51 protein-coding genes and 1 tRNA gene (2 of these 52 cut by a window edge) are annotated in these 57,671 nt (G+C 64.8%); 21 read left to right on the top strand and 31 right to left on the bottom strand.

Going from position 1 to position 57,671, the window contains the following annotated elements; translation table 11 throughout:
• Positions 1–1,088, top strand: partial view of a 3-hydroxyacyl-CoA dehydrogenase/enoyl-CoA hydratase family protein gene (locus ISP20_RS12650; protein WP_204636447.1) — the final stretch only. 1,297 nt of this gene lie to the left of the window's left edge; the window shows 1,088 of its 2,385 coding nt (coding positions 1,298–2,385); its start codon lies beyond the left edge, outside the window; its stop codon occupies positions 1,086–1,088.
• A gap of 73 nt (positions 1,089–1,161) precedes the next feature.
• Positions 1,162–2,370, top strand: a complete 1,209-nt coding sequence (locus tag ISP20_RS12645; protein WP_204636446.1) for an acetyl-CoA C-acyltransferase — start codon at positions 1,162–1,164, stop codon at positions 2,368–2,370.
• A gap of 189 nt (positions 2,371–2,559) precedes the next feature.
• Here the strand turns inward: ISP20_RS12645 and ISP20_RS12640 are convergent, their stop codons facing one another.
• Positions 2,560–2,943, bottom strand: a complete 384-nt coding sequence (locus ISP20_RS12640; RefSeq protein WP_204636445.1) for a DUF202 domain-containing protein — start codon at positions 2,941–2,943, stop codon at positions 2,560–2,562.
• Positions 2,944–3,069: 126 nt separating this feature from the next.
• Between ISP20_RS12640 and ISP20_RS12635 the strand changes: the two genes are divergently transcribed.
• From ISP20_RS12635 to cycA, 3 genes are all read left to right on the top strand, one after another.
• Positions 3,070–3,609, top strand: coding sequence for a DUF2058 domain-containing protein (locus ISP20_RS12635; RefSeq protein WP_204636444.1), 540 nt, complete (start codon positions 3,070–3,072; stop codon positions 3,607–3,609).
• A gap of 71 nt (positions 3,610–3,680) precedes the next feature.
• On the top strand, positions 3,681–4,418 hold the full coding sequence (locus ISP20_RS12630; protein ID WP_204636443.1) for a 2OG-Fe(II) oxygenase: 738 nt from the start codon (positions 3,681–3,683) through the stop codon (positions 4,416–4,418).
• A gap of 61 nt (positions 4,419–4,479) precedes the next feature.
• Positions 4,480–5,892 (top strand): D-serine/D-alanine/glycine transporter, encoded by a 1,413-nt coding sequence (gene cycA, locus ISP20_RS12625; RefSeq protein ID WP_204636442.1) that lies wholly within the window; start codon positions 4,480–4,482, stop codon positions 5,890–5,892.
• Positions 5,893–5,926: 34 nt separating this feature from the next.
• On the opposite strand, the gene ISP20_RS12620 is transcribed toward cycA, so the two are convergent.
• From ISP20_RS12620 to ISP20_RS12585, 8 genes are all read right to left on the bottom strand, one after another.
• Positions 5,927–7,357 (bottom strand): S41 family peptidase, encoded by a 1,431-nt coding sequence (locus tag ISP20_RS12620; RefSeq protein WP_204636441.1) that lies wholly within the window; start codon positions 7,355–7,357, stop codon positions 5,927–5,929.
• Positions 7,358–7,587: 230 nt separating this feature from the next.
• Positions 7,588–8,175 (bottom strand): hypothetical protein, encoded by a 588-nt coding sequence (locus tag ISP20_RS12615; protein ID WP_204636440.1) that lies wholly within the window; start codon positions 8,173–8,175, stop codon positions 7,588–7,590.
• Positions 8,172–8,681 carry an RNA polymerase sigma factor gene (locus ISP20_RS12610; protein ID WP_204636439.1) on the bottom strand — a complete coding sequence of 170 codons (510 nt, stop codon included), beginning with the start codon at positions 8,679–8,681 and terminating at the stop codon, positions 8,172–8,174. Before ISP20_RS12610 ends, ISP20_RS12615 begins: the two co-directional genes overlap by 4 nt.
• A 4-nt stretch (positions 8,682–8,685) precedes the next feature.
• Positions 8,686–9,420 carry a hypothetical protein gene (locus ISP20_RS12605; protein ID WP_204636438.1) on the bottom strand — a complete coding sequence of 245 codons (735 nt, stop codon included), beginning with the start codon at positions 9,418–9,420 and terminating at the stop codon, positions 8,686–8,688.
• A 154-nt stretch (positions 9,421–9,574) separates the two neighbouring features.
• Positions 9,575–9,650 (bottom strand) — tRNA-Gly (locus ISP20_RS12600).
• Positions 9,651–9,710: 60 nt separating this feature from the next.
• Positions 9,711–10,319 (bottom strand): CDP-diacylglycerol--glycerol-3-phosphate 3-phosphatidyltransferase, encoded by a 609-nt coding sequence (gene pgsA, locus ISP20_RS12595; protein WP_204636437.1) that lies wholly within the window; start codon positions 10,317–10,319, stop codon positions 9,711–9,713.
• 133 nt (positions 10,320–10,452) lie between these two features.
• Positions 10,453–12,282, bottom strand: coding sequence for an excinuclease ABC subunit UvrC (gene uvrC / locus ISP20_RS12590; RefSeq protein WP_204636436.1), 1,830 nt, complete (start codon positions 12,280–12,282; stop codon positions 10,453–10,455).
• A 17-nt stretch (positions 12,283–12,299) separates the two neighbouring features.
• Complete coding sequence (locus ISP20_RS12585) at positions 12,300–12,761, bottom strand: low molecular weight protein-tyrosine-phosphatase (RefSeq protein WP_239535760.1); 462 nt, start codon at positions 12,759–12,761, stop codon at positions 12,300–12,302.
• 162 nt (positions 12,762–12,923) lie between these two features.
• Here ISP20_RS12585 and ISP20_RS21740 point away from each other — a divergent pair, with 162 nt between their 5' ends.
• Complete coding sequence (locus tag ISP20_RS21740) at positions 12,924–13,343, top strand: TonB family protein (RefSeq protein ID WP_204636434.1); 420 nt, start codon at positions 12,924–12,926, stop codon at positions 13,341–13,343.
• A gap of 55 nt (positions 13,344–13,398) precedes the next feature.
• On the top strand, positions 13,399–13,557 hold the full coding sequence (locus ISP20_RS12575; protein ID WP_204636433.1) for a hypothetical protein: 159 nt from the start codon (positions 13,399–13,401) through the stop codon (positions 13,555–13,557).
• 3 nt (positions 13,558–13,560) lie between these two features.
• On the opposite strand, the gene kdsB is transcribed toward ISP20_RS12575, so the two are convergent.
• The 5 genes from kdsB to ISP20_RS12550 form a co-directional block, all read right to left on the bottom strand.
• Entirely contained in the window at positions 13,561–14,334 is a 774-nt protein-coding gene (gene kdsB, locus ISP20_RS12570) for a 3-deoxy-manno-octulosonate cytidylyltransferase (RefSeq protein WP_204636432.1), read from the bottom strand.
• Between the two features lie 156 nt (positions 14,335–14,490).
• The gene (gene aroA / locus ISP20_RS12565; RefSeq protein WP_204636634.1) at positions 14,491–15,798 is read right to left on the bottom strand and encodes a 3-phosphoshikimate 1-carboxyvinyltransferase; all 1,308 of its coding nucleotides are present in this window, start codon (positions 15,796–15,798) and stop codon (positions 14,491–14,493) included.
• A 39-nt stretch (positions 15,799–15,837) separates the two neighbouring features.
• Positions 15,838–16,926 carry a prephenate dehydratase gene (pheA, locus tag ISP20_RS12560; protein ID WP_204636431.1) on the bottom strand — a complete coding sequence of 363 codons (1,089 nt, stop codon included), beginning with the start codon at positions 16,924–16,926 and terminating at the stop codon, positions 15,838–15,840.
• Positions 16,927–17,003: 77 nt separating this feature from the next.
• Complete coding sequence (gene serC / locus ISP20_RS12555) at positions 17,004–18,089, bottom strand: 3-phosphoserine/phosphohydroxythreonine transaminase (protein ID WP_204636430.1); 1,086 nt, start codon at positions 18,087–18,089, stop codon at positions 17,004–17,006.
• A 99-nt stretch (positions 18,090–18,188) separates the two neighbouring features.
• The gene (locus tag ISP20_RS12550) at positions 18,189–18,956 is read right to left on the bottom strand and encodes an FHA domain-containing protein (protein ID WP_204636429.1); all 768 of its coding nucleotides are present in this window, start codon (positions 18,954–18,956) and stop codon (positions 18,189–18,191) included.
• A 147-nt stretch (positions 18,957–19,103) separates the two neighbouring features.
• On the opposite strand from ISP20_RS12550, the gene ISP20_RS12545 reads away from it, so the two are divergent.
• Positions 19,104–19,379: a polyhydroxyalkanoic acid system family protein gene (locus ISP20_RS12545; RefSeq protein WP_204636428.1), complete on the top strand. Its 276-nt coding sequence runs from the start codon at positions 19,104–19,106 to the stop codon at positions 19,377–19,379.
• Positions 19,380–19,460: 81 nt separating this feature from the next.
• On the top strand, positions 19,461–19,679 hold the full coding sequence (gene infA / locus ISP20_RS12540) for a translation initiation factor IF-1 (protein WP_019466733.1): 219 nt from the start codon (positions 19,461–19,463) through the stop codon (positions 19,677–19,679).
• Positions 19,680–19,901: 222 nt separating this feature from the next.
• On the opposite strand, the gene ISP20_RS12535 is transcribed toward infA, so the two are convergent.
• The 3 genes from ISP20_RS12535 to clpS all read right to left on the bottom strand — a co-directional run bounded on the left by ISP20_RS12535 (position 19,902) and on the right by clpS (position 30,436).
• Complete coding sequence (locus ISP20_RS12535) at positions 19,902–27,347, bottom strand: YadA-like family protein (protein WP_204636427.1); 7,446 nt, start codon at positions 27,345–27,347, stop codon at positions 19,902–19,904.
• A 254-nt stretch (positions 27,348–27,601) separates the two neighbouring features.
• The gene (gene clpA / locus ISP20_RS12530) at positions 27,602–29,869 is read right to left on the bottom strand and encodes an ATP-dependent Clp protease ATP-binding subunit ClpA (protein ID WP_204636426.1); all 2,268 of its coding nucleotides are present in this window, start codon (positions 29,867–29,869) and stop codon (positions 27,602–27,604) included.
• 240 nt (positions 29,870–30,109) lie between these two features.
• Positions 30,110–30,436, bottom strand: coding sequence for an ATP-dependent Clp protease adapter ClpS (gene clpS, locus ISP20_RS12525; RefSeq protein WP_026636494.1), 327 nt, complete (start codon positions 30,434–30,436; stop codon positions 30,110–30,112).
• 120 nt (positions 30,437–30,556) lie between these two features.
• Here clpS and ISP20_RS12520 point away from each other — a divergent pair, with 120 nt between their 5' ends.
• The 3 genes from ISP20_RS12520 to hflD are packed head-to-tail and all read left to right on the top strand — an operon-like array spanning position 30,557 to position 32,818.
• Positions 30,557–31,048 carry an NUDIX hydrolase gene (locus ISP20_RS12520; protein WP_204636633.1) on the top strand — a complete coding sequence of 164 codons (492 nt, stop codon included), beginning with the start codon at positions 30,557–30,559 and terminating at the stop codon, positions 31,046–31,048.
• The gene (gene mnmA / locus ISP20_RS12515) at positions 31,045–32,184 is read left to right on the top strand and encodes a tRNA 2-thiouridine(34) synthase MnmA (RefSeq protein WP_338030995.1); all 1,140 of its coding nucleotides are present in this window, start codon (positions 31,045–31,047) and stop codon (positions 32,182–32,184) included. The genes ISP20_RS12520 and mnmA overlap by 4 nt, the downstream gene beginning before the upstream one ends.
• Positions 32,185–32,194: 10 nt before the next feature.
• Positions 32,195–32,818 (top strand): high frequency lysogenization protein HflD, encoded by a 624-nt coding sequence (gene hflD, locus ISP20_RS12510; protein WP_204636425.1) that lies wholly within the window; start codon positions 32,195–32,197, stop codon positions 32,816–32,818.
• Positions 32,819–33,043: 225 nt separating this feature from the next.
• On the opposite strand, the gene ISP20_RS12505 is transcribed toward hflD, so the two are convergent.
• Positions 33,044–34,315, bottom strand: coding sequence for an MFS transporter (locus ISP20_RS12505; RefSeq protein ID WP_275586810.1), 1,272 nt, complete (start codon positions 34,313–34,315; stop codon positions 33,044–33,046).
• Positions 34,316–34,605: 290 nt separating this feature from the next.
• Between ISP20_RS12505 and aqpZ the strand changes: the two genes are divergently transcribed.
• Positions 34,606–35,304: an aquaporin Z gene (aqpZ, locus tag ISP20_RS12500; RefSeq protein ID WP_204636423.1), complete on the top strand. Its 699-nt coding sequence runs from the start codon at positions 34,606–34,608 to the stop codon at positions 35,302–35,304.
• Between the two features lie 68 nt (positions 35,305–35,372).
• Here aqpZ and gloA2 read toward each other — a convergent pair whose 3' ends face one another.
• The 4 genes from gloA2 to rnk all read right to left on the bottom strand — a co-directional run bounded on the left by gloA2 (position 35,373) and on the right by rnk (position 39,628).
• Positions 35,373–35,768 carry an SMU1112c/YaeR family gloxylase I-like metalloprotein gene (gloA2, locus tag ISP20_RS12495; protein WP_204636422.1) on the bottom strand — a complete coding sequence of 132 codons (396 nt, stop codon included), beginning with the start codon at positions 35,766–35,768 and terminating at the stop codon, positions 35,373–35,375.
• Positions 35,769–35,772: 4 nt separating this feature from the next.
• A complete protein-coding gene (gene epmA, locus ISP20_RS12490) occupies positions 35,773–36,729 on the bottom strand; it encodes an EF-P lysine aminoacylase EpmA (protein WP_204636421.1) in 957 nt (318 codons plus the stop codon).
• Entirely contained in the window at positions 36,726–39,116 is a 2,391-nt protein-coding gene (gene ligA / locus ISP20_RS12485; protein WP_204636420.1) for an NAD-dependent DNA ligase LigA, read from the bottom strand. Before ligA ends, epmA begins: the two co-directional genes overlap by 4 nt.
• A 101-nt stretch (positions 39,117–39,217) precedes the next feature.
• A complete protein-coding gene (gene rnk, locus ISP20_RS12480) occupies positions 39,218–39,628 on the bottom strand; it encodes a nucleoside diphosphate kinase regulator (protein WP_204636419.1) in 411 nt (136 codons plus the stop codon).
• A gap of 250 nt (positions 39,629–39,878) precedes the next feature.
• Between rnk and ISP20_RS12475 the strand changes: the two genes are divergently transcribed.
• Together ISP20_RS12475 and ISP20_RS12470 are read left to right on the top strand one after the other, a co-directional pair.
• Positions 39,879–41,351: an MFS transporter gene (locus tag ISP20_RS12475; RefSeq protein WP_204636418.1), complete on the top strand. Its 1,473-nt coding sequence runs from the start codon at positions 39,879–39,881 to the stop codon at positions 41,349–41,351.
• A 62-nt stretch (positions 41,352–41,413) separates the two neighbouring features.
• The gene (locus tag ISP20_RS12470) at positions 41,414–42,628 is read left to right on the top strand and encodes a cation:proton antiporter (protein ID WP_204636417.1); all 1,215 of its coding nucleotides are present in this window, start codon (positions 41,414–41,416) and stop codon (positions 42,626–42,628) included.
• A gap of 53 nt (positions 42,629–42,681) precedes the next feature.
• Here the strand turns inward: ISP20_RS12470 and ISP20_RS12465 are convergent, their stop codons facing one another.
• Together ISP20_RS12465 and fabV are read right to left on the bottom strand one after the other, a co-directional pair.
• On the bottom strand, positions 42,682–44,100 hold the full coding sequence (locus ISP20_RS12465) for a cryptochrome/photolyase family protein (protein ID WP_204636416.1): 1,419 nt from the start codon (positions 44,098–44,100) through the stop codon (positions 42,682–42,684).
• 92 nt (positions 44,101–44,192) lie between these two features.
• Positions 44,193–45,398: an enoyl-ACP reductase FabV gene (fabV, locus tag ISP20_RS12460; protein ID WP_204636415.1), complete on the bottom strand. Its 1,206-nt coding sequence runs from the start codon at positions 45,396–45,398 to the stop codon at positions 44,193–44,195.
• A 350-nt stretch (positions 45,399–45,748) separates the two neighbouring features.
• Here fabV and ISP20_RS12455 point away from each other — a divergent pair, with 350 nt between their 5' ends.
• From ISP20_RS12455 to ISP20_RS12440, 4 genes are all read left to right on the top strand, one after another.
• Positions 45,749–46,912, top strand: a complete 1,164-nt coding sequence (locus ISP20_RS12455) for a porin (protein ID WP_204636414.1) — start codon at positions 45,749–45,751, stop codon at positions 46,910–46,912.
• Between the two features lie 327 nt (positions 46,913–47,239).
• The gene (locus ISP20_RS12450) at positions 47,240–47,512 is read left to right on the top strand and encodes a hypothetical protein (RefSeq protein ID WP_204636413.1); all 273 of its coding nucleotides are present in this window, start codon (positions 47,240–47,242) and stop codon (positions 47,510–47,512) included.
• On the top strand, positions 47,509–47,763 hold the full coding sequence (locus ISP20_RS12445; RefSeq protein ID WP_204636412.1) for a hypothetical protein: 255 nt from the start codon (positions 47,509–47,511) through the stop codon (positions 47,761–47,763). The genes ISP20_RS12450 and ISP20_RS12445 overlap by 4 nt, the downstream gene beginning before the upstream one ends.
• Positions 47,764–47,777: 14 nt before the next feature.
• Complete coding sequence (locus ISP20_RS12440) at positions 47,778–49,370, top strand: PepSY-associated TM helix domain-containing protein (protein ID WP_204636411.1); 1,593 nt, start codon at positions 47,778–47,780, stop codon at positions 49,368–49,370.
• On the opposite strand, the gene ISP20_RS12435 is transcribed toward ISP20_RS12440, so the two are convergent.
• Positions 49,364–49,672 carry an antitoxin Xre/MbcA/ParS toxin-binding domain-containing protein gene (locus ISP20_RS12435; protein WP_239535756.1) on the bottom strand — a complete coding sequence of 103 codons (309 nt, stop codon included), beginning with the start codon at positions 49,670–49,672 and terminating at the stop codon, positions 49,364–49,366. The two genes, ISP20_RS12440 and ISP20_RS12435, sit on opposite strands and share 7 nt — an antisense overlap.
• A gap of 209 nt (positions 49,673–49,881) precedes the next feature.
• Positions 49,882–51,357 carry a MocR-like pyridoxine biosynthesis transcription factor PdxR gene (gene pdxR, locus ISP20_RS12430; RefSeq protein ID WP_204636410.1) on the bottom strand — a complete coding sequence of 492 codons (1,476 nt, stop codon included), beginning with the start codon at positions 51,355–51,357 and terminating at the stop codon, positions 49,882–49,884.
• Positions 51,358–51,458: 101 nt separating this feature from the next.
• Between pdxR and ISP20_RS12425 the strand changes: the two genes are divergently transcribed.
• Both ISP20_RS12425 and ISP20_RS12420 read left to right on the top strand, forming a co-directional pair.
• Entirely contained in the window at positions 51,459–51,896 is a 438-nt protein-coding gene (locus ISP20_RS12425) for a carboxymuconolactone decarboxylase family protein (protein WP_204636409.1), read from the top strand.
• Positions 51,893–52,357 (top strand): cupin domain-containing protein, encoded by a 465-nt coding sequence (locus tag ISP20_RS12420; protein WP_204636408.1) that lies wholly within the window; start codon positions 51,893–51,895, stop codon positions 52,355–52,357. The genes ISP20_RS12425 and ISP20_RS12420 overlap by 4 nt, the downstream gene beginning before the upstream one ends.
• A gap of 9 nt (positions 52,358–52,366) precedes the next feature.
• On the opposite strand, the gene ISP20_RS12415 is transcribed toward ISP20_RS12420, so the two are convergent.
• The 5 genes from ISP20_RS12415 to ISP20_RS12395 form a co-directional block, all read right to left on the bottom strand.
• Positions 52,367–53,965, bottom strand: a complete 1,599-nt coding sequence (locus ISP20_RS12415; protein ID WP_204636407.1) for an alpha/beta fold hydrolase — start codon at positions 53,963–53,965, stop codon at positions 52,367–52,369.
• A gap of 180 nt (positions 53,966–54,145) precedes the next feature.
• On the bottom strand, positions 54,146–54,817 hold the full coding sequence (locus ISP20_RS12410; RefSeq protein ID WP_204636406.1) for an NAD(P)H-binding protein: 672 nt from the start codon (positions 54,815–54,817) through the stop codon (positions 54,146–54,148).
• A 20-nt stretch (positions 54,818–54,837) separates the two neighbouring features.
• Positions 54,838–55,698, bottom strand: coding sequence for an SDR family NAD(P)-dependent oxidoreductase (locus ISP20_RS12405; protein WP_204636405.1), 861 nt, complete (start codon positions 55,696–55,698; stop codon positions 54,838–54,840).
• A 55-nt stretch (positions 55,699–55,753) separates the two neighbouring features.
• Entirely contained in the window at positions 55,754–56,326 is a 573-nt protein-coding gene (locus tag ISP20_RS12400) for a TetR/AcrR family transcriptional regulator (RefSeq protein WP_204636404.1), read from the bottom strand.
• Between the two features lie 75 nt (positions 56,327–56,401).
• Positions 56,402–57,671: the 3' portion of a phospholipase D family protein gene (locus ISP20_RS12395; RefSeq protein ID WP_204636403.1), read on the bottom strand. Its footprint extends 302 nt past the window's final position; only the last 1,270 of its 1,572 coding nucleotides appear in the window; its start codon lies off the right edge, out of view; it ends in the stop codon at positions 56,402–56,404.

Genomic DNA, 57,671 nt, shown 5'->3' with positions numbered 1-57,671 from the left:
GCGTGCACGGCAAGGATGGCTCCTGGTCGGCTACCGAAGGCAAGAACAAGCCGCGCTCGCAGCATCCGGTGTACCAGCGCCAGCTGTTCCCCGATCCGATCCTTGGCGAGAAGTTCGACCAGGGCACGACGGTGTGGGAAAACGACGGCGTGCGTCTGTGGACGCTCGGCGACGATGGCGTGGGCATCATCTCGTTCAAGACCAAGATGAACACGGTCAACGACCACGTGCTCGATGGCGTGCAGCAGGCGATCGATGTCGCCGAGCAGCAGCTCAAGGCGGTGGTGATCTGGCAGACCGGCGAGCCGTTCTCGGCCGGCGCCGATTTGAAGGGCGCGCTGGGTCTGCTGCAGGCGGGCAAGTTCGACGACTTCGAGAAGATGGTCGCCAACTTCCAGGCCACCAGCATGCGCATCAAGCATTCGCTGGTGCCGGTGGTGTCGGCCGTGCGCGGTCTCGCCCTCGGCGGCGGCTGCGAATTCCAGATGCATTCGGCGCGCACCGTGGCGGCGCTGGAAAGCTATATCGGTCTGGTCGAGGCCGGCGTGGGCCTGCTGCCGGCCGGTGGCGGCTTGCACGAGCTGGCCATCCGCGCCGCCAAGGCGAACCCGGAAGATCCGTTCGAAGCGCTGAAGAAAGTGTTCGAGACGGTCGCCATGGCGAAGGTCTCCGGCAGCGCGATGGAAGCCAAGCAGTTGGGCCTGCTGCGCGACAGCGACATCGTGGTGTTCAACGCCTACGAACTGCTCTACGTCGCCAAGAAGGTCGCGCTGTCGCTGGCCGAGAGCGGCTGGCGTCCGCCGATGATGGCTCGCAACATCCCGGTCGCCGGCGATGTGGGCACGGCCACCTTCCAGGCGTCGCTCGCCAATCTGGCGGAAGGCTATTTCGCTTCGCCGCATGACGTCGCAATCGCCACGCGCATCGCAGACACGCTGTGCGGCGGCAAGATCGAACGCGGTTCGCAGGTCGACGAGGAGTGGCTGCTGCAGCTGGAACGCAAGCACTTCGTGGAGCTGGCCAAGACCGAGAAGACCCAGGCCCGCATCGCGCACACCATGACCACCGGCAAGCCGCTGCGCAACTAACCAAGCGTCCTTACCTGCGAACAAACTTTGAGTGCGTCGCCGCGAATCACGCGCGACGCCACGGAGCAAAACCATGAGCAAGCAAGTGCAAGACGCCTACATCGTCGCCGCCACCCGCACGCCGGTCGGCAAGGCGCCGCGCGGCGTATTCCGCAACACCCGTCCGGACGACATGCTCGCCCACGTGATCCGCGCCGTGATGGCGCAGGCGCCGGGCATCGATCCGCATCGCATCGAAGACGTGATCGTCGGCTGCGCCATGCCCGAAGCCGAGCAAGGCATGAACGTGGCACGCATCGGCGCCCTGCTCGCCGGCCTGCCGTACACCGTGCCGGGCGTCACCATCAACCGCTTCTGCTCGTCGGGCGTGCAGGCCATCGCCATGGCCGCCGACCGCATCCAGCTCGGTGTGGCCGACCTGATGATCGCGGCCGGCACCGAGAGCATGAGCATGGTGCCGATGATGGGCAACAAGATCGCCATGAATCCGGCCATCTTCGCCAACAAGGAAGATGTCGCCATCGCCTATGGCATGGGCATCACCGCCGAGAAAGTGGCCGAGCAGTGGAAGGTCACGCGCGAGCAGCAGGACGCGTTCGCCGTGGAAAGCCATCGCCGCGCGTTGGCCGCCATCGCCGCCGGCGAATTCAAGGAAGAAATCACGCCGTTCCAGCTCGACGACCATTACCCCGACCTGGCCACGCGCGGCATCAAGACCGACAGCCGCCTGATCGACACCGACGAAGGCCCGCGCTCCGGCACCACGCTGGAAGTGCTGTCGAAGTTGAAGACGGTGTTCCGCAACGACAAGTTCGGCGGCTCGGTGACGGCCGGCAATTCCTCGCAGATGTCCGACGGCGCCGGCGCCCTGCTGATCGCCAGCGAGAAGGCGGTGAAGGAATTCAACCTCACCCCGATCGCGCGCTACGTCGGCTTCTCCGTGGCTGGCGTGAAGCCGGAAGTGATGGGCATCGGTCCGAAGGAAGCGATTCCCAAGGCGCTCAAGCAGGTTGGCCTGACCCAGGACCAGCTGGACTGGATCGAGCTCAACGAAGCGTTTGCCGCTCAGGCACTGGCGGTGATCGGCGATCTCGGCCTCGATCCGGCCAAGGTCAACCCGTTGGGCGGCGCCATTGCGCTCGGCCATCCGCTTGGCGCCACCGGCGCGATCCGCGCCGCCACGCTGATCCACGGCATGCGCCGCCGCAAGCAGAAGTACGGCATGGTGACGATGTGCATCGGCACCGGCATGGGCGCGGCGGGCGTGTTCGAAGCGCTTTGATCGATTGCCTCATGTGGGAAATGAAAGGCGCCGTAGCGATACGGCGCTTTTTTCCGTTCAGCACCAATGCTTTTTTTGCTCGTCATTCCGGCGCAGGCCGGAATCCAGGTGCGATGAATCTGGTTATCGCGACAACCGGCATGCACCGCTGCTGGATTCCGGCCTGCGCCGGAATGACGAGCTGGAGCCTCAACTCAGCGCCGCAATCTGCCTCGCCACATACAGCGTCAAAAAGATCGCCATCAGCACCAACAACACCGCCATGCCGCGCGCCGTCCACGAGTCGCCATACATGGACGAGTCCGCCGCCTCGATCGCCTTGCGATTGCGATAGAAGCGGATTGTGGCACCCACGATCATCAACGCGCCCACCAGCAGCAGCCCCAGGCCCAGCCATTGCGATGCCTGCGTATGCAGGCCTTCGGTCACCTTGGCCGCCGCGCGCGAAGTGAACAGCAGGAAGATGTCGAAGCGCTCGAGCAGGAAGCCGAACGCCATCACCGAGATGGCGGTGCGAACCCAGGCGAGATAAGTGCGCTCGTTGGCCGAATGGTCGGTGAAATGCGGGATCACGGCACATCCTTTGGTGAGGAGCCCTGCCGGGGACCATCATGCCATGGCGCGTCTCACGGGGCCGCAGATCGCCGCGAGCCGGACCCGCGCTACAATCCCAGGTCACGTTTTCCGGACGCTCCACGCATGCGCAATCCCTTGCAGGAACAGTTGCTCAAGGCCGGCCTCGCCAAGAAGGGCAAGGTCGACCAGGTGGCACGCGAACAGGCCAAGCAGCGCCAGGGCAAGCCCGTGGCCACCGAGGCACCCGAGAAGATCGATACCCAGCGCCTGCAGGCCGAACGCGCCGAACGCGATCGCGCCCTGGCTGCCGAGCGCAACGCGCAGGCGCATGCCCGTGAGATCGCCGCGCAGGTGCGCCAGATCATCGAGACCCACAAGGTGAAGCGCGAGGGCGAAATCAGCTACCGCTTCAACGATGGCGACAAGATCCACAGCGTGCTGGTGAACGAGGTGCTGCGCGCGCAGCTGGCCAAGGGCACGCTGGTGATTGCGCGCCAGGGGGACGGCTACGAGCTGTTGCCGCGCGCCGCGGCCGACAAGCTGCGCGAGCGTGATGCCAGCGTCATCGTGCTGGACCACGGCCACGCCGCCGAGGCGAAGCCGGCCAGCGACGACGACGAGTTCTACAGCCAGTTCAAGGTGCCCGACGACCTGGTCTGGTGATTCGCAAGAAACGGAGTGCGGGCGCCATCGCCGTCGGCTAGTTTTCGGGATCCGCCACTCGAGCGCCGGCCATGCACGCACGACTCACCGATTCGCCCAGCCAACCGATCGCCTCGCGCATCGATGCCATCGACTGGCAAATCGCGCTATCGGAGCTGGATGAACGCGGCAGTACGGTGATCCAGGGTCTGCTCGATACCGGGCGGTGCGACCATATCGCCGGCCAATACGCCAACGAATCGCTGTACCGCAGCCGCGTGGTGATGGCGCGCCACAACTTCGGCCGGGGCGAATACAAGTACTTTCGCTATCCCCTACCCGATCCCGTGCAGCCATTGCGCAGCGCGCTCTATCCGCACCTGGCGCCACTGGCCAACCAATGGAACGCCCGCATGGGGATCGAGGTGCAGTATCCCGCCACGCACGAGGCGTTCCTGGCGCGCTGCCACGACGCCGGCCAGACGCGCTCCACGCCGCTCCTGCTCAAGTACGGCCCCGGCGACTACAACTGCCTGCATCAGGATCTTTACGGCGAACACGTGTTTCCGCTGCAGGTGGCGATCCTGCTGTCCGAACCTGGGCGCGACTTCAGCGGCGGCGAGTTCGTGCTCACCGAGCAGCGTCCGCGCATGCAGTCGCGCGTGGAAGTGGTGCCGCTGCGGCAGGGCGACGCGGTGATCTTTGCCGTCAACCAGCGTCCGGTGGCCGGCAGCAGGGGTTCCTACCGGGTGACCATGCGCCACGGCGTGAGCCGCATGCGCCATGGCCAGCGCCATACGCTGGGCATCATCTTCCACGACGCCCAATAGGCATGCAGCGCGACCTCCTTTAGGATGCTCTCTTTCGACCATCGAAAGGATCGTGCCGCCCATGCAAAACCACGAACCGACCGTTGCGAGCGGCCAACCCGAACATCACCTGCAGCGAAACCTGCGCAACCGCCACCTGCAGCTGATCGCCATCGGCGGCGCCATTGGCACCGGCCTGTTCATGGGCTCGGGCAAGACCATCAGTCTCGCCGGTCCATCGGTGATCTTCGCCTACGCGATCATCGGCAGCGTGCTGTTCTTCATGATGCGGGCGATGGGCGAGCTGCTGCTGTCCAACCTGAACTACAAGTCGTTCGTCGACTTCAACTACGACCTGCTCGGCCCCTGGGCGGGTTTCTTCACCGGATGGACCTACTGGTTCTGCTGGGTGGTCACGGGCATCGCGGACATAGCGGCCATCACCGGCTATATCCAGTTCTGGGCGCCGCACGTGCCGCTGTGGCTGCCCGGATCGGCCTGCATTCTCCTGCTGCTGGGCCTCAACTTGCTCACCGTCAAGCTGTTCGGCGAAATGGAGTTCTGGTTTGCGCTGGTGAAGATCATCGCCATCGTGGCGCTGATCGCCGTCGGCATCGTGCTGATCGCCATCGGCTTCACTTCGCCGACCGGCGCCAAGGCGGCGGTGTCCAATCTCTGGGCGAACGGCGGCTGGTTCCCGCACGGCGGTTCAGGATTCATGGCGGCGTTCCAGATCGCCGTGTTCGCCTTCGTCGGCATCGAGCTCGTGGGCACGGCATCGGCCGAGGCGCGCGATCCGGAAAAGACCTTGCCCAAGGCAATCAACTCCATTCCCATCCGCGTGATCATCTTCTACGTGCTCGCCCTGCTGGTGATCATGACAGTCACGCCGTGGAACGAAGTGGCGCCGGATCGCAGCCCGTTCGTGAACCTGTTCATGCTGATCGGCATTCCGATCGCCGCGAGCCTGATCAACTTCGTGGTGCTTACCTCAGCGACGTCCTCCGCCAACAGCGGCATCTACTCGACCGGTCGCATGCTTTACGGTCTTTCGGCCGGCCGCCTCGGCCCCAAGCCGTTCGCCAGACTGAGCAACAACAACGTGCCCGCGAACGGCCTGGCGTATTCGTGTTTCCTGCTCTTCATCGGCGTGTTCCTGCTCTACCAGGAAGGCGACGTCATGAAGGTCTTCACCATCGTCACCACCATCTCCAGCATCTGCTTCATCTTCGTGTGGTCGCTCATCATGATCGCCTACATGCGCTACCGGAAACTGCATCCGGAGCGCCACGCCACCTCGATCTTCAAGATGCCCGGCGGCGTCGCGATGTGCTGGATCGTGCTGGCCTTCTTCGCCTTCGTGCTATGGGTGTTCGCGCAGAAGCAGGACACCCTGCAGGGTCTGATCTACACACCAATCTGGTTCATCTGCCTGGCCCTGTGCTACCCGCTCTATCGCCGGCAGGCGATCGAGCACCGCAAGCAGACGCACTGACACCGGCGTCGCCGACGACCCGACCGTGCTGGCGTCAATTCACGACGCCAGCGCGATCCGCGGCCGCCAGTTCCATCGCCCTCTCCAGCAGGGGATCGCGCAAGGCCCGGTAGTCGGCGTAGCGGTACTCCACGCGAACGTCTGGTTCGAAGCTGGCGATATGCGTGGGGTAAAAGGCCATGATCCAGTAACAACCCGGCTCAGCGCGACACGGGCGGCGATAGTCGTGCAAGCCGGTGGCGTAGCCAATGCGCAGCTTCGAGTTGGGAAGCACCATGCTGCCACCCTCGGCCCATAGACGCAGGCGATCACCCACGGGCTCGCCGATCACGGTCACCTTGCCGCCGCCGTGTTCCTTCAGCAATGCCACGCCGACGTTGCCTGCGGAAAAGGTCCAGGCGCTGGTAAGCACGTAAACGTGCTGCACCGTATCCGCCAACCGCGGAAGGTTCTTCATCAGGTTGGCCGTCGTGGTGAAATCGCCACCTCGATCCAGGCGCAGGTCGAGCACGATGGCGCGCGGCTTGTGCGACGTGATCTCCCGCTTCACGAGGGCGACAAACGGCGCAATGGGATGCCCCTTCTCGTCCTGGTTGCTTTTGAACTGCACGTAGTAGACGCCGCTATGCGCATCGTAGGTCGACCTGAAAGGATTGCCGTAGTCGCGAAGAAACAACGGCAGCTCGGCGTCGGCGGTCAACGGCGATGTCCAGCCTGGAGCTTCGCCATCGACAGGATCAGGCGACAGATAGGCATCGGAGAACACGCGCGGCTCGTCCGGGTTGGCCGGATCGGCCAGCACGACCTGCTCGGCCTCTGAGCCATCGGCAAGGCGCACACGAAGCAGGATGCGATCGGCCTGGGTTGCCTGCCCCGCAGCATGCAGCAGCTCGGGAGACTCCAGAAAGAGCGGCGACGCGGACTGGTCGTAATGATTCCGCGGCCCGCCGGTGTACGCATACATCCGGTTGGCGACTTCGTCGACCGGCACACCGTCGATGGCCAGCACCTTGGCTCCCAGCAGCGGCGCGCACGCCTCTTGCGCGCGTAGCACGAAATAGCCGTCCGAAAAACGATAGAAGCGGCACGGCAGTCGATTATGCCTGCGCGACAGCGGCCCCCTGGACACCGACGAGTGAGCGTTATCGGCCAGCGCCACGATGCGCGCAATGGCCAGGTCAAACTGCGCGGGAGTCAGCGTGCCGGCTTTGGCCGACTGATTGGCCAACATCTGTTCCGCTTCCTTGCGCGCTGCCGGCGTATAAGCCTTGTCCAGCTCGAGGTAATGCTTGAAGTGCTCGAAATCCTGCTTCTGCGCACTCGCCAGGTCGTTGGGCGGCGGAAAGTCCGCCACCGGTGCGTCGGGATAGAAGGTTCGGTTGAAAACGTAAAACAGCGCGCCGCCCGCAACCACCAATACGAGCAAGACAACGGAAATCCATTTTCCAAGACGCAAAATACCCATGGAGGTTCCAGGCGAAGTGAGGCTGCGCCATGGTTGGCGGAGGTTTACGACTGAGCCGAGGTGATGGCGATCCGGCGTGACGCGTCGAACGCCAGCAAACTATGGTCGTTCGGCGCGGGCGTTGTATGAGCCGAACGTCATGTTCTTGCGATTGCCTGGTACCCATGGCGCGGCCGCGAAGCGACAGTCGCCGGTACAAAGGCTCTTGCGGGCGGATGCGCGGACAAATCTCAGGTCGGATCGGGTCTCAGCAGTTCTCCTATTCGCGCAATACGCGCGCGCTGCCGCCGGATGTACCAGAGGCAGAAGACGATGATCGCCAGGATCAACGGGCCGTTGACCGCGCACTGGAGCACAAGGGTCCATTTGAGTTTCGGATCGGCCTGCCAACGGGAAGGCTCCAACTCCGGCACGCTGACCAGCACGGTCAGCACGACCCACACCGCGGTGCTCCAGAGATTGATCCTGGCCAGACGCACACCCGCCGCAGCACGCTGAAGCGACAGCTGCAGCAAGCTGCGCACGTCATCGCCCGAAGCCTGCCAGGTGCCGCGGCGCACATGCAGATACAGCCATTGAAGGACGAGCATGAACACGAGGGTGGCGATACTCCAGACTTGCCAACGCCCCGTCGTGATGCTCATGAACCTCAGGCACTGCGCGCATGCAACTGCCGACATCAGCAGCTCCAACGCCACGATGACGCGCATGCGCCAGCGTTTGCGAGACGCGGCCCGGGCGAGTTGGGACACATCCACGGCCGGCTGATCGCGCCATAGCTCGCCCCACTCGGACCAGTCGTTGCCCTGCCCGCTCATGCGTCTTCTCCCAGTACGGATTTCAATGCGGCTTTTGCACGGTTGAGGCGCACGCCGACGCTGTTGGCGGTGATGCCAAGCGCATCGGCGATCTCCGCGTGGCTGAACCCCTCCAGGGCCAGGGTCACGGCCTGCCGCTGGGACAGCGGCAGGCGCCTCACCGCGTCCTGCAGGCGCACGCGCCGTTCTTCGAGTTCCGCGTGGCCATCAGGGCCGTGCCGCGGCTCTATCCAGTCATCGCTCAGCGCACCGCCCAGGGGGCTGCGCATCTGTCCGACCACGTGAGTCGCGCCGCGGTTGTGCGCCACGCGTGCAACGAAGGCGCGCAGCGGCGCTTCCCCTCGCCAGTTCGGCAAGGCGCGCCATAAAGCGAGCGCCATGTCCTGCAGCAGATCGTCACGCAACGCCGGATCGGCCTCGTAGCTCGCGGCGATGCGCGAGAGCAATCCAGCGTGCCGTCGCAGAACATCGTCAAAGCTTCTGTCTTGCCCGTCATCGCGAGTCATCGGATCACGACTTGTCCGCGGTCCGGCCCAGGTCCGTCCAGATCACGTACCAGCATGCCGTCATCCACGGCAGCAATGGCAGGAGCAACAGAAGTCCGAACGGCACCAGCAGCATGCCAGCGGTGAGCAACAGCTGGATTCCTGCATACATTGAAAACGCGGCAGGCGACCGAAGCATAGTCGTCAGGCTTCGCTGCATGGCCTGCCAAGGCGTGGCGTTGCGAAACATCACGAACATCGGCGCCAGACCCAGCCCGATGGCAACAGGCACGCCTGGCAAGATGAGCAGGCAACTGAAAGTGCGATTCGCGAACTCGGGATGCGCCGCTACATGGCCCAGCAGGATGGCATCCACGGCCGGCCAGCCGTAGATGGCTGCCACCCCCAGTTGCTGCAGACCAAACACCAGCGGACCGCACAGCAACGCCAGTCCCAGCGCACGCCAGCGATAGCTGTGCTGCCAGAGGCGCAACGGGCTGCTCCAACGCAGTCTGCCGGACGAAACGGCATCCACCAGTCCCTGAAGGACACCGATACTCAACAACAGCGGAAAGACCTTGGACAAGGCCACGCCTACGAGCGGGACAAGCTGCAGCAGCGCCTCCAGCACCATGGGGGCAAGACTGAGCAAAAACAGGCGTAGCGGATAGCGTCGCCACAACCGCAGCCCTTCCAGGCACCAAGAGGCGACCCTGCGTACCGGGACGGTGTCGGTGGAACGTTCGAGCACGGCTACCATCGGACGATCTCCTTTCGTGAGCAGATTCGTCAGAAGAGTCCCTCGGCGCATCGAAAACCTTACATGCTTCGCGCGCCTTTCCGTTCGGCCATAAAAAAAGCGACCACGAGGGTCGCTTTCTTGTGTGGATTGCGATGCTTCAATCCACCGAATCTGGAGCGGGAAACGAGACTCGAACTCGCGACCCCGACCTTGGCAAGGTCGTGCTCTACCAACTGAGCTATTCCCGCATCGGAGTCGCGCATTGTAATGGCTAATCCGCGGCCGTCAAGCACCTGTCACAAAGAAACCTAGTCGTCGTTGCGGGGCAAGGCGTGGCCCGAACCGTCGCCCTTCAGGCTGGGCCAGGCGGCGCGCAGGTAATACAGCCCCGACCAGATGGTGAGGATGCCGGCGATCACCAGCAGTCCCTCACCGATGTGATACAGGCGCAGGGCCTCGGCGTCCTTCTCGTGCTGCACGATCAGCACGATCAGCGCCACCATCTGCATGGCGGTCTTGAGCTTGCCGATGAACGCCACCTTGATGGTGGCGCGCATGCCGATCTCGGCCATCCATTCGCGCAAGGCGGAGACGCTGATCTCACGCCCCACGATGATGGCTGCGGTGATCGCCATCAGGATGCCCGGCCAGCCGCCGCGATGGGTTTCCACCAGCAGGAACAGCGTCACTGCCACCATCAGCTTGTCGGCCACCGGGTCGAGGAAGGCACCGAAGGCCGAGGTGAGATTCATGCGCCGGGCGAGATAGCCGTCCAGCCAGTCGGTGACGGCCGCCAGCGCGAACACGATGGCTGCCGTGATGTTGTGCCCCGGAAACTGCCAATAGAACACCACCACCATGACCGGCAACAGCAGTACGCGGAACAGGGTCAGCCAGGTGGGCAGGTTGATGTGCATAGATCCTTTCCGGTTGAAGCGCTCAGCACGGGGACGCGGGAATCATCGAATAGATCGCCCGTCGCCCACAGCCCGAATCATGAGGGATTTTGGCTTTCGCCGGAATGACGCCGAACACTCCATGTCGTGTCGATCAGCCATGAAGTGCAGCATAGATGCGTTCGGCCAGTCCGCGGTCGATACCTTTGACGCGGGTCAGCTCTTCCACGCCGGCCGCTTCCACGCCCTGCAGGCCGCCAAAAGCCTTGAGCAGGGCCGAACGGCGCCTCGCACCTACGCCCGGCACATCCTCCAGCACGCTGCGCTCGCGCGCTTTCTCGCGCCGCTTGCGATGGCCGGTGATGGCAAAGCGATGGGCCTCGTCGCGCACGGCCGACACCAGGTGCAGCGCCGGCGACGAGGGGCCCGGATGCAGGTTGCGGCCGGAATCGGCCAGCACCAGCGTCTCCTCGCCGGCCCGCCGGCCCGGCCCCTTGGCCACGCCCACCACGTGGATGCCGGTAACGCCCAGCTCGCGCAGCACGTCCAGCGCCTGTGCCACCTGCCCGCTGCCACCGTCGATCAGCAGCACATCGGGGCGTGCACCCTCGCCATCGGCCAGCTTGCGAAACCGCCGCACCAAGGCCTGATGCATGGCGGCATAGTCATCGCCGCCCGTGATGCCGGTGATATTGAAACGGCGGTAGTGCGATTTCTCCGGCCCCTCGGGACCGAACACCACGCACGAGGCCACGGTGAGTTCGCCCATCGTGTGGCTGATGTCGAAGCACTCGATGCGGCGCGGCGATTCGTCCAGCTCCAGCAATTTCTGCAGGTCGTCGAAGCGCGCCCCCAGCGTCTGCCGACTGGCGAGCCTGGCGGTGAGCGAGGCCTGCGCATTGCGCTCGGCCATCTGCAGGAAGCGCGCGCGTTCGCCGCGCACGCTGGATTTCAGCTCCACCGCGTGGCCCGACTGCTGCGCCAGCATCTCGCCGAGGATCTGCTGGGTCGGCAGCGTCTCACCGAGAATCAGTTCGCGCGGCACCGGTCGATCCAGGTAGTACTGCGCGATGAACTGCTCCAGCACATCGGCCGGTTCGGCATCCAGCGGCAGGCGCGGGAAGAAATCGCGCGTACCCAGGCTGATGCCGTTGCGGAAGAACAGCACGCTCACGCAGACCATGCCCGCCTCGATGCAGCAGGCCAGCACGTCCATGTCCGCGCTGGCGCCCTGCACATGGTGTTCGGCCTGCAGCTTGCGCAGCGCGGCGACCTGGTCGCGGAACGCGGCGGCACGCTCGAACTCCAGCGATTTGCTGGCCTGCTCCATCTGTCCGGCCAGTTCGTCGATCACCGCGCTGCTGCGGCCCTCGAGGAACATCTCGGCGTGGCGCACGTCGTTGCGATAGTCGTCGACGGTGATGAACTGCACGCACGGCGCGGTGCACCGGCCGATCTGATGTTGCAGGCAGGGGCGCGAACGGTTCTTGAAATAGCTGTCCTCGCACTGGCGCACCTTGAACAGCTTCTGCATCAAGTTGAGGCTTTCGCGCACCGCAAACGTGCTGGGATACGGGCCGAAATAACGGCCCGGCATGTTGCGCGCACCGCGATGGAAGGCGAGCCGCGGATAGTCCTCGCCACCGGACAGGTAGATGTACGGATAGCTTTTGTCGTCGCGCAGCAGGATGTTGTAGCGCGGCTTGAGCGACTTGATCAGCTGCGATTCGAGCAGCAGCGCCTCACCCTCGGTACGGGTGATGGTGATCTCGACGCGCGCGATCTGCGACACCATCGCCGCGATGCGCGGCTCCATCCGCGGCTTCAGGAAATAGCTGCCGACGCGCTTCTTGAGATTGCCGGCCTTGCCCACGTACAGGAGATCGCCGTCCTCGTCGAAATAACGATAGACGCCGGGCGAGGTACTGAGGTTTTTGACGAAAGCCTTGCCGTCGAAGGCTTGCGGCGGCGGAGTGGACTGCATCGTGTGATTCTATCCGCTCACCGGCGCCGCAGGCGGGCGATCAGGCCATCCACGCCCTGCTCGGCCAGCGCTACGGCGCGGCGGAAGCCGTCGGTGTCGCCGTAGTACGGATCGGGAAATTCCGCCGGCCCGGCAACACCTGCCCAGGGCAGGAACAATGCCGGTTCCGAACCGTCGCGACGCAGGCCCTGGAGCGTTTCCAGATTGTCCTGGTCCATCGCCAGCACCCAGTCGAAATCCTGAAAATCGGCCGCCCGTACTTGCCGCGCCCGATGCGGCGACAGGTCATAGCCCGCATCCGCCGCCGCACGGAGCATGCGTGGATCGGCCCCCTTGCCCGCGTGCCAGTGCCCGGTGCCGCAGGAGGCCAGCGTCAGCGCGAGGCCCGCCTGGGCGCTGCGCTGGCGCGCCACGGCCTCCACCAGCGGCGAACGGCAGATGTTGCCCAGGCACACGAACAGGATGGATGGCGGGTCCATGGCATTCATCGGGAGAGCGACCTCGGGGCTGGCGACATCGTATGAACCAACGAAATGGCTGCGAAAAGGCCCGCAATCAAGCCCTGGAGAATGACCAAAGTCACGATTGTTGTGTAACGCAAAGTCTGTCTATATTTGGGCGGTCCACAGGGGAGGAAGAAAGTGAAGCGCAAGCTCTTTACGATAGCGGCCGCGGCCGCCGCCATGCTCGTGTGCCAGGGGGCTCTCGCCGCAGCCATCGAGCAGAACGCAGCCGCTCCCGCAGCCGCCACGTCCTCGGCCAGCCCGGCGAGCAACAGCGCAGGCGATCACCCGGCCAGCGTCGACGAGGATCGTCCTCAGCCGGCTCCCCGTTTTTCCGCCGCCATGAAGAATTCCGCCGGCACCGGCACGGTCGTGGTGATGGTGCAGGTGGGGGCCGACAGCAAGGCCAAATCCTTCCACGTGATGATGTCGTCGGGTTCCAAGGCCCTCGATGACGAGGCCGTGCGCACGGTGAAGGGCTGGTCGTACAAGCCGGCCGTCAAGAACGGCGCGCCTGCCGATGGCTACGTGCAGATACCGATTGCGTTCAACAAATAATTCCGGCCGCTAGGATTCGGATGTCGCCCGTCGGCAAGAAACCGGAGTAGCGCTCGTGGGCTGTCTGCCGCTTCCCATCCTGTTCGTGCTCGGCGTTCTGATCGGCCATGCCGTCGCCGGCACCAACGGTGCGCTGTGGGGCGCCGGCATCGGGCTGGTGGTCGGTCTGGTGTTGGGCGGACTGCTGGTGATGATGCTGCGCCGGGGGCGCTGAGGATCAACAATCGGCCAGCCAGCGTTCCGCGCGCTGCAGATCGGCTTCGGTATCGATGCCCGGCGGGAACGGCTCGGGCGTGAGGCGGGCCGCAATCGGGAAACCGTGTTCCAGCACGCGCAACTGCTCCAGCGACTCGGCCTGCTCCAGCGGCGTGCGCTCAAGCGTGGTGTATCGCTTCAGGAAGGCCGCCCGATAGGCGTAGATACCGATGTGGCGCAGGAACGGTATGTTCTCGGGCAACACGTTGCGGTGAACGGCGAACGCGTCGCGTGCCCACGGCAGGGGCGCGCGGCTGAAATACAAGGCACGTCCCGTCGCCGACCGCACCAGCTTGACGACGTTGGGATCGAACAGTTCGTGCGCGTCCAAGATCGGCGTGGCCAGCGTGGCCATCGGCGCATCGTCCTCGGCCAACGCATGCGCAACTTCGCGAATGCCCGCAGCCGGCGCGAACGGTTCGTCGCCCTGCAGGTTCACCACGATGGCGTCGTCGGGCCACGCGTAGTGCTCGGCACATTCGGCCAGGCGATCGCTGCCCGAGGCATGATCGCTGCGCGTCATGCACACATCCACGCCCTGGCCTTGCAGTGCATCGGCAATGCGCCGGTCGTCCACCGCCACCACCACCTGCGACGCACCTGCCTCGAGCGCTCGTTGCGCCACGCGCACCACCATCGGCACGCCGGCGATATCGCGCAGCGGCTTGGCCGGCAGGCGGGTGGAACCGTAGCGGGCGGGAATGGCGACGATGAAAGGAGGCGTGGCAGTGGGCATGGCGATCTCGGCGTGAGGCCACAAGGGTAGCTGCACCGACTGCTACGGGCGAGACCTTGTGGGAGCGCACCCTGTGCGCGACGGGCATGCCGGACGGTCTCGGTTCCTGCCAGTCGCGCACAGGGTGCGCTCCCACAGAAAACCAAATTGCTGGAATCAGGCAGTTTCCAGCCTGAATCCGCAGCCGTTGGCCAGCTCGATGAAACCCGGAAACGAGGTCGCCACATTGGCGCAATCGTTGATGCGTACCGCACCGCTGGCGATCAGGCCGGCCACCGCGAAACTCATGGCGATGCGATGATCGCCGTGGCTCTCGATGGTGCCGCCATGCAGCGGGCCGCCGTGGATCGTTGCGCCATCGGGAGTCTCGTCGATGACGGCGCCAAGCGTGCGCAACCCCGTGGCCATCGCGGCCAGGCGATCCGATTCCTTCACGCGCAACTCGGCTGCGCCGCGCACCACGGTCTTGCCCTGGGCTGCCGTGGCTGCGACGAACAGCGCGGGGAATTCGTCGATCATGTCCGGCACCAACGCTTCGGGCAGTTCGATGCCGTGCAGCGGTGCGTGGCGCACCACCAGGTCGCCCACCGGTTCGCCACCGCTCTCGCGTTCGTTTTCCACCCGGATATCCGCGCCCATCAGGCGCAAGGCCTGCAGCAGGCCGGTGCGACGCGGATTGAGTCCCACCGTCGGCAAGCGCAATTCGGAACCCGGCACGATGCTGCCCGCGACCAGGAAGAACGCGGCCGAGGAAAAGTCGGCCGGCACATCGACCTGAGTGGCACGAAGCGTATGTCCGCCACTCAGACGTGCACGGCCCGGCGCGAAATCGATCGGCCAGCCAAAGGCCGCCAGCATGCGCTCGGTGTAGTCGCGGGTTGGATGCGGCTCGATCACTTCCGTCTCGCCTTTTGCATACAGGCCAGCGAGCAGCAGAGCCGACTTCACCTGCGCACTCGCGACCGGCAAAGTGTATGCAATGCCCTGCAGCGACTGACCGCCGCGCACCTGCAGCGGCGGCAAGCCATTCTGCGTGTCGATCTTCGCGCCCATCCGTTCGAGCGGATCGGTCACCCGACGCATGGGGCGCTTGGACAGCGATTCGTCGCCCACCAGCGTGCTGTCGAAGGCCTGCCCAGCCAGCAGGCCGGCAAGCAGGCGCATGCCGGTGCCGGCATTGCCGCAATCGAGCTGCGCGGCGGTTCCACGCAGGCCATGCAGGCCCACGCCATGCACCACGCGTTCGCCGTCGGCCGGTGCGTCGATGCGCACACCGAGCAGTTGCAACACGGCCGCCGTGGCGCGCGTGTCTTCGCCTTCCAGGAAGCCTCGAATATGCGAGCTGCCTTCGGCCAGCGCACCCAGCATGAGTGCACGATGCGAAACGGATTTGTCGCCAGGCACGCGCACGCTGCCGTGGAGCACGCGAACGTTATGACTGGTCCAGTCGAGTCGGGTCACAATGAATTCTCCAACGGCCGCCATGCAGCGGCCCGGTACAGATCAGGGCAGCGCCACCGGGTACGAGCCGAGCACGCGCACCTGCGCGGCGGCTTCGCCCATTTCCTTCATCGCGGCCTGCAACGGCTCGTCGTTGATGTGGCCGGAGACGTCGATGAAGAAGGCGTATTGCCATTTGCCCGAATGCGCGGGACGCGATTCGATGCGATTGAGGCTGATGTCGTGTTCGGCGAACGGCTTGAGCACGTGATACAGCGCGCCCGGCTTGTCGTTCACGGTGATCAGCAGCGAGGTGCGGTCGTTGCCCGACGGCGGAAACAGCGAGCGGCCGATGACCAGAAAACGCGTGGTGTTGTCGGCGCGATCCTCGATCGCCTGCGCCACCGTCTTCAGCCCATAGACGCGACCGGCGGTCTCGCCCGCGATGGCGGCGGCATCGTCCGCATGGCGCGCCAGGCGCGCGGCTTCGGCATTGCTGCTCACCGCGATGCACTCGACGCCCGGCAGGTTGATGCGCAGCCAGGTCTTGCACTGCTGCAGCGACTGCGCATGCGCATAGACGCGCTTGATGCCGTCCAGCGTGCCCTGCATCGAATGCAGGCATTGATGCACGCGCAGTTCCACTTCGCCGCAGATGGTGGCCTCGGAGGTGAGGAACATGTCCAGCGTGACCTGGATCATGCCCTGGCCGGAATTCTCCACCGGCACGACGCCGAAATCGGCATGGCCCGCGGCCACTTCCTGGAACACTTCCTCAATGCTGCCCAGCGGCAGGCCGTAAGCGGCATGGCCGAAATGCTTGCGCACCGCCTGCTCGCTGAAAGTGCCCTCGGGACCGAGAAAGCCGACCTTGAGCGGATCTTCCTGCGCGAGGCAGGAAGACATGATCTCGCGGAACAGGCGCACCATTTCCACGTCGGTGAGCGGACCGTCGTTGCGGTCCACCACCATGCGCAGCACATGGGCTTCGCGTTCCGGACGGTAATAGTCGATCGCCGACAGCCCTTCGCCCTTCACCCGGGCTACTTCCTGCGCCCAGCCGGCGCGCTCGGAGATCAGCTGCTGGATCTGCTGATCGATGCTGTCGATGCGTTCGCGCACGTCGGAAAGCGAGGATTTCTTATCGGTCATGTCGGGGCTGCAAAAGCAAGAAGTCCAGCGGGGGAATCACCGATAGTCATGGATCGGCGACCTGTCGTGCAACGGTTTCATCCGTGACGTTTGGCAAAATCCTTCATGAAACCCACCAGCGCCTGCACGGCTTCCAGCGGTACGGCGTTGTACAGCGACGCACGCATCCCGCCCAGCGCCTTGTGGCCCTTGAGCGCGAGCAGTCCGGCGGCTTCGGATGCCTTGAGGAAATCCGCGTCGAGCGCGCTGTCGTGCAGCGTGAAAGGCACATTCATGCGCGAGCGCGAATCGACCGCCACCGGATTGCGATAGAAGCCGCCGGAGTGATCGATGGCGTCGTAGAGCAGCGCGGCCTTCGCCTCGTTGCGCTGACCGATCACGGCCAGCCCGCCCTGCTCTTTCAGCCACTGGAAGGTGAGCCCTGCCAGATACCAGCCCCAGGTGTTGGGGGTATTGAGCATGGAATCGTTCGCCGCATGATCGGCGTAGCGGAAGATGCGCGCCATCGGCCGGGAGGCGCGTTCGAGCAGGTCGCGTCGCACGATCATCACCACCAGGCCCGACGGGCCGATGTTCTTCTGCGCGCCCGCGTAGATCAGCCCGAACTTCGACACATCGAGCGGACCCGACAGGATGTCCGAGGACATGTCGGCCACCAGCGGCACATCGCCGACGTCCGGGACATCATGGAATTCCACCCCGTGGATGGTTTCGTTCGGCGTGTAGTGCACATAGGCGGCGCGTGGATCGAGCTGCCACGTCTCGCGTGGCGGCAGGCGCCGGTAGTTTTCGTCCTTGCTGCTCCCGGCCAGATTCACCTTCACGTAGGGCGCCGCTTCGCTGGCGGCCTTCTCGCCCCAATGGCCGGTCACTACGTAATCGGCGCTGGCACCTTCGTCCGCCAGGTTCATCGGGATCTGGGCGAAGTGCTGGGTGGCGCCGCCCTGCAGGAACAGCACAGCGTAGTTGTCGGGAATGGCCAGCAGCTCGCGCAGGTCGGCTTCGGCCTGCTGGGCCAGGCCCATGAACAGCTTGCCGCGATGGGACAGCTCCATCACCGAGGCCCCGCAGCCCTGCCAGTCCAGCAGTTCGCGCTGGGCTCGCTCCAATACCGGTTGCGGCAGCGCGGCCGGGCCAGCGCTGAAATTCCACAGTCTGCTCACTGATGACGCCTTGGAAACGGGGTTCGCCGCATTATGCCGCGTCGCAGCAACACGGCGTCAAGCCAAAGTGCAGTGCCGCGGTATCGCCCGCGCAAGGCCTCAGAAACGCACCAGCAAAGCCACCGCGATGCCCAGCGCCAGCACGGCGGCCGTGGCGATCAGCCACCACACTTCGCCGCGCGGACCGGCGTCTTCTTCGGGCAGATGCAGCGGCTCGGGCGCCGGCTGGGGGATTTCGGGTTCCGGCTCCAGTCCCGGCGCATCGACCACGAAGCGATGCATGCCCAGGCCGACCTGGTCGCCCGGACGAAGCGCGGCCTGGGTGACCGGCACGCCGTTCACGCGCAGCGGATAGCGTGTGGACTGCTGGCCGCCCTCGAGCATCAGCTGGCCCTCGCGCCAGAACAACACCAGCGAGGCGGTTTCGCCCTGCGGCAGCTCCAGCGGAATGCCGCCGTGCGGCCCCAGTTCCAGCTTGTCCTGCAACGGCAGCACGCGGCCCGACAAGGGGCCGGCCACCGCACGCAGCGCGACCGTGCAGCGGCCCTCGGCCGGCACGGTCACGGGCAGGCTGTGCGCGGGTTCCTCGTCGGCACGCAGCAGCATGCGGCAGTCGCCCACGCTGAGAATGTCGCCGGGGCGAAGCAGGGCTTTTTCACGCACCGGCCGTGCGTTCACGTAGATGCGATTGCCCTGGGGAAGCATCTGCAACACCCAGCCGCGACGATCCAGTTGGATACGCAGGTGATACGCGCCAGCCTGATGCGATGCGAGGATCAGGTCGTTGTCGGGCGCGCTGCCGATGCGCAACACAGGGCCGTCCCAGTGGAAATCCTCTCGGGCGGAATTGGGAAACTCGATGCGCATCAGTGAACCAGTCGATGGACGGCGGGACTCTAGCAGATGCCTACGCCTTTCAGTGCCTGTTTCCGGCCTGCCACGCCGCTAAGGCCGGCAGTCAGTCAGCGATCGGCGGTCTGGCTTACCATGCCCGTCCAATCCCAGGAGTTCGCCATGCCCAAGATCGACATCCGCCGTCCTCATCAACTGTCCCTGAGCGAGGCCCGCGCGGTGGTCGACAAGGTGGCGGCCCGCATGCAGGAGAAGTTCGGCATGGAGGGCCAGTGGCAGGGCGACACCTTGCGTTTTTCCCGCCCGGGCGTGAACGGCAGCATCGCCGTGGCCAGCGACGTGATCCACGTGACGGCGGAGCTGGGCATGATGCTGGCCCCCCTCAAGGGCATGGTGGAACAGGAGATCCGTCGCAAGCTGGATGAGCATTTTGGCTGATGATTCTTTAACCATCGGAACTTCCGTGCCATAATCGACGGATTAAGCGGCCACGACGGCTGCCCTGCCCCCACGGAACGCATGGCCAAAGACGACGTCATTGAAATGGAAGGTACGGTCCAGGAGACCCTGCCCAACACCATGTTCCGCGTGCAGCTGGAAAACGGCCACGTGATCACGGCCCATATTTCCGGCCGCATGCGCAAGCATTACATCCGCATCCTCACCGGCGACAAGGTGAAGGTGGAGATGACCCCGTACGACCTGACCAAGGGTCGTATCACCTACCGCATGAAGTGATTTCACGGCCTCTGTAGGAGCGCACCCTGTGCGCGACCAACCTACGGAGCAGTGACACCGTAACGCCGCGGTCGCGCACAGGGTGCGCTCCCACAGGGTTACGAGCTTGAAGAAAGCCGCGCATGACGCGGCTTTTTTTGTTGGCCTTTTTCAGCCATCGCCCAAGAAAAACGGCGCCGTATCGCTACGGCGCCGTTCCTTTTCTGCAGTTGGAGCCCGGTCTTACCAGATGTAGCTGGCACCCACGCCCACACCGGCATCACCCTGGGTGGTGGCACTGGCGCTGAACTTCACCGCAAACTTGCCCGAGGCGCTCAGCGCGGACATGCCCACCGCGATGCTGGACTGACCGCGGAAGGTGCCGACGCCCGCACCCACCGAGTTCTGGCCGGCGGCCACCGCCTGCGGGATGGAGGTCATCGCCATCGCCGCGGCCACGCCGCCGCTCACCTGACGGCCCATGTTGTTCACCTGCTGGTCGGTGTAGCTCTTGGACCAATTGGCCGCCTGCTGCACCTGGCCCACCGTGGCCGCGTCCGACGGTGCCGTGCCCGGGCCCACGTTGTGGATCACGGTCGCGTTGCCGCCGCCATTCAAGGTCACGCTGGTGCTGCCGTCGGCATTGGTGTCGTAGGTCACCGCCGTGTTGGTGGTGCCGTCGCCGTTCATCACACCCGCGGCCTTCAGCTGGCCCACGTTCACCGCATCCGTGTTGGCCGTACCGGCCGCGACGTTGGTGACCTGACGCTCGTGACCCGCCGAGCCCACCGACACGCTGTTGCTGCGGTCGGCGACCGAGTTGGCGCCCAGTGCCACACTGTTGTCGCCGGAGGCCGTCGCGGCGTTACCCAAGGCCGTGCTGTTGTTGCCCGACGCCACGGCGCTGGTGCCACCGGCCGTCGACTTGCTGCCCGAAGCCGCAGGCTGGGTGCCGTTGCTGTCCTTGCTGACCTGGAACATGCCGGCCTGACCGTTGGTGATGTTGGTCACGTTGCTCACGGCACCGGCCATGTTGTTCACCGTGTTCTCCACGTTGGTCACGCGGCCATCGAGGTTGCTCACGGCCTGATTAGTGGCATTGAGCTGGCTGCCGTTCACCGCATCGGTGCTGGTGGCAGACAAGTTGCCGGCCGCGACGTTGGTGATCTGGCGCTCCTGGCCCACCGAACCTACCGACACGCTATTCGCGCGGTCAGCCACCGAACCCGCACCCAGCGCCACGCTGTTGGCCTGGCTGGCCTGGGCACCGTTGCCGATCGCCACCGACCTGGCGGCGGAAGCCTGGGTGTTGCCACCCACGGCCACGCTTTCGGAGCCGGCAGCGCTGGCACCTGCGGCGGTCGAATTGACCTGCACGTACTTCAGGCCGCCGGTATTCATGGTGTTGATGGTGCTGTTGATGTTGGCGATATCGCCGGTGTTCTGCGCCACCTGCTGGTTGGTCGCGTACAGCTGCGAACCGTTCACTGCGTCGCTGCTCGTCGCGGACAGCGCACCGTCCTTCACGTTGCTCACCTGCACCGGCGTACCGGCATTGCCCAGGGTGACCTTGTCGTGGGCGGCCGAGTCGTACTTCACCGCGTCAGCGAGCTGACCGTTCATGCCGGTGATGGTGGTGTTGATGGTGGAGATATCGGTGGTGTTCTGCGAGACGCGACCGTCGAGATTGGTGATCGCACTACCCACGTTGTTGACCGTGGTGGTGGAACCGTTCGCGTTGTGCACGCTGTAGCTCGGTGCCGAGATCGAACCGTCAGCATTCACCGTCGAGCCGCCGCCGATGGCATCGGCCATCGACTGGCTCACGCCATGCAACTGGCCACCATTGACGGCATCCTTGCTGCCGGCAGCGACCGTACCGTCCGCCACGTTCAGCAGCTTGCGAGCGCCCGCGGTGCCCTGGAAGTCCACCGCCGCGCCGTCGGTGCCCTTGCCCACCGTGAGGTTGGCGCCGGCCGACGCCTGCTGCACCAGACCGATCGTGCCGCTGTTGATCTGGGTGTTGATGGTGTTGATCGCCGTGGTGTTGCCCGCGATATCGGTGGTGTTCTGCCCCACCTGCTGATTGGTCGCGTACAGCTGCGAGCCGTTCACTGCATCGGTGCTGGCAGCGGACAGGCCGCCGTTCTTCACATTGGTCACCTGCACCGGTGTGCCGGCGGTACCCAGGGTCACCTTGTCGTGCGTCGCCGAGTCGTACTTCACCGCATCGGCCAGCTGGCCGTTCATGCCGGCAATGGTCGTGTTGATGGTATTGATATTGCCTTCGTTGGTGGTGACGCGGCTGCCCAAGTTGGTGATGGCCGTAGTGTTGCCGGCGATATCGCTGGTGTTCTGCGTCACCTGCTGATTGGTCGCGTACAGCTGTGAGCCGTTCACGGCATCCGTGCTGGCCGAGGTCAACGCACCCGCCGACACACTCTTCAGCGTACGGGTGTTGCCGTTCTTGTCGGCAAAGTTCACTGCTGCGCCGTCGGTGTCCTTGCCCACGGTCAGGTCGGCACCGGCCACCGCCTGCTGCACCAGACCCACCGTGCCGCCGCTGATGTTGTTGACGGTGTTCTGCAGGCTGGTGATCGAGGTCGTGTTGCCTGCGATGTCGGTGGTGTTCTGCGTGACGTTGGCATTGGTCGCATACAGCTGCGAGCCATTGACTGCATCGGTGCTGGCAGCGGTCAGCGCGCCGTTCTTGACGTTCGTCACCTGCACCGGCGTGCCGGCATTGCCCAGGGTGACCTGGTCGTGCGTGGCCGAGTCGTACTTCACCGCATCGGCCAGCTGACCATTCATGCCGGCAATCGTGGTGTTGATGGTGGAGATGCTGCCTTCGTTGGTGGTGACGCGGGTGCCGAGATTGGTGATCGCCGTGGTGTTGCCAGCCACGTTGGCATTGGTCGCGTTGAGCTGCGACATGTTCACCGCATCGGTGTTGGCTACACCAGCCGTCACGTTCTTGAGCGTGCGGGTGTTGCCGGTCTTGTCGGCAAAGTCGACCGCAACACCGTCGGTGGCCTTGCCCACGGTCAGGTCGGCGCCGGCAGCCGTCTGCTGCACCAGGCCCACGGTGCCGCCGCTGATGTTGTTGACAGTGTTCTGCAGGCTCGTGATCGAGGTCGTGTTGCCTGCGATGTCGGTGGTGTTCTGCGTGACGTTCGCGTTGGTCGCATACAGCTGCGAGCCATTGACTGCATCGGAGCTGGCAGCGGTCAGCGCGCCGTTCTTGACGTTCGTCACCTGCACCGGCGTGCCGGCATTGCCCAGGGTCACCGTGTCGTGAGCGGCCGAGTCGTACTTCACCGCATCAGCCAGCTGGCCGTTCATGCCGGCAATCGTGGTGTTGATGGTGGTGATGCTGCCTTCGTTGGTGGTGACGCGGGTACCGAGGTCGGTGATCGCCGTGGTGTTGCCAGCGACGTTGGCATTGGTCGCATTGAGCTGCGACATGTTCACCGCATCGGTATTGGCTACACCGGCCGTGACGTTCTTCAGCGTGCGGGTGTTGCCGGTCTTGTCGGCAAAGTCGACCGCCACACCATCGGTGGCGTTGCCCACGGTCAGGTCGGCACCGGCAGCCGCCTGCTGCACCAGGCCCACGGTGCCGCCGCTGATGTTGTTGACAGTGTTCTGCAGGCTGGTGATCGAGGTCGTGTTGCCTGAGATATCGGTGGTGTTCTGCGCCACGCGACCATCGACGTTGGTGAGAGCCGTGCCCACGTCGTTCGCCGTGGTGGTCGTGCCATCGGCCTTGTGCAGGGTGTAGCTTGGCGCCACGATGGCACCGGTGGTGCTGTTGTAGCTCGCGCCGCCACCGAAGGCCGAGGCCGTGGTGGTGCCCTGCTGATCGGCCTTGCCTTCCACGCGGGTTACGTTGGCGTTGGTCGTGTTGAGCTGCGACATGTTCACCGCATCGGTCGCCGCCACACCAGCCGTCACATTCTTCAATGTGCGGGTGTTGCCGTTCTTGTCGGCGAAATTCACTGCCGTCCCGTCGGTGTCCTTGCCCACGGTCAGATCGGCACCGGCAGCAGCTTGCTGCACCAGGCCCACCGTGCCACCGCTGATGTTGTTGACGGTGTTCTGCAGGCTGGTGATCGAGGTCGTGTTGCCCGCGATGGCTGTGGTGTTACCGGCGATGTCGGTGGTGTTCTGCGCGACCTGCTGGTTGGTCGCATACAGCTGCGAGCCGTTCACCGCATCGGTGCTGGCAGCGGTCAGCGCGCCGTTCTTGACGTTCGTCACCTGCACCGGCGTGCCGGCGTTGCCCAGGGTCACCGTGTCATGCGCGGCCGAGTCGTACTTCACCGCGTCCGCGAGCTGGCCGTTCATGCCAGCAATCGTGGTGTTGATGGTGGAGATGCTGCCTTCGTTGGTGGTGACGCGGGTGCCCAGGTTGGTGATCGCCGTGGTGTTGCCAGCCACGTTCGCATTGGTCGTGTTGAGCTGCGACATGTTCACCGCATCGGTGTTGGCTACGCCAGCCGTCACGTTCTTGAGCGTGCGGGTGTTGCCGGTCTTGTCGGCAAAGTCGACCGCCACGCCATCGGTGCCCTTGCCCACGGTCAGGTCGGCGCCGGCAGCCGCCTGCTGCACCAGGCCCACGGTGCCGCCGCTGATGTTGTTGACAGTGTTCTGCAGGCTCGTGATCGAGGTCGTGTTGCCTGCGATGTCGGTGGTGTTCTGCGTGACGTTCGCATTGGTCGCATACAACTGCGAGCCATTGACTGCATCGGTGCTGGCAGCAGACAGCGCGCCGGTCTTCACATTGGTCACCCGCACCGGCGTGCCGGCGTTGCCCAGGGTCACCGTGTCGTGAGCGGCCGAGTCGTACTTCACCGCATCAGCCAGCTGGCCGTTCATGCCGGCAATCGTGGTGTTGATGGTGGTGATGCTGCCTTCGTTGGTGGTGACGCGGGTACCGAGGTCGGTGATCGCCGTGGTGTTGCCAGCGACGTTGGCATTGGTCGCATTGAGCTGCGACATGTTCACCGCATCGGTATTGGCTACACCGGCCGTGACGTTCTTCAGCGTGCGGGTGTTGCCGTTCTTGTCGGCAAAATTCACGGCTACGCCGTCAGTGCCCTTGCCCACGGTCAGGTCGGCGCCGGCCGCAGCCTGCTGGACCAGGCCCACGGTGCCGTTGTTGATCTGGTTGGTGATGTTGCTGATCGAGGTCGTGTTGCCCGCGATAGCTGTGGTGTTACCGGCGATGTCGGTGGTGTTCTGCGCGACCTGCTGGTTGGTCGCGTACAGCTGCGAGCCGTTCACCGCATCGGTGCTGGCAGCGGTCAGCGCGCCGTTCTTGACGTTCGTCACCTGCACCGGCGTGCCGGCATTGCCCAGGGTGACCTGGTCGTGCGTGGCCGAGTCGTACTTCACCGCATCGGCCAGCTGACCATTCATGCCGGCAATCGTGGTGTTGATGGTGGAGATGCTGCCTTCGTTGGTGGTGACGCGGGTGCCGAGATTGGTGATCGCCGTGGTGTTGCCAGCCACGTTGGCATTGGTCGCATTGAGCTGCGACATGTTCACCGCATCGGTCGCCGCCACACCGGCAGTGACGTTCTTCAGCGTGCGGGTGTTGCCGTTCTTGTCGGCAAAGTCGACCGCCACACCATCGGTGGCCTTGCCCACGGTCAGATCGGCACCGGCCGCCGCCTGTTGGACCAAGCCCACGGTGCCGCTGCTGATGTTGTTGACGGTGTTCTGCAGGTTATTGATCGACGTCGTATTGCCGGCGATGTTCGTGGTGTTCTGCGTCACCGATGTATTGAGCGTGCCCAGCGCGGCATCCACCTTGGCGAAACCCGTGCCCACATCGGTCGCCGCACCCGTGGTGCCCGCAATGCCGTTGGCATTGGTCAGTGCATAGCTGGGGCCGGTGACGGCACCGGTGGTGGCGTCGATGGCCGCGCCGCCGCCCAGAGCAGTGACGACCGGGGTCAGCTGGGACACGTTGACCGCGTCGTTGCTTTGCGTACCGGCACCCATATTCACGATTTGACGCGTGCCGGCCGCCTGGACGGTACCCGAAACGTCGGTGAACGATGAGGCTGCGCCTACCGACACCGTATTGGCGCGATCAGCAAGCGTACCTTTACCCAGCGCTACCGAATTATTGGCCTGCGCCAGGCTTCGGCTGCCAACAGCTATGCCTGACGTTCCTGTGGCCTGGGCGTACCGACCGAGCGCCGTGCCGCCGGTGCTTGTCGCCACGGCTCCGACGCCAAGGGCCATGCTGGTGGCGGTGGTCGCCTGCGCGTTATAGCCCATCGCCATAGCGGCATTAAGCGGGTTGCTGCCACCGCCAACCGAATTTGCTACCGCGCCCGCGCCGATTGCTATATCGGCCACGAGCATGGCCTTGCTGTTCGGGCCGATAGCAACACTTGAAGTGCCGCTCGCTGCGGCGTCGTCGGTGCCATTATTCAAACCGTTCGACTTGAAGTAGCGGTTGGTATTCGTCGCCTGAGTACCCACTTTGCCCAGCGCGGCATCCACCTTGGCGAAGCCCGTACCCACGTCCGTCGCCGCACCCACGGTGCCGTCGATGCTGTTGGCATTGGTCAATGCGTAGCTCGGGCCAGTCACCACGCCCGTGGTGCCGTCGATCGCCGCGCCGTTACCCAGCGCCGTGACGATCGGGGCTAGCTGGGCCACGCTGACCGCGTCGTTATTGTTCACACCGTTCGCCACATTGGTTACGGTGTTGCCGCCCATGCTGACGGTCTTGCCGATGCCCACGGTCAGGCCGCCATTGGCGTTGACCATGCCGCTGAAGGTCGGGTTGTTGACCACACCCATGGTGATGGTATTGCCGCTGCGCGTCACGGTGGCGTTGGTGCCTGCCGCGAAGTTGGCCGTGCCGCCGGGAGCGATATTCTGCGAAGTGGCACCGGCGTCGGCGCTCAGATTCCAGCCCTTGTTGGCGGTGGTATTGGCCGTATTCGCCGTGGTTTGCGCCGTGGTCACGGCCGTATTGAGCGTACCCAGCGCGGTATCGACCTTGCTGAAGCCGCTGGCCACGGTGGTGGCAGCACCGGCGGTGCCGCCGATGCTGTTGGCATTGGTCAGTGCGTAGCTCGGCGCTGAGACAGTGCCATTGGCGTTCACGACTGAGCCGCCGCCAAGCGCATTGGCCACTGACTGGGAGACGTTGAAGATTTGAGTGCCATTGACGGCATCCGAACTGCCCGAGGAGATGCCGCCATTGGCCAGATTGGTGATGTTGTTGTTGCCCATATCCATCGTGGAAAGGGCCTTGATGCCGGACCCCAAAATCTGCAGCTTGTCACTGCCACCGGCGCCAAGACGGACCGTGTTGGGATCGGTCACCGTGAGGTAAGCGCCCCAGGCACCCGTTGAGGTGTATGAAACAATGCCGGCTTGCGTACTACCACCAGAGGTATCGCAGGTGCCTCCAGCAGTTGTGACGCCAGCGGCCGCGGTGCTCAAGCAGGAGGCAGATCCGGGAGAGAGAATACCCGCGGAAAAGCCATTGACCGGCCCTGCCATGGCCATGGGGGACGCGGCGAAAATACCGACAACGCCAGATATCGCTGCCAGCTGGCGCAGCTTGGTGCCCTGTTTCTTGTGGCCTTTGGCCAGCTCGGAGGCCACAACCCAGCGGCAGGTGACGGCGTTCCAAACGATGCGATAAATGGTGTTCATGAGAGACCTAGCGGATGATGATGGTGTGGGTGGACGACGGATTCGTCCTCATCAACAAGGCTACGGACCGGGTCTTTAGGCCTATATGAGAGGCCTCTGAAAACCCCCTAAGACGGGTCTCAATTTTCTTTTTGCAATGGCGATGGGGTGATCTGGCCGTTACCGGTTTCCATCAATCCGCGCTACAAGCAACAGGCACAAAAAAAGGCCGCGCAATGCGCGGCCTTTTTTCTTGCTTCTGGAAAAACGAGCTGTCAGCTCACCGTGGCCGGCAGGTTCTCCGCCGCTTCCGTGGTCACCATCAACTCGCCGTCGCTCACGCTCAGGCGCACCTTGCCGCCGTCGGCCAGCTTGCCGAACAGCAGTTCGTCCGCCAGCGCGCGCTTCACCTTCTCCTGGATCACGCGGGCCATCGGACGTGCACCCATCTGCGGATCGAAGCCGTGCTCGGCCAGCCAACGGCGAGCGTCGGCGTCCACGTCCAGGCTCACGTGTTTCTCGGTGAGCTGCGATTCCAGTTCGATCAGGAACTTGTCCACCACGCGCAGGATGTGATCGAAGTCCAGCGCATTGAACTGGATGATCGCGTCCAGGCGGTTGCGGAATTCCGGCGTGAAGCTGCGGCGGATCACTTCCATCGCGTCCATCGAATGGCTCTGCTTGACGAAGCCGATGCCGCGACGCGATGCCTGCTGCGCGCCGGCATTGGTCGTCATCACCACCACCACGTTCTTGAAGTTCGCTTCGCGTCCGTTGGTGTCGGTGAGCACGCCGCGATCCATCACCTGCAACAGGATGTTGTAGACGTCCGGATGGGCCTTCTCGATTTCATCCAGCAGCAGCACCGCGTGCGGATGCTTGGTGACCGCCTCGGTGAGCAAGCCGCCCTGGTCGAAACCGACGTAGCCCGGAGGTGCACCGACCAGGCGCGAGACCGAATGCGCTTCCATGTACTCGGACATGTCGAAGCGGATCATCTCGATGCCCAACTGCATCGCCAGTTGCTTGGTCACTTCGGTCTTGCCCACGCCGGTGGGACCGGCGAGCAGGAAGCAACCGATCGGCTTGGACGGATCGGCCAGACCCGAACGCGCCATCTTGATCGACGCAGCCAAGGCCTCGATGGCCTGGTCCTGACCGAACACGACCATTTTGAGGTTGCGTTCCAGGTTCTTCAGCACGTCGCGATCGGACGCGGAAACCTGCTTGGCAGGAATGCGCGCCATCTTGGCGACGATGTATTCCACTTCCGGCACGTCGATCTTGCCGGTGCGCTGGTCGATCGGCAGCAGCCGCTGGCGCGCGCCCGCCTCGTCGATCACGTCGATGGCCTTGTCCGGCAGCAGACGGTCGGGAATGTGCTTGACCGACAGATCCACCGCGGCCTTCAGCGCCTCGTTGGTATAGGCCACGTTGTGGTGTTCTTCGAAACGCGAACGCAGGCCCTTGAGGATTTCCAGGCTGTCGGCCACGGTCGGCTCGACCACGTCGATCTTCTGGAAGCGACGGGCCAGCGCGCGGTCCTTCTCGAAGATGCCGCGGAATTCCTGGAACGTGGTGGAACCGATGCAGCGCAGCTCACCCGAGGCCAGCATCGGCTTGATCAGGTTGCTGGCGTCCATGGTGCCGCCCGAGGCGGAGCCCGCGCCGATGATGGTGTGGATTTCATCGATGAACAGGATCGCGCCCGGCTGTTTCTTCAGCTGGCCGATGACCGCCTTCAGGCGCTTCTCGAAATCGCCGCGATATTTGGTGCCGGCCACCAGCGCGCCGAGATCCAGCGACCAGATGGTGGCGTTTTCCAGCACTTCGGGGACTTCGCCGTCGACGATGCGCTTGGCCAGACCTTCGGCCAGCGCCGTCTTGCCCACGCCGGCCTCGCCCACGTACAGCGGGTTGTTCTTGCGGCGGCGGCACAACACCTGGATGGTGCGCTCGATCTCGTCCTGGCGGCCGATCAGCGGATCGATCTTGCCTTCCAGCGCCAGCTCGTTGAGGTTGCTGGCGTACTCGCTGAGCGGGTTGCCCTTGGGCTCGCCGTCTTCGCTCTCACGCTCGCCGCCCGGCATGCTGCTGGACGGCTCGTCGCCGATCTTGGCGATGCCGTGGGAAATGTAGTTGACCACGTCCAGGCGGGTGATCTCCTGCTGGTGCAGGAAATACACCGCGTGCGAATCCTTTTCGCCGAAGATCGCCACCAGCACGTTGGCACCGGTGACTTCCTTACGGCCGGAGGACTGCACGTGGTACACCGCGCGCTGCAGTACCCGCTGGAAGCCCAGGGTGGGCTGGGTATCGCGTTCGTCACCGTGCGGCAGTACCGGTACGGTTTCGGCAATGATCTTTTCCAGCTCGCGCATCAGGCGCGGCAGGTCGACGCCGCAGGCGCGCAGTGCGCCAAGGGCCGATTGGTTTTCGGTAAGGGCGAGCAGCAAATGTTCCACCGTCATGAATTCATGACGCTGCTCGCGGGCCTGCTTGTAGCACTGGCCGATGGTGACTTCGAGATCCTTGCTGAACATCCGGACCTACTCCGCTTGTGTGGCTGGGCGTCGCGCGCCCCGATAGCTACGAAATGGGGGTGCTGAAAGGCTCTTCAATATCCGTGCCACCAGACACCTGGCACGGGGGGAATGTTGTGAAGACGCCAGAACCGTGAGCCGGAAGCTGCCCGGGAGCCGCGCTGCCGCCCCTATGGCTTACCTTCGACCGGCTCGTTTTCATCCCTCGGCAAACTCCTCACGTTCACAGGAATGCGCGGTTTAGAGCTTTTCCATAGTGCACAACAAAGGGTGCTGATGGGCACGTGAATATTCGTTCACCTGGGTCACCTTCGTTTCCGCGACTTCCCGGGTAAACACCCCGCAGACTCCCTTTCCGCGTGTATGGACGTGCAGCATGACCTGCACCGCACGTTCCTGGTCGAGGCTGAAGAAGCTTCTCAGCACTTCGACCACAAAATCCATCGGCGTGAAATCGTCATTCAGCAGCACCACCTGGAAGAGCGGCGGGCGAGCCACTTCCGGACGGGAAGTTTCCAGCGCCAGACCGTGACCGGTACCTTGTTCGTGTTCGGGTTCGTGAGCCATGGGTCTACGTTAAATTTCCTTGGGGAAAGTATACCGCCGGCGCCGCCGAAGGCAGATCGACTTCAGGTAATGGCACAATGGCCGCTTTTCCAGTGCCACTTTCGTCGCCATATGTCCTCCATGGCCGATTCCTGCCCTATTCCCCTGCAAGTCTGGTGCCCACACGTGACCGTGGCCTGCGTGGTTGCCGATGGCGACCGCTTCCTCATGGTCGAAGAGGAGGTCAACGGCCGTCTGGCCTATAACCAGCCGGCAGGCCATCTGGATGACCGGGAAAGCCTGGTGACCGCGGCCGTGCGTGAAACGCTGGAGGAGACCGGCTGGACCGTGGCCGTGGAGCACCTGCTGGGCGTTCATCAATGGCGCAGCACCGAGCATGGTGACGGCGTGCTGCGTTTCAGTTTTGCGGCGCGGGCGCTCCATCACGATGCTTCGCGCGAGCTGGATGATGGCATTCGGCGCGCTCTTTGGCTCACCCGTGACGACATTGCGGCACTCGGCGACCAGTTGCGCAGCCCGCTGGTGCTGATGAGCATCGACGCCTGGCTGGCTGGCCACCGTTACCCGCTGGACATGCTGCACAGCCTGCTGGCCGAGGATCGTTACCCGTGAAAGTAATGCTCGGCGTCTCGGGAGGCGTGGATTCCTCGGTGGCGGCCCTGCTGTTGCAGCAGGCCGGCTACGAGGTCGAAGGCCTGTTCATGCAGAACTGGGAAGAGGACGACCGCGACGGCCCCTGCACCACCGATGTCGACCGCAAGGATGCCGTGGCCGTATGCGGCCGGCTGGGCATCGCGTTCCATGCGCGCAACTTCGCCGCCGAGTACTGGAGCGGCGTATTCGAGCACTTCCTGGCCGAGTATCGCGCCGGCCGCACGCCCAATCCGGATGTGCTGTGCAATCGCGAGATCAAGTTCAAGACCTTCCTGGACGAAGCCCGCGCGCTCGGCGCCGACAAGATCGCCACCGGCCACTACGCCCGCGTGGACTTCCACGAGGGCAAATATCGCCTGCTCCGTGCCGTGGACGCGGCCAAGGACCAGACCTATTTCCTGCATGCGCTGGGCCAGCAGCAGCTCAGCGCCACCTTGTTCCCCGTCGGCGAGATCGAAAAGCCGCGCGTGCGCCAGATGGCCCAGGAGGCCGCGCTGCCCACGCACGCCAAGAAGGATTCCACCGGCATCTGCTTTATCGGCGAGCGCGATTTTCGCGGCTTCCTCGCCCAGTACATCCCGGCCCAGCCCGGCCCGATGCGCACGCCGGACGGCCAGGCCGTGGGCGAGCACCAGGGCGCGATGTACTACACGCTGGGCCAGCGCAACGGCCTGGGTATAGGCGGCCGCCACGGCGCCAGCGGCGAAGCCTGGTACGTGGTCGGCAAGGACGTGCCAAACAACGTGCTGTATGTTGCGCAGGGTGGCGAGAACCACTGGCTCTACGCGGGCCGCCTGCACGCCGAGCCGCCCAGCTGGGTGGCAGGCGAGCCGCCGGCGAAACAGTTCCGTTGCACCGCCAAGACCCGCTATCGCCAGGCGGACCAGGCCTGCGAGGTGATCGTGCGGGACGACGGCCTGGAAGTGGTGTTCGATGAGCCACAGCGGGCCGTGACGCCCGGCCAGTCGGTGGTTTTCTACGATGGCGCGGCGTGTCTCGGCGGTGCCGTGATCGACCGCACCGATGCTCCCTTCGGCGGCTGGAATGATGCCGCTGTGTCCCTTGCTCCTTCCAGGTCCCTATCCGGTGTTTGAAGTTTTCGCCATGAACGAAGAGCGCGTGCTGGCTTTGGCTGGACTATTCCAGGCCACCACGCTCGCCCAGCAGCTGGCCAACGACGGCCGCTGCGACGACATCGCCATGGCTTCGAGCATGGCCAGCGTGTTCCGCATCGATGCACCGTCCGTGGTCGGCGTGTTCGGCGACGTGGCCGCGGTACGCCTGGGCCTGCGCCAGCTGATCACCCTGCTCGACGAGAACAACCGCGACGTCGCGGTGACCCGCATGGCGTTCACCGTGATGCGCCTGGAGCGCAGCCTGTCGCGCCGCGGCGACCTGCTGGAGCGCCTGCAACAAGGCATCGTGGCGGCGCAGCGCCAGGTGGAACACTTCGGTGCCGATTCGCCGCAAGTGATGAAGCGACTTGCCGAGCTGTATGCCGGCACGCTCTCCACGCTCAAGCCACGGGTGATGGTCACCGGCAATCCGCAACAGCTGCAGCAGCCGGCCGTGGTGGAAAAGGTGCGCACCAATTTGCTCGCCGCCGTGCGCTCCGCCGTGTTGTGGCGGCAGCTGGGCGGCCGCCAGTGGCAGATGCTGCTCTATCGCAAGCAGTGCAGCATGCTGGCCCGTGGGCTGCTGACGGGTTCGACCATCAACAACCCCTGAGCGCTGCTTCAAGACTCTCGCATAGCGCCCTATCCCTCACCGTCATTCCGGCGCAGGCCGGAATCCAGTAGCGAGTACGCTGGGTCGTCGCGATAGCGACCATGTTCTGAACATGCTTCGCGAAAACCCCAAGCAGTCGCCACTGGATTCCGGCCTGCGCCGGAATGACGGTGAGGAAAATGGGCGTTTGGGCAAGATTTGAAGAGCCCGTAAGGGCCTCTGCAGTCAGGTCGTCAGCTCGGCTTTGCCGCGGCCTTTCACCAGCAACCACACGGCCACCGCCACGCCCACCGCGGCGGTGATGGTGACGTAGTGCGCTGCAGCCATGCGGCCGGCCGTCCCCGCGAGGTAGCCGATGAAGGTGGCCGTGGTGGCACCGAACACCGCATAAGCCACGTTGTAGGCGAAGGAAATGCCGGAGAAACGGATCGGCGCGGGAAACGCCGCCACCATGATCGTGGGCACCACGGCGACAGTGCCGACCAGGAAACCGGTAAGCGCATACAACGGCAGAAAGTGCGTGCCGCCCGCCGCGAGGTCGCCGAACATCAGGTAAGTGACGATCACCAGCGCCACCGAGCCGGCGATGAGCGCCCACGCGGCGCCGATGCGATCCACCAGCCAGCCGAACGCCACGCAACCCAGGCCCAGGCAGAACGCCGCCATGCTGTTGCCGAGGAAGGCCACGTCCGCGGGAATGCCGAACGACTTCTGCACCAGGCTGGGTAGTCCCAGGGTCAGCACCAGGATGGCCGCCGTGAGCATCCAGGTCACCGCCATCGAGATCACCACGCTTCCGCCGTGACCGGCGAGCACGGTGCGCAGCGGCAATGCCTCGCTCAATGCCTTGCGTGCATGCAGTTCGGCAAATACCGGCGTCTCGCTCAGCCAGCGGCGCAGCCACACGGCCACGAAGCCGAACACGCCACCCAGCACGAACGGCAGGCGCCACCATCCCCGCAGCACATCGGCGGGCGAAAAGTGATGGTTCATCCATGCAGCCGTGAGCGAGCCGATCAGAATGCCCGCGGTGAGACCCGAGGTGAGGCACGCGCAAGCGAAACCCACCCGTCCACGCGGTGCATGCTCGGCCACGAAGACCCAGGCGCCCGGCACTTCGCCGCCGATCGCCACGCCCTGCATCACGCGCAGGCACAGCAACAGCAGCGGCGCCAGCAGGCCCACCGAGGCGTACACCGGCAGCGCGCCGATGGCCAGCGTGGGCAGCGCCATCAGGAACACGCTCAGCGTGAACATGCGCTTGCGACCCTGCCGGTCGCCGAAGTGAGCCATCACGATGCCGCCCAGCGGCCGGGCCAGATAGCCCGCCGCGAAGATCGCGTAGGTCTGCAGCTGGGCCAGCCACTGCGGCATGTCGGGAGGAAAGAACAGGTGGCTGATCGGCAGCGCGAAGAACACGAACACCACGAAGTCGTAGAACTCCAGCGCGCCGCCGAGGGAGGCCAGCAGCAGCGTCTGGATATCACGCGCGCCCATCCGTCGGTCAGCGGAAGCCAGGGGGAGCACGGTCGGAATAGCTTGCGTCATCGAAGGATCCTGCAGTACCGGGCGAAAGCGACGGAGCAGCATACACAAAGGAAAAGCCTCTTCGGTATGTCAGGTTTCACCGTTGCACTCCTGGGTGTGGACTACTCCTACGGCCAATTTTGTTAGCCTAGGCGTACTCGAGCCATGCACTAAGAGCCTGTTTCAAATCGGGATCGTTGTGGAAGTCACGCATGGATGCGCTCGAGCCATTCCCTGAAAATCTGGCAAGGAGAGTCCCCGTGAATATGGGCAAGCGTTTGGGAGCAGAGTTTTTCGGCACGTTTTGGTTGGTATTCGGCGGCTGCGGCAGCGCGATCTTCGCTGCGGCCTTCCCTGAACTGGGCATCGGTTTTGCAGGCGTCGCCCTCGCCTTCGGCTTCACCGTGGTCACCATGGCGTACGCCGTGGGCCATATCTCCGGTGCGCACTTCAACCCTGCCGTGACTGCAGGCATGTGGGCCAGCGGCCGTTTTCCGGCCAAGGACGTGATCCCCTACTGGATCGCCCAGGTCGTGGGCGGTCTCGCGGCAGGCGGCGTGCTTTACCTGATCGCCACTGGCAAGGCAGGTTTCGACGCCAGTGCGGGCTTTGCCTCGAACGGCTACGGCGAGCACTCGCCGGGTGGCTATTCGCTGATGGCCTGCATGGTCGCCGAGTTCGTGTTGACCGCGTTCTTCCTGATCGTCATCAACGGCACCACCCACAAGCTGGCGCCGAGCGGTTTTGCACCGCTCGCCATCGGCCTCACGCTCACGCTGATCCACCTGATCTCCATTCCGATCACCAACACCTCGGTCAACCCGGCTCGCAGCACGGCCGTGGCGTTCTTCCAGGGCAGTTGGGCGATCCCGCAGTTGTGGATGTTCTGGCTGGTTCCGCTGATCGGCGGCGTGGTGGGCGGCCTGATCTATCGCCATCTGCTGGACTGGCACGACTAAGCACGCACATCGCTTATCGTTGCAGTTCGAGATCCAGCGGCTTGAAAAAGCCGCTGGATTTTTTTGCCCTACACCTCGTACAACTCGATGGGCAAGCCGTCGGGATCGGCGAAGAAAGTGAAGCGGCGATCGGTGAATTCATCCACGCGCACCGGCTCGCAGTCCACGCCGCGCTCGCGCAGCGTGGCGATCACGGCGTCCACGTCCGGCACGGCAAACGCGAGATGGCGCAAACCCTGCGCTTCGGGCCGCGAGGGGCGTGGCGGCGGCGAGGGAAACGAGAAGAGTTCGAGACTGACGCCGGGCGACACTTCCAGATCCAGTTTCCAGGAATCGCGCTCGGCACGGTACACCTCGCGAACGACGCGAAAGCCCAGGGTCTGCGTGTAGAACGCCTTCGACCGCGCGTAATCCGAGCAGATGAGCGCCACGTGATGGATCGCAGGCAACAACGGCGACGTCATGGCCTCACGCCTCCGCGAACGGAAAGCTGAGCACGTCGGCGATGGCGTCGGTGCCCACCAGGCACATCAGCAAGCGCTCGATGCCCATCGCCACGCCGGCGCAATCGGGCATCGCGTCCAGCGTCTCCAGCAGGTTTTCGTCCATCGGAACCAACGGTTGGCCGCGTGACTGGCGCACTTGGTTGTCGCGCTCGAAACGGCGTCGCTGTTCGGCGGCGTCGTTGAGTTCGTGATAACCGTTGGCCAGTTCGTAACGCCCCAGGTACAGCTCGAAACGCTCGGCCAGCGGCGGATCGCCCGGCCGCACTTTCGCCAGCGCGCACTGCGAGGCGGGATAGTCGTGGATCACGGTGATGCGGTTGGCGGGAAACGATGGCTGCAGGCGATGGGTGATCAGCAGATCGAGCCAGTCGTCGCGCGTCAGCCCCTCCGGGTTGATGTTGAATTCCTCGAGCGCCAGCTGCAGTTGCTCGATCGGTGCATGCGCCGGATCGATGCCGAGTTCGTCGATGAACAACTGGCGGTACCCTTCGATCCACACTTCGGCGCGCGCGCCGGTCATGGCCAGCGCGGCTTCGACCAGCGCAATGGTTTCGGCCATCAGCCGCCGATGATCCCAGCCGACGCGGTACCACTCGAGCATGCAGAACTCGGGATTGTGACGGCCGCCCGCCTCGCCGTTGCGGAACACCCGGCCCAGTTCGTAGCAATCGCCCACGCCCGCGGCGAGCAACCGCTTGAGCGGATATTCCGGCGAGGTGCGCAGCCAGCGCGTGCGTGCGCCGGCATCGACGTGCCCGCTGAAAGTCGTGCTGAAACTCTCGATGTTCGGATCGGTGTTGCCGGCCGCCGACAGGATCGGCGTTTCCACTTCGAGCACGTTGCGTTCGGCAAAGAACGCACGAATCAGCGCATACAGACGCGCGCGCAGATGCAGGCGCCCGGCCATGTGCAGATTCATGCGCCGCCCTCGTGCGTGGCCAGCAGTTCGAGCAGGCGTGCTTCGTCCCACACCTCCACGCCCAGCTCCTGCGCCTTGTCGAGCTTGGAACCGGCTGCCTCGCCGGCGACCACGAAACTGGTCTTCTTGGACACCGAGCCGGCGACCTTGGCACCGAGCGCTTCCAGCCGCTCCTTGGCGTCGTCGCGACTGAGCGAGGCGAGCGTGCCGGTGAGCACGATGGTCTGGCCCTCCAGCGGCATCGTCGCGCTCTTGGTCGTCTTGGGGATCGCCTCGAGCAACTCCCACATCGCGGCATCGGCATCGCGCAACTGCTGCAGATGGGTCTTGTCGGCCAGGAACGCTTCGAGATTGGTGGACGCCGCCGAAGGCAGGCCGGCAGTGATCCAATGCGCGGGACCGGCCGCGACCAGTTTGTCCAGCGAGGGGAAATGCTCCGCCAGCAACTTCGTGCTCTTGGGACCGAGCTTGTTCACCCCGGCCATGTCCAGCAGGACCGCCAGGTCCAGGCGCTGGCGCAGCTTGGGCGAAGGATGGGTCTCGTCGGAGAACACGATGCCCGATGCCAGCAAGGTGTCGACGACTTTCTGATTGCCTTCCTGGGCGAAGAAGCCCGCGATGGACTTGGCCACTTCGTCGCCGATGTCCGGCAGCACCCGCAGCAGCGAGGCGGGCATGCGCCGGATCACGGCGAGGTTGCCCAGCCACGCGGCCAGCGTCTTCGCCGTGCTTTCGCCGATGTGCATGATGCCCAGGCCGAACAGGAAACGCGGCAGCGTGGTGTGCTTGCTGGCCGCAATCGCCTCGATCAGGTTCTCGGCCCACTTGGTGGCCACCTTGCCCTGCTTGACGGTTTCCGGCGTGGTGCCGTCGCGTTCGTCCGCGCGGCTCTTCATCTCCAGGAAATTGTCCAGCGTCAACGTATAGAGATCGGCCGGCGTGTGCACGTAACCGAAATCCACCAGCGCTTCGACGAAGCGCTCGCCGATGCCGTCGATGTCCATGGCGCGTCGTGCGGCGAAGTGGATCAGGGCTTCCTTGCGTTGTGCGGCGCAGATCAGTCCGCCCGAACAACGCCATGCCGCTTCGCCTTCCTCGCGCAACAAGGCCGAGTTGCACACCGGGCAATGCGTGGGCATCTGCCAGGGCTGCGTGTGCGGCGGACGAAGATCCGGCATCACGCGCAGGACCTCGGGAATCACGTCGCCGGCGCGCCGCACGATCACCGTATCGCCCACGCGCACATCGAGTCTCGCCACCTGGTCGGCGTTGTGCAGCGTGGCGTTGCTCACCGTGACGCCGCCCACCTGCACCGGTTTGAGGCGCGCCAGCGGCGTGGCCGCGCCAGTGCGGCCGATGTTGATCTCGATCGCCTCGACCGTGGTGGTCTGTTCCTGCGCGGGAAACTTGTGTGCAATGGCCCAGCGCGGTGCGCGCGACACGAAGCCCATCACGCGCTGGCCTTCGTAGTCGTCCAGCTTGTAGACCACGCCGTCGATGTCGTACGGAAGCTTGTCGCGCTTGGCGCCGATGCGGTGGTAATAGGCCACCAGGCCGTCGAAGCCCTTGGCTGTGTCCACTTCAGGCGATACCGGGAAGCCCCAGTCGCGCAGCCTGGCCAGGGTCTTGGAGTGTGTCGGGGGCAGTTCGCCGCCCTGCACGTCGCCCACCGCGTAGGCAAAGAAACTCAACTTGCGACGGGCAGTGATGGCCGGGTCGAGCTGACGCAGGGAGCCCGCCGCGCCATTGCGCGGATTGGCCAGGGTCTTTTCGCCGTGCTCGCGGGCGCGCGCGTTGAACGCCTCGAAATCCTTGTGCAGCATGATCACTTCGCCGCGCACTTCCAGCACGCGCGGCCAACCCTCGCCGCGCAGGCGCAGCGGAATGGCGCGCACCGTGCGCAGGTTTGCGGTGACGTCCTCGCCGGTTTCGCCATCGCCGCGCGTGGCGCCCTGCATGAACACGCCATCTTCGTAGCGAAGGCTGATGGCCAGGCCGTCGAGCTTGGGTTCCACCGAGAACACCGGGTTGCGGCGGTCCAGCGTCTGCTCGATGCGGCGTTCGAACTCGGCGATTTCGCGGAACCGCTCACGCTCGCCCTCGCCTTCCTGTTCGAAGGCATTGTTGAGCGACAGCATGGGAATGACGTGGCGTACCTCGGCGAAGCCGCCTTGCGCCCGCGCACCCACGCGCCGCGTGGGCGAGTCGGACGTGGCCAGCTCCGGATGGGCCTGTTCCAGCGCTTCCAGCGCGCGCATGGCGCCGTCGTACTCGGCGTCCGTGATCTCCGGATCGTCGAGTACGTGGTAGCGATAATTCGCGCGTTCGATCTTGTCGCGCAACTCGGCGGCCTCGGCGCGCCAATCGGTGGCCTGGCGCTGGCTCATGCGGGTGTCCTCATGAGCGGAAGTTTACCTAAGAGCCTGCTCGAGGTCTGCGCGTGGCGCACGCCGTGAAGGGCGCGTGCATGAAGGCGGCGTCGATGCCTTCAGCGATGCAGGTCGCCGGAAGCTTCGGGCTGGTATTCGATCTCCAGCACGCACAGCGGCCGGCGGCGGCCGTCCGGCGTGGGCCACTCGATATGCTGGCCCACCCGCAGGCCCAGCAAGGCGCTGCCGACGGGCGCAAAGATCGATACCGTGCCCGGCGCACCGGCGCCCGACGGATACACCAGCGTGATGGTCACCTCGTCGCCGGAGTCCTCGTCCTTGAAGGTGACGACGGAATTCATGGTGACCACGTCGGCGGGAATGGCGGCGGGCTCCAACACGTCCGCACGGTCCAGTTCGCCGCGCAGTTCCTCGTACTTCACGGCTTCGATCGGCGGCATGCGTTCCAGCAGTGCTTCGATGCGCTTGAGGTCAAGCGTGGAAATGACGATGGGTGGCTTGCTGCTCATGGTGACTCCTGTCTGTGTACGCGTGCTGCATCGATCCGCGGTCTATCGCAAAAGACGACGCGCCGGGACGGTGCCGCCCCGGCGCGCTCGTGTTTTTTGGTGTTCTGCGTTCATCCCTGCCCGTCGAGTCATCGACTGTAGCCATGCTTTGACGTGGCGCGCACATGCGCGACCCAAAGATGAAACGAAGCCGACTTTGGACGCAGCCACCCTCAAAAGCAAGCTGCCATAGCAGCTATAATGATGAGAGATGCCTGAAAACTTAGCCGCCACCGAAACCAATCTCCCCGTGCCGCCGCCCGGCGAGGAGGCACCGGTTTCCTCGCCGCCGGTCGACGCTTCGCAGGACCGCTATCGGGGCTTGATCTGGCTGGTGGCTGCCGCGTTCTTCATGCAGGCGCTGGACTCGACCATCGTCAACACCGCGGTACCCGCGATGGCCGAGGCGCTGGGCGTCACGCCACTGGGCATGCGCACCGCACTGACCAGTTATGTGCTGACGCTGGCCATCTTCATTCCGGCCAGCCCATGGCTGTGCGACCGATTCGGCACCCGGCGCATTTTTGCCGCCGCCATCGCCACCTTCACCATCGGCTCGTTGTTGTGCGGCATCGCGCAGACCTTGCCCCAACTGGTGGCCGCGCGCGTGCTGCAGGGCCTGGGTGGCGCCGCCCTGATGCCGGTGGGCCGTTACGTGCTCGTGCGCAGTATCGACAAGCGCGATTTCGTCAAAGCCATGAGCACGGTGGCCACCGTGGGCCTGCTCGGCTCGGTGCTCGGCCCGCTGCTCGGCGGCGCCCTGACGCAGTACACCTCGTGGCGCTTGATCTTCCTGATCAACGTGCCGGTGGGCGTGGTCGGCATGTGGATGAATCGCCGCGACATGCCGGACTACCGCCTCGACGACGTGCATCCGTTCGATCTGGCGGGATTCCTGCTGTTTGCGGCGGCCTCGGCGATGCTTCTGACCGCCTCCGAAGTCGCCAGCGGCGGTGGCCAGTGGCTGCGCATCTCGATCTACGGCGTGCTGGCCATCGTGTTCGGCGCCACTTACGTGTGGCACAGCCGGCGCACCGATCATCCGGTGGCCGATCTCAGCCTGCTGCGCGTGCGCAGCGTCTGGGTTTCGCTGGCAGGCAACCTGTTCACGCGCCTGGGCGTGTCGGGCATGTTCCTGCTGCTGGTGTTGTTCCTGCAGGTCGGTTGCGGCTGGTCGCCGCTGATGGCCGGCCTGATGATGGTGCCGCAGGCGCTGGGATCGATCACCGCCAAGTGGGGCATCAATCGCATGCTGCAGCGCTTCGGTTATCGCAAGCTGCTGTTCACCAATACCTTGATCGTCGCGGTGATGCTGGCGGCTTTCGCGCTGCTCGGCAAGAGCTCGCCGATGTGGGTGATCGCGCTGATGGTGTTCGTCTACGGCGGCTTCATGGGCATGCAGTACACCGCCATGAACACGCTGATCTACAACGACCTGGACGTGAAGTTCGCCTCGCAGGCGTCGTCGATGGCGTCGACCGCGCAGTACCTGTCGATGAGCTTCGGCATCGCGCTCGCGTCGCTGCTGATGGAGGCGTTGCTGCAAGGTCATGCGCATGAGGACTATGTCCCGGCGTTCCGCTGGACGGTGCTGTTGCTGGCCATCGTGACGGCCACGGCCAGCTGGGTGTTCAGCCGCCTGCGCAGCGAGGGTCCGCCGCGCTCGCCCCACCCGAGCGACTGAGCGCACGCCCCAGCGCAAGCATGTAGCATGCGTGGCATCCGATTGCCGCCGCGTCCCTCTGCATGCATCACGCCAGCGACATCCTGCTCACGCTGTTCATCGTCTTCGTCGCCGCCCAGATCGGCGGCGAGATCGCGCAACGCCTGAAGCTTCCCGCGGTGGTCGGCGAGATCGCGGCAGGTTGCGCTGTCGGCCCGTCCCTGCTGGGCTGGATAACCCCCGATCAGGTCGCGCCGGGCACCTCGCTGGATGTGCTGGCGGAGATCGGCGTGGTGCTGCTGTTGTTTTCGGTGGGTCTGGAAACGCGGCTGGAGGACTTGAAGAAAGTCGGCAAGATCGCCTTCATCGTGGGCGTGCTGGGCGTGTTGCTGCCGTTTGGCATGGGCGGCGTGTGGGCGCATGCCAGCGGCTTCGACTGGAGCCGCTCGATGTTCGTGGCGGCGGCTTTCGTGGCGACCTCCGCGGGCATCACCGCCCGCGTGCTGCAGGAACTGGGCGCGCTCCAACGCGTCGAGAGCAAGGTGATCCTCGGCGCGGCCGTGATCGACGACATCCTGGCCATGCTGCTGCTCGGCGTGGTGGTGTCGATGCAAGGCGGCGACGGCATCGATGTCATGCACCTGCTGGTCGTGCTGGCCGGCGCCGTGGGTTTCATCGCGATCATCGGCATCGGCGGCGCCCGCGTGATGCGCTGGAATTCCAGCTGGCTGGACAAGCCGCGCAGCCCGCACTCGGCCCTGGCCATCGTGCTGGCGCTATGCCTGGGCCTGGCCTACGTGTCGACCTTGTTCGGGCTCGCCGCGATCATCGGCGCCTTCCTCGCCGGCATGATCGCCTCGGAAACACGCCAGCAGCACACGCTGGAAAAACAGACGCAGCCCTTGCTGGCACTGCTCACGCCGTTCTTCTTCGTGGTCACCGGCAGCAAGATCGACCTGCACCAGCTGGCCAACGGCGAAGCGGCCGTGATGCTGCTGGTGGTGACCTTGATCGCGATCGCCTCGAAGCTGATCGGCGGCTTCCTCGGTTCGCTGTCGCTGGGTGCGCGCAGTGCCACGGTGGTGGGCTTTGGCATGGTGCCGCGTGGCGAAGTGGGCGTGGTGATCGCCAGCCTCGGTTTGACGGCCGGCGTCTTCACCGACCGTATCTACGCGATCATCGTGGCGATGTCGCTGCTGACCGCCATGGTGACGCCGCCCGTGCTGGCGTGGATGTTGCGCAGGACAGAGGCTCCTGTGGGAGCGCACCCTGTGCGCGACGATCCCACGGAGCCGTGACCTGCAAGGCGCATGTCGCGCACAGGGTGCGCTCCCACAGTGAGACGCTTGCCTCAGCGGGAACGCATGGCGCGATATGCCGCGAGAGCACCATCGCGACTTTCGCCCAGCTCTACCATCGGCGCCGGATAGCCGCTGCGCTTCAGCAACGCAGCATCGCGCCATGTCTCATGCAACAGCTCCACCGAAGCCCCGGCCAATTCCGGCAACCAGCGGCGCAGGTAGATGCCGTCCGGATCGAATTTCCTCGCCTGCGTCACCGGATTGAACACGCGGAAATACGGCGCGGCGTCGGCACCGCTACCGGCCACCCACTGCCAGCCCAGTGTGTTGTTGGCCAGATCGGCATCCACCAGCGTGTCCCAGAACCATTGCGCGCCGTGCTGCCAGTGCTGCCTGAGGTTCTTGCACAGGAAACTGGCGACGATCATGCGCACGCGGTTGTGCATCCAGCCCGTATGCCAGAGCTCGCGCATGCCCGCGTCCACCAATGGAATGCCGGTGCGGCCTTGTTGCCAACGCTCGATCGCCTTGCTGCTTTTCCGGGCCCAGGGAAAGGTGTCGAACTGCTCGTTGAAGTTCTGCGTGGGCGTCCTGGGAAAGTGATACAGCAGGTGGTTGGCAAATTCGCGCCAGCCCAGTTCACGCAGAAACGGTTCGATATCGGGTCGCCGGCGCGCATCGGTATCGGCGGCGCGGTCGGACAGCTGGCGCTGGATCTGCCGGGGCGATAGCTCGCCGAAATGCAGGTGCGGCGAAAGCCGCGAGGTGCCATGACGCGCAGGCAAGTCCCGAGCCCGCGCGTAATCGCTCACGGCATCGTCCATGAAGATGTCGAGCCATTCCTGCGCGCCCTGCTCGCCCGGCTGCCATGCCTCGTGCAGGCCGCCATCCCAAGGGATGCGCGGCAGCAAGGCAAGCGCATCGAGCGGTATGCTGCCATCCAGCTCGATACCCCGGAGGGAGGAAGGCACCGGCAAGGGATTCGGCGTGGCGAGCTGCGGCCGCAGCGTGCGCCAGAACGGTGTAAACACACGGTACGGCCCCTGCTGCCGTGTTTCGATCTGCCAAGGCTCGCACCACAGCGATGCGTTGAAGCTGTGCACCTCGACGCCCTGCTCGCGCAAGGCCGCCTTGATGGCGCTGTCGCGTGCGATGGCAGCCGGTTCGTATTGGCGGCTCCAGTACACCGCCGTGGCGCCGGTGCGTTCGATCAGCTCACGCAGTACCTGGAGACTGTCGCCCTGTGCGAGGTGCAGCGCATTGCCATGCTCGCGCAACTGGGCGTCGAGTCGTGACAGCGAATGATGCAGCCACCACCGGCTGGCGGCACCCGCAGACCACTGGCCGTCTTCGTGCGGCGCATGGATATACAGCGGAATGAGCTGTTCGTGCGCCTTCGCGGCAGCGCTGAGTGCGGGATGATCGGCAAGGCGAAGGTCGCGGCGAAACCAGACGATGGCGGTGTTCATGGCGGCAGCTTAGTGACCGCCCGCGCCGTTGTATGCCTCGTCTTTGGACCGTACCGGATGCCGCCGCGGCGACGGCATCCGGTGTCGTGCGGTTACAGCTCGACGACGTCGAAACGACGATCCGGGTTCACGTCTTCCTCGTAGTTCACGTCGGTGCGGCCAAAGCCGAACAGACGCAGGAAGTCGCTCTTGTAGCCGGCGTAGTCGGTGAGCTCGTTGAGGTTCTCGGTGGTGATGGTCGGCCACAGCGCCTTGCACAGCTGCTGCACGTCTTCGCGCAATTCCCAGTCGTCCAGGCGCAGGCGGCCATCGCTGTCCAGTTCCGGCGCCTGGTGATCCGTGCGGTACATGCGTTCGCGGAACAGGCGGTTGATCTGTTCGATGGTGCCTTCGTGGATGCCCTTTTCCTTCATCACGCGGAAGGAAATGGCGATGTACAGCGGCAGCACCGGAATCGCCGCGCTTGCCTGCGTCACCACCGACTTCATCACGCCCACATAGGCGTCCAGATGTTCGGCCTTGTGCTCGGCGACCAGCTGCTTGGCGGTGTTGTCCAGGTGCTGCTTGGCCTGGCCCAGCGTGCCGTGCCAGTACATCGGCCAGGTGATCTCGGTGCCGATGTAGCTATAGGCCACCGTCTTGGCATGGTCGGCGAGCACGCCGGCCTTGCTCAGCGCATCGATCCACAGCTTCCAGTCCTCGCCACCCATCACGGTGACGGTGTCCTTGATTTCCTGCTCGGTGGCCGGCTCCACCGACGCCTGCACCACGGTGTCGCGGTTGGTGTCGATCGAGTTGGCGGTGAAGGTCTCGCCGATGGTCTTGAGCGAGGAGCGCACCAGTTCGCCGGTATCCGGCAGCTTGCGCACCGGCGAGGCGAGCGAATACACCACCAGGTCGATCTTGCCGCCCATCTCGTTCTTGATGATCTCGATGGCGCGCTCGCGCGTCTCGTTGGCGAACGCATCGCCGTTGATCGAACGGCTGAACAGACCCGCTTCCTTGGCGAACTTGTCGAACGCGGCCGAGTTGTACCAACCGGCGGTGCCCGTCTTGCTCTCGCTGCTGGGCTTCTCGAAGAACACGCCCAGGGTGGCCGCGCCGTAGCCGAAGGCAGCGGTGATGCGCGAGGCCAGGCCGTAACCGGTGGAGGCGCCGATCACCAGCACGCGCTTGGGGCCTTCGCCCAGGTTGCCCTGCGCCTTGGTGATGTTGATCTGTTCGAGCACGTTGCGCTCGCATCCGACCGGATGGGCCGTCACGCAGATAAAACCACGCACCTTGGGGTTGATGATCACTCGAGGACTCCTGGGAGGCGTTGCAAACCGCCATATTAACCCGCACGCCCCGCCATGCGCTGCCGTAGGGAGTTGCGGCACGGCGACAGTAGTTTTTCGGAGGCGGAGCGATGGATGGGGGCATCACAATCCTTGCCACCATGCCTGGGCAGCCTTGGCAGGCCTGCCCGCACACCCATGGAGTACGGGAACCTCGCACCCTCATGGCCGACCCGGAGCGCCCACCGCTGGCACGCCATGTGCGCACATGGCTCGCCGCAAGCCTGAGCTGCAGCGCGGCCTGCGGCTGCGTCCATCAGCCGTCCAGACCCGCCGCGCCCACTGCCCCGACGACAGCACAGCAGACATCGGTGCCCGCCAGTTCCACCGGAAGCGACAGCAGCGCCGCGCTCGATGCAATGCGCCGGATCTCGCTGATGCGGCCCTTCGAAGGGGGCATCGACACGCCGGTGATGCACAACCAGATCAACGGCTACGTGATGATCGACGCCGCCAACAACGCTGGCGCCGCCTTGAACGACACCGTCTTCGCCGTGCGACGGGCCGATATCAGCGTCCAGCACATGCTGCGCTTCGACTGGCTGTTCTACGCCGATGCGCAGCTGGTCGATGGCCGGTTCGAGTTGAAGGATGTGTATCTGCGCAAGCAAACCCGTTATTTCGGCGTGGTGACGATCGGCAACCAGCAGGAGCCGTTCGGGCTCGAACAGTTCGGCAGCTTCCGCAACACCACCTTCCTCGAACGCGCTACCACCAATGCGCTGGCGCCGAGCCGAAGCATCGGCATCACCTCCAGCGATTTCCACGGGCCGTGGATCTGGAGCTACGGCTTCTACACCGCGGGCAGCAAGGACGAAGGCCGCACGCAGCGCGGCGTGGCGCTCACCGGCCGGCTGGCCTATCTGCTGAAAACCGACAGCGGCCCCTATCACCTCGCCATCGACTACTCCACGCGACGCGCCGGGCCGGACAACGACCAGCACTTCCAGTCCGCGTCGGAAGTGGCGCTGTCCTCCGGCGACTATTTCCTCGATACCGGCAGCATCACCGGCTCGAACAAGGTGCAGCGCTATGGGCTGGAGGTCGCCCATGTCGCCGGGCCCTTCTCGTGGCAAGGCGAATACATGGAAGCCCATCTGCAACGCAACGACGGCCTGCCTGCGCTGCGGTTTCGCGGCTGGTATGGCTATGCGAGCTGGATGATCACCGGCGAAAGCCGCGACTATCGCGAGAGCAACGCGACCTTTGGACCGGTGGTTCCGCATGCCTCGTGGAACGGCCGCAGCGGCGGCGCGCTGGAAGTAGGTGTACGGCTGAGCATGACCGACCTCAACGACCGCGACGTGGTGGGCGGCAAGGAAACCAACGTGACGCTCGGCGTGAACTGGTATCTGGACAAGTCAGTGCGACTGTCCGCCAACCTGGTGCACGCGATCGACCTGAACAAGCCGGGCAGCCCGGATAGCGGCGATCATCCGACGGCCATCGTGGGGCGCCTGCAGTATCAGTTTTAGATCTTTCCGAGCGCACGATTCCCTTCACCGTCATTCCGGCGCAGGCCGGAAGCGCTTTTCAGCCAAATGGTGGGTCATCCAGTTTCGGTGCCAACCCGTTGTCTCGCTGCGCCATTGAAAAGCGGTAAGAGCCACGGCGGCGACCGACTCTCAACGCCACTGGATTCCGGCCTGCGCCGGAATGACGGTGAGGTGAGGATGCCGCCGGGCGTGATGCTGAGCGGGTTCCGAGCATGGGGACCAAGCCATCGCGGTTGACAGCACAACCCCCAAATGAGAATAATTCTCAATATTCAAGCTGCGCGAAGACGGAAGCAAGGCGCCGACGTGATCACCTTTTGTGCCCTTTTAGCGACCCTGGCGGGTGCCGTACTGGTTTATCTGGCCAGCGGCCAGCAGCGGCTGCGCGCGTCCTCGTTGCCGGTTTCGGCCAGGCTCGCGGGGTGGCTGCTGGTGGCGCTGGGTACGCTGGGCTGGTGTTACGACGCCGGTACCGGCGCCGGCATCACAGCGGCACTGACGGCTCTGATGCTTACCTGGGTGCTGCTGCCCTATCTCGCCTGGTGGCGCATCGGCACGCCTGAAGCCGACGCATCATGATCGCCCGCTGCCTGGCCGGCACCCTGCTCGGCTTCCCACTCGCTGCCTTGTTGCTTGCCCTGGTGCTGCACCTGCTGCCGGGACATGGCGAAGCGGTCCTCATTCCGGCGCTGATTCTCTTTTTCCCGTTGTGGACCGCCTTCATGGCGGGCGCCTACATGTTTCGCAATGGCGCGCGTGCCTGGCTGGTGATGGGCGGCGCCAACGTCGTCGTGTTCGCCGCGCTGTGGCTGATGCGCCTGCCCGGCTGATACAGGACGTTCCGATGAAAGCCGCCACCCTCCGCACGTTCCAGACAGTGCATACCTGGACCGGCCTGCTCGCCGGCTTCGCTTTGTTCGTGGCGTTTTATGCGGGCGCGCTGACCGTCTTCCACGACGACATCGCCGCCTGGCAAAACCCGCCGTGGTTGGCCACCGCCGACGCCAACGTCTCCAACGACCGCTTGATCGAACGCCTGCTGAGCCATCAGCCCGACGCGCGCGCGGACTTCGGCATCGTATTGCCGCACGACAGCTCGCACGCGGCTTATGCATATTGGGAAGCGAAGAACGGCAGCCGCTTCGCCACCGCCAGCCAGGTGGATGCGCCGCGCACGGACGCTGCGGAAAACGAACTGGCCGACTTCGTCTACGCGCTGCACGACTCGCTGGGGCTGCCGGTGATCGGCATCTACCTGATGGGCATCGTCAGCGTGATCTATGGCCTGGCCTTGCTCTCGGGCCTGCTCATCCACCTGCCGCAGCTGGTGCGGGATCTGTTCGCCATGCGCGTGGGACACAACCTCAAGCGGCTTTGGCAGGACGCGCACAACGCCATCGGCGTGATCAGCCTGCCGTTCCATGTGGTCTTCGCGGTGACCGGCGCGCTGTTCTGCCTGTTCGCCATCACGCTGGCGGCGCTCAACACGGTGGCGTTCGACGGAAAGCTCTCGGAGGCCTTCAGCAGGGCCACCAACACCACGCCCGCCGTGACGGTGAGCGGTATCCCGGCGAGCATGCTGTCGACCGAGGTGTTGATGCAGCGCGCGCAAGCCGAAGCGCTCAAGAGCGGCGTATCCAGCTTCGAACCCGTCTACCTGCACTTCGTGCATTACGGCGATCGCAACGCGGTCGCCGAAGTGATGGGACTTGCCCAGCACACCCTCGGCTCGTACGGCACGGTGGCGATGTCCGCGCACGACGGCAGCGTACTGGCCACCTTCGTGGGCAACCGCTACAGCGTGAACGGCATCAGCTATGCCGCGCTGTTCGGCCTGCATTTCGGCAGTTTTGGCGGACGCACGGTGCAGTGGCTGTATTTCGTGCTCGGCCTGGCCGGAGCGTTCCTGTTCTATTCGGGCAACCTGCTGTGGATCGAATCGCGCCGCAAGCGCCGCCATCTCGAGCAGCCGCGCAAGACGCTGGTGATGGCGCGCGCCACCGTCGGCGTGTGCATCGGCAGCTGCCTGGCGATCAGCGGCGCCTTCGTGGCGACCTGGATCGCCGAGCGCCTGGGTGTGGAAGCGGGGCTGCCGCAGCGCGTGGCCTGCTACGGACTTTTTCTCGCCGCCTGCGCGTATGCCTGCCTGCGCCCCATCGCCAAGGCCACCATCGAACTGTTGTGGGCAACCGCTGCGCTGACCCTGCTCATGGCGTTGGTCGATCTGGCTGTCAACGCAGCGGCGATGGCACACGAGTGGTCGCCGCTGGCGTGGCGGGTGATCGGCGTGGACCTTACCGGCATTGCGCTGGGCATCGTGTTCGCGCTGTTCGCACGCGCCGCCACGCGACGCGCGTACACGGGCGACGCCAACAGCGTGTGGGCGATCCGGCCGACGCGCGGCGACGTGGCAATCCGAACCGAGCGCTCTCAGTAAGCCATGCGCACGGCGTTGATGCGCGCCGATACCGGCGCGTCACTCAGCAGCGCTATCTCGTCCCACACCGTGTCCGCTTCGCCGTCCGCCAGCAGCTCATAGGCGGTGCGGCCGTCGAATGCGTTCTGGTGGCGGCACATCCAGCGCACGGCGCGCTGGCGATCCCCGAGGCTCTGCACCAGCATCGAGGCGAGCGTGTCGTGGCGCTGCTCGAGCACGATGAAGGCACGCTCCATCACGTCATCGCGCAATGCGTTGATCTGGGCTAGTTCGGTGGCGACGTCCTGAAACCTGATGGTCATTTTGCGCATGCGTTCGCTCCCTTCCCCCACGCCGTCCGGTGATGTCGCCCGGAACGCCCTGCCCGTTGCGCGGGAGGACGTCTGGACGCCTATCGCTCCGCCCTGAGCCGTCGTGCTCGTTGCGCGGCGACATCCATCGAATGCCCACCATGCGGCCCGATCATGCGCAAGCAAATGCTGAATTCGCGTGAATTTGCAGCGTCCCGCGTCTAGGACTTTTGGGTGGTAACCGAATGGCCAGGTGGGTCTTCGGCGGCCTGGCCGTGAAGCAAGGACGCCAGCAGTTGCATGGAGGTGTGAATGTCGTGCACCGGCGTGTCGCCGTAGCCGAACTGCAGGCCCTGGCGCGGGTGGCGTCCGGCGTAAAACCGGCGGATACCGTACAGCGCCAGCGACGCGGCGCGCGCCTTGGCGATCAGGGCGTCCTCGTGCACGCCTTTGCGCAGCATCGCCGTCATGTGGATACCGGCGGCCGGCACGATGGGTTCCAGCCATGGCGAAAGCGGCCCGCGCAGGTGCTGCAGCAAGGCGAGGCGGCGTTCCGCGTAGTGTTTCTGCATCCGGCGAAGGTGCCGCCCGAACTCGCCGTCGAGCATGTAACGGCCCAGGGCCGCCTGCGTCAGACTGCAGCCGTGCCAGTCGGTGATCTGTTTCGCCTTGAGGAATTCATCCGCCAGCGATGGCGGCGGCACCACGTAACCGATGCGCAGTTCGGGAAAGAGGGTTTTGGAAAACGTGCCTATATAGGCCACGACACCGTTGCGGTCGAGGCTCTTGAGCGATTCCAGCGGCCGGCCTTCGAAGCGGAATTCGCCGTCGTAATCGTCTTCCACAATCAGTGCGCCACGGCGCGATGCCCATTCGAGCAAGGCCATGCGCCGCTCCAGGCTCATCGGCATGCCCAGCGGAAACTGGTGCGAGGGCGTGACGTAGACGAGCCGCGCCTCATCGGGAAGTTCATCCACGCACAGGCCCTCCTCGTCCACGCGCACCGGCTTCACGCGTGCGCCCATGGCCAGCATGCTGCTGCGCGCAGGCGGGTAACCGGGTTCTTCCATCACCACCACGTCGCCCCGATCGACCATCACGCGAACGGCCAGGTCGATCGCCTGCTGTGCCCCCTGGGTGACCATCACCTCCTGCCAATCGCAGGCCACGGCGCGGTTGAAACCCAGATAGCGTGCAATCGCCAGGCGAAGTTCCTGCTCGCCGGCCGGATCGCGATAGATGCCACGGCCGCGCGCCTGCGCACGCAGGGCGTGGGCGATGCATTTGCGCCAGACATCGGCATGGAACAGCGATTTGTCGGTGACGCCGCCCAGGTAGTCGTAGCGAAGCCGCTCGCTCACCCTGGGCATCGCCAGCGTCGGCGGCACGCGTCGCCAGACCTTGGCCGGCTTGGGCGACACGCCGCTGCGGGCTCTCGTCTTCGATGGCATGGGAGTGAACCCGGTCGCCACGAAGCTGCCGTCGCCCTGGCGGCCGATCAGGAAACCCTCCGCGCCCAATCGCTCGAACACCTCGAGCGTGGTCTTGCGCGAAACACCCAGTTGGACGGCCAGATCGCGCGAGGAAGGCAGTCGCGAACCGGGCGCCAGCCGGCCTTCCACGATCGCAGCACGCAGCTGCTGGTATAGCTGTCCGGCCAGGTCGCGCCGACCGGAGATGGTGAGCTGAATGTCCATCAATGGCTACCTCAGTTCTCTTGAAAATGGATATTCAAGAAGGCCATTGAAGAGTCTAGCCTGTTTCCACCTTCACCGAATCCCTCATCGAGGAACCCGCCATGAGCCAGCGTATCGACTTCTACAAAGCCAGCCCCGACGCCATCAAGGCGATGATGGGCCTGGAACAGCGCATCACCAAGAGCGGCCTGGACAAGTCCCTGGTCGACCTGGTCCGCCTGCGCGCTTCGCAGATCAACGGCTGCGCCTATTGCATGGACATGCACACCGCCGATGCGCGCAAGGCCGGCGAGAACGACCGCCGCCTCGCCACCATCAGCGCGTGGCGCGAAACCACGTTCTTCACCGACCGCGAGCGCGCAGCGCTGGAATGGACCGAAGCACTCACCCTGATCGCCGACAACCACGTTCCCGACAGCGTGTGGGAGTCGGTGAGGCCGCATTTCTCGGACGAAGAACTGGCCGACCTCACCCTGCTGGTGATCGCCATCAACGGCTGGAACCGCTTCGCGATTTCATTCCGCAAGCTGCCGTCATGAAGACCTCATTTTCGGGTTTTGCTTCCGTGCTGTTTTCGCTGGTCATCGCGTTCGGTGCCGCGAGTGCGGCACATGCTCACCAGGGCGGCGAAGAAAGCGTGCAGCCGCTGATGAAACAGCCGCTGCCCGATGTGCCGGGCAAGAACGCCTTGATGGCTACGGTGACGCTGGCACCTGGCCAGAGCGCGGCGCCTCATCTGCACCCCGGCTCGATCTTTGCCTACGTGCTCGAAGGCGAAGTGATTTCGCAGCTCGAAGGACAGGATGCGAAAACCTATACGGCCGGCCAGAGCTGGTACGAGCCGCCGCGCACGCATCATCTGGTCACCCGCAACGCCAGCACCACCCAGCCGGCCAAGCTGCTGGTATGGGCCATCGTCGCGCCGCAGGATCCCATCAAGCTGCCCCTGCCGCAGACCTCGTCGCTCAACCCGGTATTGCCCGCGCTCGTCGCGCAGTAAGCGACGGCATCACGGCTGGCGAAGTATCTCCAGGATCTTCGCCAGCACTTCCTCGTTGAGATAGAGCTTGTGATCGCTGTCGACCACGGTGGTCGAGGTGGCGCCGGGAATCAGCGCGCTCTTGAGCGGCACGTAGCCATCGCTGGGCGGATCGGAGCCCGCCAGATCGCCCGCGAAGGTGTAGTAGCGGACGCCCGGCACCGGCATCAAGGCCTGCGCCGCATGGCTCACCGGCTGCGTGGCGCGCAGCGTGCTGATGCTGGTGAGACCCTTGTGCAGATAGTCCGCGGCCAGCAATGGATTTTCGTGTTCGCGATTGTCCTGGGCCACCCGATGCAACGCGTCGAGTTCCGGCGCGTGGGCGTGTACGAAACGCAGGGCGAGCCTGCCCAGGAAACTGTCCGCCGTGGGGCTGCCCAGGTGTGGCGAGGCCAGGAAGATCGCGCGCGTCACGCCGGGATAGGCGCGGAAACGGAACAGCGACTCGACCTGCGCGATGTCGGCAGCTGAACCCTGCAGCTCACTGGCCGGCACATCGAACACGGCATTCCAGATGACGTTGCCGCTGTCGGACACCAGCAGCCGCGAGATCACGCCGCCCATGCTGTGGCCGATCAGCACCATGTCGCGACGCGCGGGCGCCGTACCGTCGGAATCAAGCAGGCGCCACGCACGATCCATCATGCGCTGCACATTGAGACGATTGAGCAGCACGGGTGTATTGGTGGGATAGATGATGTGCCATACCTGATAGCGCGCTCGCAGCTCGGGCGAACCGTCGATCAGATTGGTCAGCCTGGCCCACACCATCGGGCTGCGCCCCAGCCCATGCACCATGATCACCGGCGTCTTGGCCGGGTCATAATCCTCCAGCAGATACAGGCCGGCGCGCAATGCGAACTGGCGTCCGCCGATGAGATTCCACACCGCCAGTCGATTGATGCGCGTGCGATCGAACAGCGCGGCATAGGCCGCCGAAAAATCCGTCGCCAACGGCACCTCGCGTTGGCCGATGGTGATCTGCGTCCGTTGGCGCGTGCCCGCCACCACCAGCTCGGCGGTGCCGTCTTTCCCCGGCTCGATCCATGCGGTGAGCGCGCGCGTGATGCCATCCGGCGGATCGAGCGCGCAGATCGGCCGGTCATGGCATTGCGCCTGCCAGCCCACCATCGGCACGCCGAAGCCAGGCGAGGTGTAGCGCTCGCCCATCACCGCGGGAATGGTGACTTCGTCGGCACGGACCAGCGCGATGGGACCGTCGTAAAGACTGTTGGGCAAGTCGCGAAACACTACCCGCAGCGGCTCGCCTGCCACGCTGAGCGTGCGCGGCCGCCACAGTGCAGGCTCCTGGTCCAGCAGATAGCCCAGCAGCTCGTGCGTGCAGCTATCGGCGATGGCTTGCGCCGTTGTCTGCTGCGCCGCCTGGTCCGACTCCAATGCGCGATAGGCCGCGACCGCGCAACGCATCCAGCTGCGCGCGGCGATGTCCTTGCGCGGCGTTTCGGCGGCCTCGCGCCACAGATGTCTGGCACGGACGAGTGCATCGCCCTCGCCCCCTGTTTTTACCGTACCGCTGCAGGCTGCCAACAGCACGAGGCCAGCCAACACGGCCAGGCGGCACGAGCGTGTTTTGCCAGGGACACATGAGCGGCGCATGCGGGCACTCGTCGCCAGACGGGTTGCAGACCAGGCAGGCCGGTTCGCACAGGCCCACAGCCAAGGGAACGCCGCGCCACGCTACGCCATTCATCCGATGGGCGCACTACTTCTTTGGCATGCCCGTTGTGCTCAGGCCCTTCCCGCCGCGTCGAGAATGTCCTGACATTCGAGAATCGCCCTGGGCGCGCCATGCCTCGCCACCGACAACATCGCCTGCCCGATGATCACGGTGCTGAGGATGTGCCTGGGAAACAGGGCGCGCAGCAGGGGCACCAACGGCCGCGAAAGCACATACACCACGCGCGACAGGGTGGTCTTGGACCGCTCGCCGTGCACCGGCTCGATAAAGCCGGGGCGGAACAGGAACACCTGGCGGAACGGCAGCTTTCGCAGCGCATTCTCGGTACGCCCCTTCACCCTCGCCCACATGCTGCGCCCCTGTTCGCTGCTGTCGGTGCCCGCTCCGGATACATAGACGAACACCATGGCAGGATTGAGCCGCACCAGCGTATTCGCTGCCGCCAGGGTCAGGTCGTAGGTGAGCCGGGTATAGCCGGCCTCGTCCATGCCTGCCGCACTGACGCCCAGGCAAAAGAAGCAGGCGTCGTAGCCCTGCAGCTCATGCTCGATCGAACGGTAGTCGAAGAAATCCCCATGCACGATTTCACGCAGCTTGGGGTGGACGACGCCGCCCCCCGTCCGTCCCACCACCAGCACCTCATCCACATCCGGCGCGGCCAGGCATTCGCGCAATACGCCCTGCCCGACCATGCCGGTGGCACCCCATAGAACGATCTTCATCGCGACACCTCCATGCGCTCTCACGCCGCCGGAAACGGCGGCATGTCGCCCGCCTCGTAATCGGTGGACACCGTCACGTCGCGCCAGCGTTCGGCGGCCTTGCTGCGCTCGCCATCGATCATGCCGAAGTAATGCAGCGCGTCGCTGCCAAGCAATAGATGGCGCGGCGGCTGCTCGTGATAACCCATCTTCAACACCACCTGGGCCACGCGTGCCGCATCGCCCGCCTGTTTGCCCAGCGCATCCTTGAGCCGTTCGCGGAACACGCCGACGGAGGCCTGATAGTCAGGCAGCAGATCCCCCAGCGTGCTGTTGGCCTCGGCGGCCCAATCCGTGCGCATGCCGCCGGGCTCCAGCGAGCAAAGCCTGATACCCAGATGTTCGACCTCCGCCGCCACCACCTCGGTGAAGCCGCCCACCGCCCACTTCGCCGCCTGGTAGGCGGACAGGCCCGGCGTGCCGATGCGCCCACCGACCGAGGAAATCTGCAGGATGTGCCCCGAACGCTGCGCGCGCATCACCGGCAAGGCGGCGCGGGTCAGGTTCACCACGCCGTAGAAGTTGGTTTCGATCTGGGCGCGGAAATCGTCCTCCTCGGTCTGCTCGAATGGCCGGGCGTGACCATAACCGGCGTTGTTGACCAGGACGTCCAGACGTCCAAACGCCTTGACGGCTTCGTCCACGGCCACGCGGGCCGCCACGGGATCCGCCACATCCAGAGCCACCGCGCGAACCTGCTCGCCATAACGCTCGACCAGATCGGCCAGCTGCTCGGGGCGACGCGCCGTAGCCACCAGCCGGTCGCCATGGGCGAGCACCGCTTCGGCGATATCGCGGCCAAGGCCGCGCGCACTACCTGTTACCAACCATACCTTCGACATGATGTTTTTCCTCGTTATTGAGTGATTACACACTCATTTAATGATCACAAAAAAATCAGGCTTTGCCGATCGCATTCCAGAACGCCTCGAAGCCTGCCGTTCGATAGTGTTCTGCCCGTGCCGGTTCGCGCACGACGAAATCCATGGTGGTTTCCGCCAGGGCCGTCAGCAAGGCACCCACGAAAGCGGGATCCAGATCCTTCAACGCCCCCTTCGCCGTTGCCTCCTGCAACATGCCCTGGACATCGCCAAAGGGCGCCGAGCCGATCGCCTTGGTTTCCGGCGTGATGCGCTCGGAGACGCTGAGCTGCGCCATTACCTTGCGTCCGTGCGGATGGGCCACGCCCCAGCCGATATAGGTGCGCCACACATGGCTCGCACGCTCGCGACTGCTGGCCCTGCGCGGATAGCCGGTGAGCATGGCATCCCGCATGTCCACCTTCAGCTCCAGGTACAGCTGGTTGAGCAGCGTGTCCTTGCTGTCGAAATAGGTGAACAGCGTGCCTTCGGCCACCCCCGCCTCGCGGGCGATCTTCGCGGTAGGCGCACTGATCCCCTGCTCCGCGAACACTTTCGTGGCGGCATCGAGGATGGCGTTGCGCTTGTCTTCGCTGCGAGGACGGGCCATGAGGGTCAATAACTGAGTGACCACTCAATCATAGGTCCGGCTGCTCCGGACTTCAAGGGCCGTGCCGGAGAAACCTCAGAGCAGGCCTTCGATCGGCAACAACCCGCTGGCGTTGACCTTGAAGCGCCGCCACCAGCTGGTCTCCGGCGCGTGGTCGTAGCGAACCTCCGGCTGGCCCGGCGTCTTGCCCAGCCAGTACACGCTGCCCTTGTCGTCCAGCAGCACCTGGTAGCTGTGCACCGGCTTGGTCGCGTCGGCGAAGATCGCCAGCAGCGCCTTGGCCAGAGCCGGCGAGTCCACGATCACGCCATCTTCGGTATTGATGTGCACCGAGCGCGGATCGAGATTCATCGAGCCGACAAAGGCATGTTGCTCGTCGACCACCATCGCCTTCGCGTGCAGGCTGTTGCTGCCGGAGGACGAGCCGAAGAAACTGCTGCCGCCGCGGCCGCGCCGGGCGTCCGGCTTCAATTCGTACAGATGCACGCCGGCCTTCAACAAAGCCACGTGATAGGACGCATAGGCAACATAGACATTGCCGGCGTCCGTGGAGGCCAGCGAGTTGGTGAGGATCGCCACCTCGACACCGCGGTCGCACATGCCCTTGAAGTACGCCACGCCCTTGTCGCCCGGCACGAAGTACGGCGAGATCAAGGTGAGCCGTTGCTGCGCGCCATCCATCCACGCGCGGATCTGCGGCGCCATGTGCAGGTCTTTGGCATCAGCCGCGGGATTGCCCTTCTCCGGATCATCCGCCAGATACGTGGCGGTGCCCCAGGCCCAGGCGGTGGCCGGCGCCTCGTTCGCCAGGTCGCCGACGCGGGCGACCAGACTCTGCGCATAGCCGCTCTCGCTGAACTGGCGCGCGCTCGCCGCCATGGTCTTGCGCAGCTGCGCCAACTTCTCGGCACTGGGCGTCTTGCGATGGAAGGCCCCAATCGGAAACGACTGCTCGCTGTTCCAGTACCGATCGAACATCTGCCCGACTTCAGCCACCACGGGACCCACGGTCAGCACATCCAGGTCGCGGAAGTTGACGCTGTCGTCCGCATCGAAATATTCGTCGCCGATATTGCGGCCGCCGACGATGGCCATGGCGCCGTCGGCGATCATCGCCTTGTTGTGCATGCGCCGGTTGAGCCGGGAGAAATCGCCGGCAAACTGCATGCCCATGCTCAAGGTCGACTTGCTGCGATCCAGAAAGGGATTGAAGAGCCGGATCTGGATGTTCGGATGGCCATCCAGGATGCGCAGCACATCGTCGTTGCCGGCCACATGCAGGTCGTCGAGCAGCAGGCGCACGCGCACGCCGCGATCGGCCGCCGCCAACAGGCGCTGCGCAAGC

Origin of the sequence: Dyella kyungheensis, assembly GCF_016905005.1 — a bacterium.
GTDB classification, from domain to species: domain Bacteria; phylum Pseudomonadota; class Gammaproteobacteria; order Xanthomonadales; family Rhodanobacteraceae; genus Dyella; species Dyella kyungheensis.
This window is presented reverse-complemented; position numbering and strand designations above follow the sequence as displayed.

Coding starts and splice junctions, on each gene's coding strand:
- ISP20_RS12645 (WP_204636446.1), top strand. CDS start 1,162: ATGAGCAAGCAAGTGCAAGACGCCTACATCGTCGCCGCCACCCGCACG.
- ISP20_RS12635 (WP_204636444.1), top strand. CDS start 3,070: ATGCGCAATCCCTTGCAGGAACAGTTGCTCAAGGCCGGCCTCGCCAAG.
- ISP20_RS12630 (WP_204636443.1), top strand. CDS start 3,681: ATGCACGCACGACTCACCGATTCGCCCAGCCAACCGATCGCCTCGCGC.
- cycA (WP_204636442.1), top strand. CDS start 4,480: ATGCAAAACCACGAACCGACCGTTGCGAGCGGCCAACCCGAACATCAC.
- ISP20_RS12620 (WP_204636441.1), bottom strand. CDS start 7,357: ATGGGTATTTTGCGTCTTGGAAAATGGATTTCCGTTGTCTTGCTCGTA.
- ISP20_RS12615 (WP_204636440.1), bottom strand. CDS start 8,175: ATGAGCGGGCAGGGCAACGACTGGTCCGAGTGGGGCGAGCTATGGCGC.
- ISP20_RS12610 (WP_204636439.1), bottom strand. CDS start 8,681: ATGACTCGCGATGACGGGCAAGACAGAAGCTTTGACGATGTTCTGCGA.
- ISP20_RS12605 (WP_204636438.1), bottom strand. CDS start 9,420: ATGGTAGCCGTGCTCGAACGTTCCACCGACACCGTCCCGGTACGCAGG.
- pgsA (WP_204636437.1), bottom strand. CDS start 10,319: ATGCACATCAACCTGCCCACCTGGCTGACCCTGTTCCGCGTACTGCTG.
- uvrC (WP_204636436.1), bottom strand. CDS start 12,282: ATGCAGTCCACTCCGCCGCCGCAAGCCTTCGACGGCAAGGCTTTCGTC.
- ISP20_RS12585 (WP_239535760.1), bottom strand. CDS start 12,761: ATGGACCCGCCATCCATCCTGTTCGTGTGCCTGGGCAACATCTGCCGT.
- kdsB (WP_204636432.1), bottom strand. CDS start 14,334: ATGCCCACTGCCACGCCTCCTTTCATCGTCGCCATTCCCGCCCGCTAC.
- pheA (WP_204636431.1), bottom strand. CDS start 16,926: ATGACCGATAAGAAATCCTCGCTTTCCGACGTGCGCGAACGCATCGAC.
- ISP20_RS12550 (WP_204636429.1), bottom strand. CDS start 18,956: ATGCGCATCGAGTTTCCCAATTCCGCCCGAGAGGATTTCCACTGGGAC.
- ISP20_RS12545 (WP_204636428.1), top strand. CDS start 19,104: ATGCCCAAGATCGACATCCGCCGTCCTCATCAACTGTCCCTGAGCGAG.
- infA (WP_019466733.1), top strand. CDS start 19,461: ATGGCCAAAGACGACGTCATTGAAATGGAAGGTACGGTCCAGGAGACC.
- ISP20_RS12535 (WP_204636427.1), bottom strand. CDS start 27,347: ATGAACACCATTTATCGCATCGTTTGGAACGCCGTCACCTGCCGCTGG.
- clpA (WP_204636426.1), bottom strand. CDS start 29,869: ATGTTCAGCAAGGATCTCGAAGTCACCATCGGCCAGTGCTACAAGCAG.
- clpS (WP_026636494.1), bottom strand. CDS start 30,436: ATGGCTCACGAACCCGAACACGAACAAGGTACCGGTCACGGTCTGGCG.
- ISP20_RS12520 (WP_204636633.1), top strand. CDS start 30,557: ATGGCCGATTCCTGCCCTATTCCCCTGCAAGTCTGGTGCCCACACGTG.
- hflD (WP_204636425.1), top strand. CDS start 32,195: ATGAACGAAGAGCGCGTGCTGGCTTTGGCTGGACTATTCCAGGCCACC.
- ISP20_RS12505 (WP_275586810.1), bottom strand. CDS start 34,315: ATGGGCGCGCGTGATATCCAGACGCTGCTGCTGGCCTCCCTCGGCGGC.
- gloA2 (WP_204636422.1), bottom strand. CDS start 35,768: ATGACGTCGCCGTTGTTGCCTGCGATCCATCACGTGGCGCTCATCTGC.
- epmA (WP_204636421.1), bottom strand. CDS start 36,729: ATGAATCTGCACATGGCCGGGCGCCTGCATCTGCGCGCGCGTCTGTAT.
- ligA (WP_204636420.1), bottom strand. CDS start 39,116: ATGAGCCAGCGCCAGGCCACCGATTGGCGCGCCGAGGCCGCCGAGTTG.
- rnk (WP_204636419.1), bottom strand. CDS start 39,628: ATGAGCAGCAAGCCACCCATCGTCATTTCCACGCTTGACCTCAAGCGC.
- ISP20_RS12475 (WP_204636418.1), top strand. CDS start 39,879: ATGCCTGAAAACTTAGCCGCCACCGAAACCAATCTCCCCGTGCCGCCG.
- ISP20_RS12470 (WP_204636417.1), top strand. CDS start 41,414: ATGCATCACGCCAGCGACATCCTGCTCACGCTGTTCATCGTCTTCGTC.
- ISP20_RS12465 (WP_204636416.1), bottom strand. CDS start 44,100: ATGAACACCGCCATCGTCTGGTTTCGCCGCGACCTTCGCCTTGCCGAT.
- ISP20_RS12445 (WP_204636412.1), top strand. CDS start 47,509: ATGATCGCCCGCTGCCTGGCCGGCACCCTGCTCGGCTTCCCACTCGCT.
- ISP20_RS12440 (WP_204636411.1), top strand. CDS start 47,778: ATGAAAGCCGCCACCCTCCGCACGTTCCAGACAGTGCATACCTGGACC.
- ISP20_RS12435 (WP_239535756.1), bottom strand. CDS start 49,672: ATGACCATCAGGTTTCAGGACGTCGCCACCGAACTAGCCCAGATCAAC.
- pdxR (WP_204636410.1), bottom strand. CDS start 51,357: ATGGACATTCAGCTCACCATCTCCGGTCGGCGCGACCTGGCCGGACAG.
- ISP20_RS12425 (WP_204636409.1), top strand. CDS start 51,459: ATGAGCCAGCGTATCGACTTCTACAAAGCCAGCCCCGACGCCATCAAG.
- ISP20_RS12420 (WP_204636408.1), top strand. CDS start 51,893: ATGAAGACCTCATTTTCGGGTTTTGCTTCCGTGCTGTTTTCGCTGGTC.
- ISP20_RS12410 (WP_204636406.1), bottom strand. CDS start 54,817: ATGAAGATCGTTCTATGGGGTGCCACCGGCATGGTCGGGCAGGGCGTA.
- ISP20_RS12405 (WP_204636405.1), bottom strand. CDS start 55,698: ATGTCGAAGGTATGGTTGGTAACAGGTAGTGCGCGCGGCCTTGGCCGC.
- ISP20_RS12400 (WP_204636404.1), bottom strand. CDS start 56,326: ATGGCCCGTCCTCGCAGCGAAGACAAGCGCAACGCCATCCTCGATGCC.